At 70.5% G+C, this 45272-nt stretch carries 51 protein-coding genes; 22 read left to right on the top strand and 29 right to left on the bottom strand.

The annotated features are described in order from the left end of the window. Positions 1-687: 687 nt before the first annotated feature. Positions 688-1551, bottom strand: a complete 864-nt coding sequence (locus BEP24_RS06605; protein WP_065961574.1) for an SMP-30/gluconolactonase/LRE family protein — start codon at positions 1549-1551, stop codon at positions 688-690. 58 nt (positions 1552-1609) lie between these two features. Continuing rightward, positions 1610-3205, bottom strand: a complete 1596-nt coding sequence (locus tag BEP24_RS06600) for an MFS transporter (RefSeq protein ID WP_083230155.1) — start codon at positions 3203-3205, stop codon at positions 1610-1612. Positions 3206-3550: 345 nt separating this feature from the next. On the opposite strand from BEP24_RS06600, the gene BEP24_RS06595 reads away from it, so the two are divergent. Further along, positions 3551-4408 (top strand): NAD(P)-dependent oxidoreductase, encoded by an 858-nt coding sequence (locus BEP24_RS06595; protein WP_065961571.1) that lies wholly within the window; start codon positions 3551-3553, stop codon positions 4406-4408. A gap of 88 nt (positions 4409-4496) precedes the next feature. On the opposite strand, the gene BEP24_RS06590 is transcribed toward BEP24_RS06595, so the two are convergent. Continuing rightward, complete coding sequence (locus BEP24_RS06590; protein ID WP_065961569.1) at positions 4497-4685, bottom strand: zinc transporter permease; 189 nt, start codon at positions 4683-4685, stop codon at positions 4497-4499. A gap of 111 nt (positions 4686-4796) precedes the next feature. Next, on the bottom strand, positions 4797-5765 hold the full coding sequence (locus tag BEP24_RS06585) for a DNA-3-methyladenine glycosylase 2 family protein (RefSeq protein WP_171898744.1): 969 nt from the start codon (positions 5763-5765) through the stop codon (positions 4797-4799). Between the two features lie 74 nt (positions 5766-5839). Here BEP24_RS06585 and BEP24_RS06580 point away from each other — a divergent pair, with 74 nt between their 5' ends. The 4 genes from BEP24_RS06580 to BEP24_RS06565 all read left to right on the top strand — a co-directional run bounded on the left by BEP24_RS06580 (position 5840) and on the right by BEP24_RS06565 (position 9601). Continuing rightward, the gene (locus BEP24_RS06580; protein ID WP_065961567.1) at positions 5840-6868 is read left to right on the top strand and encodes a 6-phosphofructokinase; all 1029 of its coding nucleotides are present in this window, start codon (positions 5840-5842) and stop codon (positions 6866-6868) included. A gap of 113 nt (positions 6869-6981) precedes the next feature. Beyond that, the gene (locus BEP24_RS06575; protein ID WP_065961566.1) at positions 6982-7959 is read left to right on the top strand and encodes an MDR family oxidoreductase; all 978 of its coding nucleotides are present in this window, start codon (positions 6982-6984) and stop codon (positions 7957-7959) included. A gap of 122 nt (positions 7960-8081) precedes the next feature. Then, positions 8082-8750 (top strand): GntR family transcriptional regulator, encoded by a 669-nt coding sequence (locus BEP24_RS17820; protein WP_065961564.1) that lies wholly within the window; start codon positions 8082-8084, stop codon positions 8748-8750. Between the two features lie 35 nt (positions 8751-8785). Further along, entirely contained in the window at positions 8786-9601 is an 816-nt protein-coding gene (locus BEP24_RS06565) for an ATP-binding cassette domain-containing protein (RefSeq protein ID WP_065961562.1), read from the top strand. A gap of 574 nt (positions 9602-10175) precedes the next feature. Here BEP24_RS06565 and BEP24_RS06560 read toward each other — a convergent pair. The 4 genes from BEP24_RS06560 to BEP24_RS06545 all read right to left on the bottom strand — a co-directional run bounded on the left by BEP24_RS06560 (position 10176) and on the right by BEP24_RS06545 (position 13065). After that, positions 10176-10391 (bottom strand): antitoxin VbhA family protein, encoded by a 216-nt coding sequence (locus BEP24_RS06560; protein WP_065961560.1) that lies wholly within the window; start codon positions 10389-10391, stop codon positions 10176-10178. 211 nt (positions 10392-10602) lie between these two features. Continuing rightward, entirely contained in the window at positions 10603-11799 is a 1197-nt protein-coding gene (locus tag BEP24_RS06555) for a permease (RefSeq protein WP_216093116.1), read from the bottom strand. Positions 11800-11898: 99 nt separating this feature from the next. Beyond that, positions 11899-12501 carry a DUF305 domain-containing protein gene (locus BEP24_RS06550; protein WP_065961557.1) on the bottom strand — a complete coding sequence of 201 codons (603 nt, stop codon included), beginning with the start codon at positions 12499-12501 and terminating at the stop codon, positions 11899-11901. A 108-nt stretch (positions 12502-12609) separates the two neighbouring features. Next, a complete protein-coding gene (locus tag BEP24_RS06545; RefSeq protein WP_065961555.1) occupies positions 12610-13065 on the bottom strand; it encodes a hypothetical protein in 456 nt (151 codons plus the stop codon). Between the two features lie 348 nt (positions 13066-13413). On the opposite strand from BEP24_RS06545, the gene BEP24_RS06540 reads away from it, so the two are divergent. The 6 genes from BEP24_RS06540 (at position 13414) to eno (ending at position 17520) form a co-directional block, all read left to right on the top strand. Next, positions 13414-13920: a universal stress protein gene (locus BEP24_RS06540; protein ID WP_065961553.1), complete on the top strand. Its 507-nt coding sequence runs from the start codon at positions 13414-13416 to the stop codon at positions 13918-13920. Continuing rightward, positions 13917-14663 (top strand): 2,3-bisphosphoglycerate-dependent phosphoglycerate mutase, encoded by a 747-nt coding sequence (locus BEP24_RS06535; RefSeq protein WP_065961551.1) that lies wholly within the window; start codon positions 13917-13919, stop codon positions 14661-14663. The genes BEP24_RS06540 and BEP24_RS06535 overlap by 4 nt, the downstream gene beginning before the upstream one ends. Before the next feature lie 20 nt (positions 14664-14683). Further along, entirely contained in the window at positions 14684-15163 is a 480-nt protein-coding gene (locus BEP24_RS06530) for a CrcB family protein (RefSeq protein WP_171898743.1), read from the top strand. Then, positions 15160-15531 carry a CrcB family protein gene (locus BEP24_RS06525; protein ID WP_065961548.1) on the top strand — a complete coding sequence of 124 codons (372 nt, stop codon included), beginning with the start codon at positions 15160-15162 and terminating at the stop codon, positions 15529-15531. Before BEP24_RS06530 ends, BEP24_RS06525 begins: the two co-directional genes overlap by 4 nt. A gap of 32 nt (positions 15532-15563) precedes the next feature. Further along, on the top strand, positions 15564-16049 hold the full coding sequence (locus BEP24_RS06520) for an inorganic diphosphatase (protein ID WP_065961546.1): 486 nt from the start codon (positions 15564-15566) through the stop codon (positions 16047-16049). Between the two features lie 136 nt (positions 16050-16185). Then, complete coding sequence (gene eno, locus BEP24_RS06515) at positions 16186-17520, top strand: phosphopyruvate hydratase (RefSeq protein WP_083230152.1); 1335 nt, start codon at positions 16186-16188, stop codon at positions 17518-17520. Here eno and BEP24_RS06510 read toward each other — a convergent pair. Next, positions 17505-18431 carry a LysR family transcriptional regulator gene (locus BEP24_RS06510; RefSeq protein WP_065961605.1) on the bottom strand — a complete coding sequence of 309 codons (927 nt, stop codon included), beginning with the start codon at positions 18429-18431 and terminating at the stop codon, positions 17505-17507. The genes eno and BEP24_RS06510 overlap by 16 nt on opposite strands. A 163-nt stretch (positions 18432-18594) precedes the next feature. On the opposite strand from BEP24_RS06510, the gene BEP24_RS06505 reads away from it, so the two are divergent. The 5 genes from BEP24_RS06505 to BEP24_RS06485 all read left to right on the top strand — a co-directional run bounded on the left by BEP24_RS06505 (position 18595) and on the right by BEP24_RS06485 (position 23184). Continuing rightward, positions 18595-19659: a TDT family transporter gene (locus tag BEP24_RS06505; protein ID WP_253181612.1), complete on the top strand. Its 1065-nt coding sequence runs from the start codon at positions 18595-18597 to the stop codon at positions 19657-19659. After that, complete coding sequence (locus BEP24_RS06500; protein ID WP_065961543.1) at positions 19656-20228, top strand: uracil-DNA glycosylase family protein; 573 nt, start codon at positions 19656-19658, stop codon at positions 20226-20228. Before BEP24_RS06505 ends, BEP24_RS06500 begins: the two co-directional genes overlap by 4 nt. Positions 20229-20368: 140 nt before the next feature. Continuing rightward, complete coding sequence (locus tag BEP24_RS06495) at positions 20369-20971, top strand: recombinase family protein (RefSeq protein WP_065961542.1); 603 nt, start codon at positions 20369-20371, stop codon at positions 20969-20971. A gap of 6 nt (positions 20972-20977) precedes the next feature. Then, positions 20978-22372, top strand: a complete 1395-nt coding sequence (locus BEP24_RS06490) for a Mu transposase C-terminal domain-containing protein (RefSeq protein WP_065961540.1) — start codon at positions 20978-20980, stop codon at positions 22370-22372. After that, a complete protein-coding gene (locus tag BEP24_RS06485; RefSeq protein ID WP_065961539.1) occupies positions 22372-23184 on the top strand; it encodes an AAA family ATPase in 813 nt (270 codons plus the stop codon). The genes BEP24_RS06490 and BEP24_RS06485 overlap by 1 nt, the downstream gene beginning before the upstream one ends. A gap of 236 nt (positions 23185-23420) precedes the next feature. Here the strand turns inward: BEP24_RS06485 and BEP24_RS06480 are convergent, their stop codons facing one another. The 3 genes from BEP24_RS06480 to BEP24_RS17815 form a co-directional block, all read right to left on the bottom strand. After that, positions 23421-23861, bottom strand: coding sequence for a hypothetical protein (locus BEP24_RS06480; protein WP_141693381.1), 441 nt, complete (start codon positions 23859-23861; stop codon positions 23421-23423). A 221-nt stretch (positions 23862-24082) separates the two neighbouring features. Continuing rightward, positions 24083-24343, bottom strand: coding sequence for a hypothetical protein (locus BEP24_RS06475; protein WP_065961535.1), 261 nt, complete (start codon positions 24341-24343; stop codon positions 24083-24085). Positions 24344-24357: 14 nt separating this feature from the next. Further along, positions 24358-24810 (bottom strand): toll/interleukin-1 receptor domain-containing protein, encoded by a 453-nt coding sequence (locus BEP24_RS17815; RefSeq protein ID WP_216093115.1) that lies wholly within the window; start codon positions 24808-24810, stop codon positions 24358-24360. 644 nt (positions 24811-25454) lie between these two features. Here BEP24_RS17815 and BEP24_RS06465 point away from each other — a divergent pair. From BEP24_RS06465 to BEP24_RS16515, 3 genes are read left to right on the top strand one after another with little or no spacing between them, the layout of a single operon-like run. Next, positions 25455-26000, top strand: coding sequence for a TIR domain-containing protein (locus BEP24_RS06465; RefSeq protein WP_366556880.1), 546 nt, complete (start codon positions 25455-25457; stop codon positions 25998-26000). Continuing rightward, positions 26000-26854 (top strand): macro domain-containing protein, encoded by an 855-nt coding sequence (locus BEP24_RS06460; protein ID WP_083230151.1) that lies wholly within the window; start codon positions 26000-26002, stop codon positions 26852-26854. The genes BEP24_RS06465 and BEP24_RS06460 overlap by 1 nt, the downstream gene beginning before the upstream one ends. After that, complete coding sequence (locus tag BEP24_RS16515) at positions 26851-27318, top strand: HIT domain-containing protein (RefSeq protein ID WP_083230150.1); 468 nt, start codon at positions 26851-26853, stop codon at positions 27316-27318. The genes BEP24_RS06460 and BEP24_RS16515 overlap by 4 nt, the downstream gene beginning before the upstream one ends. 92 nt (positions 27319-27410) lie before the next feature. On the opposite strand, the gene BEP24_RS06450 is transcribed toward BEP24_RS16515, so the two are convergent. From BEP24_RS06450 to hemE, 14 genes are all read right to left on the bottom strand, one after another. After that, positions 27411-28322 carry a hypothetical protein gene (locus tag BEP24_RS06450; RefSeq protein WP_065961529.1) on the bottom strand — a complete coding sequence of 304 codons (912 nt, stop codon included), beginning with the start codon at positions 28320-28322 and terminating at the stop codon, positions 27411-27413. 37 nt (positions 28323-28359) lie between these two features. Beyond that, positions 28360-28686 carry a hypothetical protein gene (locus tag BEP24_RS06445; RefSeq protein WP_065961527.1) on the bottom strand — a complete coding sequence of 109 codons (327 nt, stop codon included), beginning with the start codon at positions 28684-28686 and terminating at the stop codon, positions 28360-28362. Continuing rightward, positions 28686-29045 carry a hypothetical protein gene (locus tag BEP24_RS17810; RefSeq protein ID WP_065961525.1) on the bottom strand — a complete coding sequence of 120 codons (360 nt, stop codon included), beginning with the start codon at positions 29043-29045 and terminating at the stop codon, positions 28686-28688. The genes BEP24_RS06445 and BEP24_RS17810 overlap by 1 nt, the downstream gene beginning before the upstream one ends. Before the next feature lie 44 nt (positions 29046-29089). Further along, on the bottom strand, positions 29090-30448 hold the full coding sequence (hemL, locus tag BEP24_RS06435) for a glutamate-1-semialdehyde 2,1-aminomutase (RefSeq protein WP_065961523.1): 1359 nt from the start codon (positions 30446-30448) through the stop codon (positions 29090-29092). Beyond that, a complete protein-coding gene (hemB, locus tag BEP24_RS06430) occupies positions 30445-31500 on the bottom strand; it encodes a porphobilinogen synthase (RefSeq protein WP_290439175.1) in 1056 nt (351 codons plus the stop codon). The genes hemL and hemB overlap by 4 nt, the downstream gene beginning before the upstream one ends. After that, entirely contained in the window at positions 31497-32303 is an 807-nt protein-coding gene (locus BEP24_RS06425; protein ID WP_065961521.1) for a uroporphyrinogen-III synthase, read from the bottom strand. The genes hemB and BEP24_RS06425 overlap by 4 nt, the downstream gene beginning before the upstream one ends. Positions 32304-32393: 90 nt before the next feature. Further along, positions 32394-33395 carry a hydroxymethylbilane synthase gene (hemC, locus tag BEP24_RS06420; RefSeq protein ID WP_065961595.1) on the bottom strand — a complete coding sequence of 334 codons (1002 nt, stop codon included), beginning with the start codon at positions 33393-33395 and terminating at the stop codon, positions 32394-32396. A gap of 71 nt (positions 33396-33466) precedes the next feature. Beyond that, entirely contained in the window at positions 33467-34705 is a 1239-nt protein-coding gene (locus tag BEP24_RS06415; RefSeq protein WP_171898742.1) for a ferrochelatase, read from the bottom strand. Beyond that, the gene (hemQ, locus tag BEP24_RS06410) at positions 34702-35454 is read right to left on the bottom strand and encodes a hydrogen peroxide-dependent heme synthase (protein WP_083230149.1); all 753 of its coding nucleotides are present in this window, start codon (positions 35452-35454) and stop codon (positions 34702-34704) included. Before hemQ ends, BEP24_RS06415 begins: the two co-directional genes overlap by 4 nt. 70 nt (positions 35455-35524) lie before the next feature. Further along, the gene (locus tag BEP24_RS06405) at positions 35525-35755 is read right to left on the bottom strand and encodes a DUF3618 domain-containing protein (RefSeq protein WP_065961519.1); all 231 of its coding nucleotides are present in this window, start codon (positions 35753-35755) and stop codon (positions 35525-35527) included. 106 nt (positions 35756-35861) lie between these two features. Further along, complete coding sequence (locus BEP24_RS06400) at positions 35862-36293, bottom strand: phage holin family protein (RefSeq protein ID WP_065961518.1); 432 nt, start codon at positions 36291-36293, stop codon at positions 35862-35864. After that, positions 36290-36544 carry a hypothetical protein gene (locus BEP24_RS06395; RefSeq protein WP_065961589.1) on the bottom strand — a complete coding sequence of 85 codons (255 nt, stop codon included), beginning with the start codon at positions 36542-36544 and terminating at the stop codon, positions 36290-36292. The genes BEP24_RS06400 and BEP24_RS06395 overlap by 4 nt, the downstream gene beginning before the upstream one ends. 97 nt (positions 36545-36641) lie before the next feature. Continuing rightward, positions 36642-38000, bottom strand: coding sequence for an FAD-dependent oxidoreductase (locus BEP24_RS06390; RefSeq protein WP_253181610.1), 1359 nt, complete (start codon positions 37998-38000; stop codon positions 36642-36644). Next, positions 37997-39151 (bottom strand): uroporphyrinogen decarboxylase, encoded by a 1155-nt coding sequence (hemE, locus tag BEP24_RS06385; protein ID WP_216093114.1) that lies wholly within the window; start codon positions 39149-39151, stop codon positions 37997-37999. Before hemE ends, BEP24_RS06390 begins: the two co-directional genes overlap by 4 nt. Positions 39152-39240: 89 nt before the next feature. On the opposite strand from hemE, the gene BEP24_RS06380 reads away from it, so the two are divergent. Together BEP24_RS06380 and BEP24_RS06375 are read left to right on the top strand one after the other, a co-directional pair. Further along, complete coding sequence (locus tag BEP24_RS06380) at positions 39241-40560, top strand: glutamyl-tRNA reductase (RefSeq protein WP_065961585.1); 1320 nt, start codon at positions 39241-39243, stop codon at positions 40558-40560. Between the two features lie 29 nt (positions 40561-40589). Next, positions 40590-40988, top strand: a complete 399-nt coding sequence (locus BEP24_RS06375; RefSeq protein ID WP_216093113.1) for an NUDIX domain-containing protein — start codon at positions 40590-40592, stop codon at positions 40986-40988. A gap of 26 nt (positions 40989-41014) precedes the next feature. Here the strand turns inward: BEP24_RS06375 and BEP24_RS06370 are convergent, their stop codons facing one another. Continuing rightward, entirely contained in the window at positions 41015-41293 is a 279-nt protein-coding gene (locus BEP24_RS06370) for a hypothetical protein (RefSeq protein WP_065961514.1), read from the bottom strand. A gap of 108 nt (positions 41294-41401) precedes the next feature. Here BEP24_RS06370 and BEP24_RS06365 point away from each other — a divergent pair, with 108 nt between their 5' ends. After that, the gene (locus BEP24_RS06365; protein WP_065961511.1) at positions 41402-42070 is read left to right on the top strand and encodes a DUF4232 domain-containing protein; all 669 of its coding nucleotides are present in this window, start codon (positions 41402-41404) and stop codon (positions 42068-42070) included. Between the two features lie 104 nt (positions 42071-42174). On the opposite strand, the gene BEP24_RS06360 is transcribed toward BEP24_RS06365, so the two are convergent. Together BEP24_RS06360 and BEP24_RS06355 are read right to left on the bottom strand one after the other, a co-directional pair. After that, on the bottom strand, positions 42175-43185 hold the full coding sequence (locus BEP24_RS06360) for a serine hydrolase (RefSeq protein ID WP_083230148.1): 1011 nt from the start codon (positions 43183-43185) through the stop codon (positions 42175-42177). Then, positions 43185-45149: a M13-type metalloendopeptidase gene (locus BEP24_RS06355; RefSeq protein WP_065961579.1), complete on the bottom strand. Its 1965-nt coding sequence runs from the start codon at positions 45147-45149 to the stop codon at positions 43185-43187. Before BEP24_RS06355 ends, BEP24_RS06360 begins: the two co-directional genes overlap by 1 nt. Positions 45150-45272: the final 123 nt, after the last annotated feature.

The raw sequence follows: 45272 nt of genomic DNA, 5'->3' as shown, positions 1-45272 counted from the left end.
CGGGGATCTTCGACGACGAGGACGAGACCGTGTGGATGCTGCCGTCGGCCTGCGCGGCGGAGACACCGAACGCGGCACCGCCCAGCACGAGCGCACCCGTGGTGGCGAGGGTGATGGAGGTCTTGAGGCTCTTGCGCATGTCTGCGTTCCTTTCGTTGTCGCGCTCGGCGCGAATCCCTGGATGCGCGCCGAACACACCCCGAACAGGGGTGGAGAACCAGCTACCTGCGGCTGGTGAGCGCTCCGGGTGTTTCCCGGCTTGTGCAGGTGATTCGACACCCCCCACCGAACGGTTTGGACGGATTCCTGGTCGTTACCGTTCTGTGACAAACCCGGGGGACGAGGGTCCGATCACCGCGCGTCGAGACACGCTCGGCGCCCCGCACGCGGGGGACACGGACGGGCGGGCGACGGTCCCGACTGCGGCGCGGACCGGCTCCACCACGTCCCGGTGCCGGACGGCGACCGCGCAGGGGAAGCAGAGCAGGTCGCCCGCACGCACGTCCGCGGGGACGGCGACCCGCTGCGTGCCCGACGTCCGGCCCGGGCTCGAGACCTCGACCCCGACGACCGGCGCGCAGCTCACCCGTCCGACGAGCCGGACGACCTCGAGCACGGCGCACGCCGGGACCACGGCGTCGAGCGCTCACGGACCGGTGGCGGTGGCCCTGACCGTGACGCGGACGCTCAGGGGCCGGGAACGGTGACGCGGACGGCGCTGATCCGCCCGGCACGCGTCGTCGCGGTCGTGGCCGGGTCGTAGCTGTCGGCCGTGGCGAGGTACAGCGTCCGGCCGTCCTCCCCGCCGAGCGCGCAGTCGATCGCGCAGCGCCCCGGGGCGTCGATCCGGTCGGTGACCGTGCCGCCCTCGACCACGCGGAGGAACTCGCCCGTGTCCACCGAGCAGACCCAGACCGCACCCTCGGCGTCGACCGTGCTGCCGTCGGGCGTGACGCCGTCCGGGAGTGCGGCCCACGCACGCCGGCCGGTCAACGAGCCGTCCGGTTCGATGTCGAACGCCGTCAGCCGACCGCCCCAGGTCTCGCTCACCACGAGGGTCCGCGTGCCGGGCAGCACGTTCGCGCTGTTCGGGAAGACCAGTCCGTCGGCCGCGCGCCGGGCGGAGCCGTCCGGCTCGACGACGTACAGCGGGCCGGGCCGCAGCTCCTCGCCGCCGTACAGGTCGTAGCCGAACGCCCCGACGTAGGTCCGGCCGGTCTGCTCGTCGACCACCAGGTCGTTGAGGAGCGAGGGCTCGACGGCGGACAGGTCGGCGAACACCGACGTCGAGCCGTCCGGTGCGGCGGCGACGAGGGTCCGTGACTCCATCGAGCTGATGACGAGTCGGCCGTCCGACAGCCAGCCGAGCCCCGAGGACTGCCCCTCGACGACGGCCTCGACCCGGGGCGCCTCGGACGAGGCGGGGTCCACCGAGAAGACCTCGCCCGTGTGCATGTCGGAGTACCAGAGCCGTCCGCCGTGCCACCGGTTGCCCTCGGGGAACCGGATGCCGGTGACGATGTCGGTCGCGGAGTCGAGCGTCGTGTGCACGGACCCAGCCTGCCAGCGGGACCCGTCGGCGGCCCGGGAGTGGTCCGCTGCCAGGTGGTCAGACCGTCGCCTCGGTCCCCCGCACCTTGCCGACGACCACGTCGACGATGCCCGCGAGGAGCGCGACCGCCACGAAGCCGAGGGACACCCCGAGCGCGAGCGGCAGCCCGGTCGAGTAGTCGCCGCGGGAGTCGGCGAGCGCCGAGTAGAAGACGCTGCCGACCGCGGCGATGCCGATGGCCGACCCGACGCGCGCACCGACCTGGATCAGCCCACCGGCCGAACCACCCTGCTCGACCGGGACCTCGGACAACGTCAGGGTCTGGTTCGGCGAGATGGTGAGCCCCGACCCGACGCCGGCGACCAGGAGCGGCACGACGAGCCACCAGCCGAGGTCCGACTCGTAGTGGTTCGCGACGACCCAGATCACGCCACCCAGACCGATGAGCACGAGGATCGTCCCGATCACGATCAGCTGCCGCCCGAACCGGTGCACGATCCGCCCGCCGATCGTCGACGCCACCCCGGACCCGATCGCGAACGCCACCGAGGACAGGCCCGCGAGCAGCGCCGAGTAGTGCAGCCCGGACTGCAGCGCGAGCGTCAGGACGAAGAACAGCGGCGTGAAGCCCGCGAAGTACACCGTGGCGAGGCCGACGCCGAGCGAGAACGACCGGCGGCGGAAGAGCGCGAGGTCGATCACCGGCTCCTTGGTCCGGGCGTAGCGCCGCTCCCAGAGGACGAACAGGACCGCGAAGACGACGGCGGCCACGACGAGCCACCACTTCGCGTTGCTCTTCCACTGCTCGGACTGCACGAACGGCAGCAGCAGCGCGACGACCGCGGCGCCGAGCAGGGCGATGCCCACCGGGTCGAAGTCGTGCTTCCGGCCCCGGGTCGACCCGGCGGCCTGCGGCAGGTACTTGAAGGCCAGGAGGATCGTGACGAGTCCGACGGGCAGGTTCACGAAGAAGACGAACCGCCACCCGTTCTCGGTGCCGAACGCCGTGATGAGCAGGCCGCCGACGAGCGGGCCGATCGCCGTGGCGATGCCGACCGTCGCGCCGAAGAGGCCGAACGCGGTACCGCGCTCCTTGCCGCGGAACAGCTGCTGGATGAGCGCGGTCACCTGCGGGGTGAGGAGACCACCGGCCAGGCCCTGCACGAGCCGGGCGACGACCAGGACGATGCCGTTCGGCGCGAAGCCGCACAGCGCACTCGCGACCGTGAAGAGCCCGACGCCGATCACGAACATCCGGCGCCGGCCGGAGGCGTCCCCGAGTCGACCGCCGGGCACGAGGAGCAGACCGAACGCCAGCGCGTAGCCGGACAGGATCCACTGCACCGCCTCGGGCGACGCCCCGGGGAGGCCACTCGAGATCGACTGCAGTGCGACGTTCACGATCGACACGTCGAGCAGCACGATCCCGCCGCCGAGCAGGCAGATGACGAGCGCCTTCCACCGGTTCGGGTCGGGCTGGTCGCCCCCGTGCTCGACCCGCTGCTCGCGAGCGGGCGGATCGGCCTGCTCGCGAGCCGGGTGCGCGTCGGGGGCAGGCCCGGCGACCTCGGCGGCCGCTGCGTGGTGGGCGTCGTGGTGCGCGACGGTGGGAGCCGCGTCGGGCTCGGCGGACTTGCGGTGTTCGGCTGTCATGACCACTTCACGCTAGGCGCGGGTGGCTGCCGGGATCGCAGACGCGGTTCGCTTCCTGTCCCCCGGACGTGAGCACCTGTACAGCCGAGGGGGTGCGAGGGCGGCCGTCGTGGGTTCGGGTCCGGGACGGACGCCCTCGCGCTACGGCGCCGTCGGGTTCGACGCTGAGGGTCTGGACGAGGCCGACCCGGGAACAGGGATCCGGGCCCCCGCAGCAGGGTCTACGGGGTAGCCCGGCAGACGTTACCTCCGCGTGGCACCGGTACTCCCAGCGGATGCCCGGGCCAGGAGTGCGGCCCCGCGTCCGCTCGTGCCCTCCCCAGCCGCCCGTGCCACGCTCGACCCGTGCACTCCCTCCCCACCGTCGTCATCGCCGGCTGCGGCGACCTCGGCACCGAGACCGGCCTGCGCTTCGCCGCGCAGGGTCACCCGGTCGTCGGCCTCCGCCGCAGCGCCGACCGCGTCCCCGCCCCGCTGACCGGCCGTGCGGTCGACCTCCGCCGCGAGGTCCCGACCATCCCGGACGACACCGGCGTGGTCGTCGTGGCCTTCGCCGCCGGGTCCCGCGACGTCGACGAGTACCGCGCGACCTACGTCGACGGGCTCCGCAACGTGCTCGACGGCATCGCCGCGTCGGCCGCCGACCCGCGCCTGCTCGTCGTGTCCTCCACGGCGGTGTACGACGTCGCCGACGGCAGCGTCGTGACCGAGGCGACCCCGGCGCACGGTGGTACCCCGACGGCCGCGGTCCTCGTCGAGGCCGAGGCGCTCCTGCGCGAGCGCGCACCCGGTGCCGTGCTCGTCCGTCTGTCCGGCATCTACGGGCCCGGGCGGGAGCGGCTGGTCACGCAGGTGCGCGAGGGGGCGGCTCGGCTCGCGCCGGGCACGTCACCGCACACGAACCGGATCCACCGGGACGACGCGGCCGCCGCGATCGTGCACCTGGCGTCCGTGCCGGATCCGGCGCCCACGTACCTCGGCACGGACGACGAACCGAGCCGCCTGGACGACGTCCTGCGGTTCCTCGCCGCCGAGCTCGGACTCCCGGAGCCGACGGTCGGCGAGGGCGACGCGCGGCAGGCCGGCGGCGACAAGCGCCTGTCGAACGCGCTGCTGCGGTCGACCGGGTGGGGGCCCCGGTACCCGACCTTCCGCGAGGGCTACCGCGCGGTGCTGGCCGGCGAGGGCGTCCGGCACCCGTAGGGCGCCCGCGCGACCCGACGACGGACGGGAGGCCCGTGGCGGGCCCGCCACGCGCCTCCCGTCCGTCGGGTGGTCGGCTCAGCGACGCTCAGTGCTCGTCGTAGTGGTCCTCGTGACGAGCGTGCCGGTGGCCGTCGTGCACGAAGTCGACGTGGTCGCCGTGCTCGACGGTCTCGTGCTCGCCGCCGTCCTGCTCGTGGTCGTGGTCGGCGACGTCGTGCTCGGCGACGCGGTGCTCCTCGGCCTCGGCGGCGGGGGTGGTGTCCGGGTTCGACATGGTTCCTCCTTCGTGAGATCAGTTCTCAACAGAAGGCTACGGGAGCGGACCGGGACTGTCCGCGTCGACGCCTGATGAGGCGCACAGCACCGGTCGACGGACCGGGCGGTGTCAGTGCCAGCGGTGGTCCTGGATCGTCATGCGCGGCCCGAACGTCGGCTTCCGGAAGCCCGAGCCCCCGATCAGCCGCACGACCCGTTCCCGGTGCCCGCGCCACGGCTCGAGCAGCTCGAGCATGCCGTCGTCGTCCACCGGGCCGCCCGCCAGCGCCCACCCGACGAGCGCGGGCACGTGGTAGTCCCCGACGCTCGGCGAGTCCGGGTCGCCGTGCGCGCGCTGCGCCGTCTCCGCCGCGGTCCACCGCCCGATGCCGGGGACCGACTGGAGCCGCTGCGCGACCACCGCACCGCCGCGACCGAGCGCCAGCGTGCGCTCGAGTGCCGGGGCGACCTTGACCGCCCGCATCACCGTCGCCGAACGGCCGGGCTCGATGCCGGCCCGGTGCCACTCCCAGCTCGGGACCCGTGCCCACTGCTCGGGGGTCGGTGGGACGAACATCTCCGCGGGTGCCGGACCGGGTGCCGGCTCACCGAAGCGCCGCAGCAGGTACCGCCAGGCGCGCCAGGCCTGGCGCGACGTCACCTTCTGCTCCATGATCGCCGGCACGAGCATCGCCACGACCGTGTTCGTCCGGAGCAGGCGCAGCCCCGGTTGGCGGTGCCGCGCCTCGGCCAGGAAGGCGTGGGCGCCCACGTCGAGGTCGGACCAGTCGTCGCCGCGGCCGAGCAGGTCCGGCGCGTGGGTCACCGCCCACGAGGCACCGTCGCCCCACGCCGACACCGCGACGGCGTCGCTGCCCGCACGGCGGACGAGCACCGAGGCCGCCCCGGCCGGCGTGCGGAGCGCGAGCCACGTGTCGGACCCGACCACCCGGAAGGCGGGGTCACCGGAGCCGCGCTGCAGGGGCCGGAGGGTCGCGCGGACGTCCACCGCGCCTCCAGGCCGGTACACCGTGTCGACCCGCTCGGCCGCGGCGGACCCGCCGGACGGGCCGGGGGTGACGGGGGACGGCAGGGACACACGGGGATGGTAATGCCCCACCACCGTCAGACATGATGGGGAGGTCCCCGCAACCCGACGACGTTGGAGTCTCCGTGCGCATCGGCATCCTCACCTCCGGAGGCGACTGCCCCGGACTCAACGCGGTCATCCGCGCCATCGTGCTCAAGGGCATCGCGATCCACGGCCACGAGTTCGTCGGGTTCCGGGACGGCTGGCGCGGGGTGGTCGACGGGGACATCGTGCCCCTCGGTCGCAAGGACATCCAGGGCATCGCCAAGCAGGGCGGGACGATCCTCGGCACGAGCCGCACGAACCCCTTCGAGGGACCGAACGGCGGCGTCGAGAACATCACGAAGACCCTCGAGCGGCACGGCATCGACGCGATCGTGGCGATCGGCGGCGAGGGCACCCTGGCCGCCGCGAAGCGACTCACCGACGGCGGCCTCCGGATCGTCGGTGTCCCGAAGACCGTCGACAACGACCTCGGCGCCACCGACTACACGTTCGGCTTCGACACCGCCGTCGCGATCGCGACCGAGGCGATGGACCGCCTCCGCACGACCGGTGAGTCGCACTCGCGGTGCATGGTCGCCGAGGTGATGGGCCGGCACGTCGGCTGGATCGCGCTGCACTCCGGCATGGCCGCGGGCGCGCACGCGATCCTCATCCCCGAGCAGAAGACGAGCATGGAGCAGATCGCGACGTGGGTGCGCGCCGCCTACGACCGCGGTCGCGCACCGCTCGTCGTGGTCGCCGAGGGCTTCGTCCCGGACCACGAGGACACCGCGCACACCGAGCGGGGACTCGACGCGTTCGGGCGACCGCGGCTCGGCGGCATCGGCGAGCGCCTGGCGCCGATGATCGAGGAGATGACCGGCATCGAGACGCGTGCGACGACGCTGGGGCACATCCAGCGGGGCGGCACCCCGACGGCCTACGACCGGGTGCTGTCGACCCGGCTCGGCCTGGCGGCCATCGACTCGGTGGTCGAGGGGCGCTGGGGCCGGATGGTCGCGCTCAAGGGGACCGAGATCGTGCACGTCTCGTTCGAGGACGCGCTGGGCGAGCTGAAGACCGTGCCGCAGGCCCGGTTCGACGAGGCCGCCATCATGTTCGGCTAGGCACGTCCCCCCCCCCCGGGGCGGCGACCACCGGTGGTGGTCGCGTCCACCGGTGGTGGTCGCGTCCACCGCTGGTGGACGGGCGGCCGGGAGGCGCGGGTAGCGTCCGACGCATGACGCGCGCAGTCCTCGTCTCCCGTTCCGCACCGCCCACGGTCACGCAGGTCGACCTGGCCGAGCCCGCCGAGGGCGAGGTCCTCGTCGACGTGACGTGCTCGAGCGTCAACTACAAGGACGGCCTGGCCCTGGCCGGCAACCCCGGCGTCGCCCGGGTCGACCCGCTCGTGCCGGGCATCGACGTCGTCGGCACCGTCTCGGCGCTCGGCCCGGGCGTGCACGACGTGGCGATCGGCGACCGGGTCGTGTGCAACGGCGCAGGGCTCGGCGAGACGCGCCACGGCGGCTGGGCGGACCAGGCGGTGGTCCCGAGCGGGTCGCTCGTCGTGCTGCCGGACGGCGTGCAGGACTCCTTCGCGGCGGCGGTCGGCACGGCGGGCTTCACGGCGATGCTGTCGGTCCTGGCCCTGGAGCGGTCGGTGTCGCCCGACGACGGTCCGGTGCTCGTCACGGGCGCGTCCGGCGGCGTCGGCACGGTCGCGATCGCGCTGCTCGCGGCACGCGGGTACCGGGTGACGGCGTCGACCGGCCGACGTGAGCACGAGCGATCCCTGCGGACCCTCGGGGCGACCGACGTGGTCGACCGTGCCACCATCGCCGACCTCGGCAAGCCCCTGCAGCGGGCGACCTGGGCGGGCGCGGTGGACAGCGTCGGCGGTGCCACGCTCGCGAACGTGCTGGCGTCGACGCGCTGGGGCGGTGCGGTCACGGCGTGCGGCCTGGCGCAGGACTCGGCCCTGCCGACGACCGTGATGCCGTTCATCCTGCGTGCCGTGTCCCTGCTCGGCATCAACTCGGTCGAGGCCCCGCTCGCCCTCCGGCAGCAGGCGTGGGACCGCATCGCGACCGACCTCGACCCGGCCCTGCTCGCCGACGTCACGCGCACGGTGGACCTCGAGCGCGCGGTCACGGTCGGCGCCGAGGTCGTCGCGGGGCGGGTGCACGGCCGGACGGTGGTCGACCTCCGCGGCTGACCACCCCCGCAGGCCGACCTCCCGCGGCTGATCTTTCACATCACTGGTGTTTTCACAAACGTTTGCGTATTTCACGCTAGGTTGGGCGGCGGACCACCCGGAACCCACTGGAGGAGCAGCGCATGCCCGTGCCCAAGTCGACCGTCGAGAACTCGCCCCGCAAGCTGCTGCGCGACGTCGTGCTCGAGAAGATGCTCGCCGCGATCCAGGACGGCACGCTCCAGGCCGGTGAACGCCTCAACGACGACGAACTGGTCGCCTGGCTCGGGGTCAGTCGCACGCCCATCCGCGAGGCGATCGCGAAGCTCGTCGACTTCGGCCTGGTCGAGATGGAGGCGAACCGCTACACCCGGGTCGCCTCCCCCACGCGCGAGCAGTACGACGACGCCTTCCAGCTGCTCTTCGGGTTCGCCGAGCTCGCCGCGCGCTGGGCGATCCCGACCCTCGACGACGCCGCACTCAAGCAGCTCGGCAAGCTCCTCGACGGGGCCCGGGCACACGCCGACGCCGAGGACCGCAAGCTCAACGACGACATCGACGCGCTGATCGCGTTCCTCGTCGCGCACTCGGGCAACGAGCTGCTCGTGAAGACCGCCGAGGGCATCGTCAACCGCGCGAAGTTCGTGCGGATCGGCCAGCCCGAGTTCGTGTTCTGGGACGTCAAGCACGGACTCGACTCCTTCCGTGCAGCCGCGAAGGGCCGCGACGGAGAGGCAGCCGGCGCCGTGATCCGCGGCATGTCCCGCGCGATGGCCGAGCACCTCGCCGAGGTCCGCGCCGCGAAGGCCTGACCCGGGAACGGGCGCGGGTCCGGCAGCATGGAGCGGTGACCGAACCACGCATCGCAGCCGCCGGACTCCGCGTCACCCGCTCCGGCCGGGACCTGCTGCACGACGTCGACCTCACCGTCCGCAGCGGGGAGCACTGGGCCCTGCTCGGCCCGAACGGCGCCGGGAAGTCCACGCTGCTCGCGGTCCTCGGCGCCACGAGCCACCCGACGGCGGGCACCGTCGAGGTCCTCGGTCGGCGACTCGGCCGGACCGACGTCCGCGCGCTCCGCGAGCACATCGGGCACGTGGACCCACGGCACCGGGTCCTCTCGCCCCTGACCGTGCTCGAGGTCGTCCTCACCGGCCTGACCGGGACGACCGACCTCATGCTGCGCTGGGAGCCCACGGCCGAGCAGCTCGACGCCGCACACCGGCTCGTGGCCGACGTCGGGCTCGTCGCACGCACCGACGCGCGCTGGCCGGTCCTCTCGCAGGGGGAACGCGGACGGGCACTCATCGCGCGGGCCCTCGTGGCGGAGCCCGACCTGCTGCTGCTCGACGAACCCGCGACCGGGCTCGACGTCGCCGCGCGGGAGCACCTGCTCGAGACCGTCGACGCCCTGCGCACGCGACGCCCCGACCTGTCGAGCGTGATGGTCACCCACCACCTCGAGGACCTGCCGGCCTCGACCTCGCACGCGCTGCTGCTCCGCGACGGGGCCGTCGTGGCGCAGGGGCCCGCGGACGCGGTCGTCACGTCGTCCGCGGTGTCCGCAGCCTTCGCGTTCCCGCTCACCGTCGACCGTGTCGGTGGGCGCTGGCACGCACGCCGCGCGCCGGAGGCGACCCGCGCCTCCCGTCCGTCGTCCTGACCACGGGGAGCCCAGGACAACCAGTGGATCGTCTTCCCGCCGGCCTGGGCGACCTGGTCGAAGTAGACGCGCTGAGTGCGGCGATTGCCCTCGCGGAAGGGGTGAGCGTCGTTCACGTCGTTGAAGCGCTCCGCGAGCAGGCTCGACCACCGAGCGTTGTCCATGCCTGGAGGGAGCAGGCCGTCCTCGCGCATTATCCGAGCGGTGCCATCGACCTAGAACCCGACGTGACGAGGATCCAGGGATTTCTCGCCGTCCTCCGAAAACCCCACAGTCCGAATTTCGCCAGCCCAGGGGTACACGTTTTGGAACAGGTGTCGGTGGATTGCCTGCAGATACTCGATGCCGAAGTCCCCGCGGATCGGCTCCGCTTGGATCTCGTCCACCGGTACTCAACGCGGCTATCTTCGAATCGGCGTAGCTCCTCTACGGTGTGGAGAGGCTCGGTCGACCGGCTGCGAAGCAGTTCGGTCTCGGCGTCCAGATAGCTGGCTACCTGGTCCTGCCTAGTGGTGCCTGTTGCCCAGGGCCGTTCCGCTACCCAGACCTCACGGTCAAGGCTGGCCATGCCAGATCAGCGGTCAGCACTGGACGAGTGGAGTCGGCGCACCTCGGCGCCTACTTCCTGCCACGTCAACTCACCACGGACCCACCGGTCCTGCAGCGCGTGAACTTCGTCCGAGGAACGGCCGCCCTCGAGTTCAGTGGAGGTGCGGGCCTCGTCGATGATCTGCTGACGGCGCAAGCATTCGGTGTCGCTGAGCTGCGTGGTCTTGGTCTGCGTTGCCATCGGGTCCTCCCCCACGTCAATATTTCAATCATACTCTTTCAGCATCAAAAACGGTAAGTACACGTTTCGATGCCGCACTGTTTTGACGATGAGTTCTGACAAAACAAAAGGCTCGTGCTGGTACGGGTCGACGTGTGGCTGGGAACGCTCTAAGGCGTGATTCCGGCAGTGCTGTATGGCCCAGCTTGCTCCGTCTGTGTCGCTTGCCGGGTCAGGGCTGGCTGTGCTTGGCCTTTGCCTGGTCGTCGGTGTCGGGGTGGCCGCTCATCATGCGGAGCATGGGCCAGGAGCCGCTGCGGGTGAAGGCGACGAGCAGGAACGCGGCGATCAGAAGGAACACGATGTTGAGCCAGGTGGTGTAGTTCCAGCTGATCGAGGTCGTCACGATGGTGAGGTGCCGGTTGGTGGGGATGAGATGCAGGGGGGCGAAGAGCAGTTCGACGGCGTAGCCGGCGAGGACCATGGCGCCGTAGAAGATGCCGGTGATGCGGAGGGCGGCTTTCCAGCCGTAGTACTTCCGGTAGATGATGATGATCGGGATGATGATCAGGTCGGCGAAGATGAAGCTGATCACACCGCCGAAGCTGATCCCGCCGTTCCAGAGGACCGCTGCGAGGGGGACGTTGCCGACGGAGCAGACGAAGCTCACCATCGCCAGGATCGGGCCGATGAGCGGGTCGACCAGGAACGCGAGCGTCGGGTGGCCCTCGAGGAACAGTGCTTGCAGCCAAGCCTTCGGCACCCAAGCGTCGAACGCGCCGGCGATGAGCAGGCCGATGACGATGTCACGCAGCACGGACGCCCAGTCCATGACGAAGTACTGCGACACGCTCGTCAGTCCGGGCTTCGAGAACAGTCGCCGCCAAAAGCCCTGATCGCCCTGCACGGACATGTCCATGGCCGCGTGGCCCTCCATCGAGCCGGCGAGGCCCTTGTCGGCTTGCTCGCGGGCGGCGTCGACGATCTTCCCGCGCATCCAGAGTCGGAACCCAAGGGCGATGAGGATGATCATCAGCGGGCCGCCGACGAACTCCGCGACGGTGAACTGCCACCCCATCACGAACGCCAGGATCAGGCCGAGTTCGACGACGAGGTTCGTGGAGGCGACCTCGAACGCCATCGCGGACGTCAGGCTCGCGCCCTTGCGGAACAGGGCCCGTGCGAGGGCGACCGCGGCGTAGGAGCAGGACGAGGACAGTGCGCCCAGGCCGGTGGCGACGCTGATCGCTCGGGGGGAGTCGTCGCGCATGAGCTTGGTGATCTGGTCGGTGCGGACGACGGCTTGGATGATGCCGGAGAGGGTGAAGCCGAGGATGAGGGGCCAGAGGATCTCCCACCCCATCGAGGCGGCTGCTGCTAGGGCGTCACCGACTGCGTTGATCACGAACATGCGTACCTGCTTCTTCACGTCGCGGGCATGGTCTGCCGCGACAGGTGGTCACGAACGGGGAAGAACCGGTCTTGGGCCGAGGCGGACTGCGTTGCCCGCCTCGACCCGCGACTGGTGTCACTTGGACGCGAGCATGTCCTTCATCTGCGTGATCTGCTCGGTCTGGCTCGACACGATCGACTTGGCCATCGCGACCGCGTCGGTGTTCTTGCCCTTGTCGACTTCGGTCTTCGCCATATCGACGGCGCCCTTGTGGTGCTGGACCATCTGCTGCAGGAACAGCTGCCCGGCGTCCTTCGCAGATGCCTGGTCGAGGTCGGTCATGTCGGAGTCGGACATCATCCCGGACATGGAGTGCCCCATCCCGGAGTGCTCCGACTCGGTGGGCTCCCCCCAGCCCTGCAGCCAACTGGTGAGCTGCGTGATCTCCGGGCCCTGTTCGGCCTTGATCTGCTTTGCCAGGGTGGCGACGTCGGGGTCAACACCGTCGCCCTTCGCGAGGAGCATGTCGCTCATCTCGACGGCCTGCTGGTGGTGCGGCAGCATCATCTGCGCGAACATCACGTCCTGGTCGTTGTGCGCAGACGCGGCCGAGCTCAACGTGGCGGACGAGCCCGCGTCGGAGCCGGTGTTGCTGCTGGTGGAGCAACTGGCGAGGGTCAGGCCGAGGGTGAGTGCGGCGGCGATCGCGAGGGTGCGTGTGGTCGTGGTGGTGTGCATGGAAGGTCCGTTCCCGTGGATGCGTCAGGTGGTTCGGGCAGGCGGATGCCTCCCGGTTCTGGGCATGCGGGATTCACCCTGCGACGGTGTGGTCCCGCAGGGGGCGGATCAGATGCGGATGATCTGCAGTGCCGTCAATGACGGTGGTTTCGGTGCCGCGATGCGGCGCGGCAGATGGCCTGCCAGCGCGAGCAGGCGCGAGAGCAGCGCGAGGACGCCGTCGGCCCGTGCGCGCAGCAGCGCCCATGCGAACAGGGCAATCGTCAGCGTGCACGCCATCCCCATCAGCGAGCACATCAGCGCGCACAGGCCGCTGTCGCAGCCGGCGTCGGTGAGGGCCGTCATCACCGCGGCCGCGGGAGCGGCATGCTCCCCGTGGCGGTTTCCGACGGCATGGGTGTGCTCGGTGGTGGCGGCGGGAGCTGCCATCGGGTGCTCGTGGCCGGCGGTGTGTCCGGCCATCGTGTGCATCAGGACCGTGAACCCGACCAGCAGCAGCAACGCCAACGTCGCCGTGACCTGCAGCAGCAGTCGGCGACGCGGGGAGGCGGTGGTGGTGAGCATCGATTCTTCGATCAGGACGAGGGGTGGCGGAGCGTCGGGCTGCAGCGGAAGCACGTTCCGTTGCGAGGTCGACCGAGTGGCACTGTACCCCGTGGGGGTATGTGCTGTCTCGGGCGGCTGGCTGATCGATCAGCACAGGGGTAGGCGTCGCGCGACCGTACCGACCAGAGGCACTCCCCTTCAGAAGAAGTCCTAGGCCTTTCCTGTCGTGGTGCGTGGTGGTGGGTGCATACTGGTGGTGTCTTCGGACCCGGCAGTGGGGCTTGCCGGACCCAACCTCGACATCTGTCGACAACAGTCCCTATCTCAGCATGGTGCGCGTCAGCGTGCCCGAGATAGGGAGATGAAATGGTCGAGGCAGATTCCGCCCGCACGATCGTTGCCGGTGTGCAGTCCGGGCAGGTGGAGAGCGTTGTCGGCGTTGCCACGCTGATCGCAAAGCACTTCGGCGCGTCGGTGGTGTGTGTTGCGGTGGATCCGGCGCTGCTGAGCGCAGGAACTCGTCGGGACGGTTCGGAGATCATCGAACCGATCGATCCGGACACGGCGGACACCGAACCGCAGCAGCTGCCCGACCGCGACGTCGCCGTCATCCACGATCTCGCTGCAGCACGGTCGGTCCGAGTGGAGATCCTCACCCGAGTCGGGGATCCGAGCCGGGCGTTGGCTGCGGTGGCGGAGCAGCGTGACGCGGTAATGATCGTCGTCGGGTCCCAGACGGGCCGACGCCGGGTTGCGGAGTTCTTCAACGCATCCGTCGCCGCCCGCCTGACGCACCAGCAGCACCGTCCCGTCGTGGTCGTCCCACACGCTCCGGACGGGTTCGAGAGCGCCCTGCCGTGGGATGCGTCGTGACGGGCCGGCTGGTGCTGCTGAGCCACGGGGAGAGCACCGCGAACCGGGCCGGCACCTTCACCGGCCTCCGCGACGAACCATTGACCGTCGAGGGTGAACGGCAGGCCGTGACCGCGGGGCGGCTCCTGCAGGCAGCAGACATCATCCCGGACCAGGTGCTCACGTCGACGCTGCAGCGCACCGTGCGCACAGCGGAACTGATCATCGACACTCTCGGCATAGCCATCCCGACGGAAGAAGTCTGGCAGCTCAACGAACGCAGCTACGGCGCACTGACCGGGATGACGAAGACCGATGCGCGCCGAACGCTCGGCGACGACGAGTACACCCGGCTCCGCAGGTCTCGGAACGGCGCACCACCGGCGATGTCCCTGCAGGCGTGGACGGCGCTGCGGTCAAGTTCCGCGCTGCGCGACCTGCCGGACACTGCCCTCCGGCGCACCGAGGCCCTCCTTGACGTCATCGACCGGGTCCGACCCGTGCTGCAGGACCGGCTCATACCGATGGTGCGGTCGGGTCGAACAGCCCTCGTCGTCGCGCACGGCAACTCGCTCCGCGCCCTGTGCGCGTGCATCGACGACCTCACCGATCGAGAGCTCGAGCAGCTGAACCTGCCGACCGGGCAGCCGCTGCAGTACCAGCTCACGCCGACGAGTGCCCTCGCCCCACGGGGTGGGACGTTCCTGGATCCGGCAGCAGCGCAGCACGCCGCGGCGCTGGTCGCAGCAGAAGGCGGAACGTGAACACCCGAACGGACATCCCAATGCCCGACAATCAGCTCCCCTCCGACCCCGATGTGGACGTCTCCGACCCCACAACGAGCATGCGGCCCGTGCACCTGCGGTGGCGGTACGTCGGCCTCGTCGCACTCGGTGGCGCGGCCGGCACGCTCCTGCGCGACGTAATCAGTGGACTGCTCCCAGCAGACGACGGGGTGAGCTGGTCGATCTTCTGGATCAACATCAGCGGAGCGCTGCTGCTCGGGGTACTCCTGGAAGCGTTGGCGCATCGCGGTCCCGACGCGGGCCGCCGACGTGTCCTGCGGCTACTGCTCGGCACGGGAGTGCTCGGCGGGTTCACCACCTACAGCACCCTCGCCGAATCCACCGCCGCACTGTTCCTCACCGGCCACAGCCTCGCCGGCACCGGGTACGCGCTCCTGACCGTCATCGTCGGTGCGATCGCGACCGCGGTCGGACTGGTGGTCGCCGGCTGGTTCCGCCCCCGGACGGTGTCCGCATGAACGCCGGCATCCTCCTCGCGGTCGCCGCCGGTGGCGGCGTCGGCGCAGCAGCCCGGTTCCTCCTCGACGGGCTGATCAACACCGGCCGGGAGTTCCGCCTCCCGATCGGAACCCTGACCATCAACATCACCGGGTCCCTGCTACTCGGGCTCATCGTCGGCGCCGCCAGTCACCTCGGCGCAGCCCCCGTGGCGGTGCTCGGCACCGGGGTGATGGGCGGCTACACCACGTTCAGCACCGCCAGCTTCGAAACAGTCCGCCTCGCCCGCAGCGGCCGCATCACCGCCGCAGCCGTCAACGGGCTCGGCATGCTCGTCCTCTCCGTCTCCGCAGCCATTGCCGGCATCCTCCTCGGCGGCCTGCTGTGACCGCCACTCCACATCCTGAAACGGACCTTCCCATGCAGTTCGACGTCAAGATCGAGATCCCCCGCGGCAGCGGCAACAAGTACGAAGTCGACCACACCACCGGCCGGATCCGGCTCGACCGTGCCGTGTTCACCAGCATGGTGTTCCCCCAGGACTACGGCTCCATCGACGACACGCTCGGCGATGACGGCGACCCCCTCGACGCGCTCGTGCTCCTGCCCCGACCCACGTTCCCGGGCGTCGTCATCACGGTCCGCCCGATCGGGATGCTCCGCATGGTCGACGAGAACGGCGGCGACGACAAGATCCTCACCGTCCCCGCCAACGACGACCGGTTCATAGGTCTGCAGGACATCAGCGACGTTCCCGAGCACACCCTCACCGAGATCGAGCACTTCTTCTCCCATTACAAGGAGATCGAGCACGGCAAGCACGTCACCACCAACGGGTGGGCCGACCGTACTGCTGCCGAAGCCGTCATCCGCACCGCACAGGACGCCCACACCAGACACCCGTGACCCACGGGCCCCAAGACCGCCGCGGGGAGGCACTGGCGCTGAGTGATCGCCAGCAGGACGTCCCCTCCGCCTCCCCGCGGCTTCCCCTCAGCCACAGACCAGCCCGACGCATGACCCGACCAGAAGGAGCGTCACCATGAATGACTACATCAGCGGCATCCACCACCACGGAGCCCACCAGGGCGAGTACGTCACCCACCACGACCACCCCGTCACCATCGACGCCGTCCACGGCGCCCGCATCCTCGACTCCCGCGGCTACCCGACCGTCCGCGTCACCCTCGAGCTCGACGACGGCCGCACCGTCACCGGCGACGCCCCCGCGGGCGCATCCACCGGCGCCCACGAAGCCGTCGAGCTCCGCGACGGCGGAACAGCGTTCGGCGGCCGCGACATCACCCAGGCGCTCCACCTGATCAACGCCGACATCGCGGGCCTGCTCACCGGGCGGTCCTGGTCGGCGATCGGACAGGTCGACGCCGCCCTCGCCGAACTCGACGGCACCACCGGATACCGCCGGCTCGGCGCGAACAGCGTCGTCGCGGCCTCCATTGCCGCTTCCCGGGCGCTCGCACACGCCGCGGACCTCCCGCTCTGGCAGTGGATCGCCGACATCACCGGCTCGACGCCGCGGATGCCGGTCCCGCACTTCAACGTCCTCAACGGCGGCGCGCACGCAGCGAACGCGTTGGACTTCCAGGAGTTCATGATCGCCCCCGTCAACGCCGGCTCGATGGCCGACGCTGTCCGCATCGGCGCGGAGGTGTACCACGCCCTCGCGGGCCTGGTGCGGGACCGGTTCAGTAGCCTCGGCCTCGGCGACGAGGGCGGCTTCGCACCATCGATCGCTGCACCCGAGGAAGCGCTCGACCTGCTGGTCACCGCGATCCGCGCCGCCGGCTACGAGCCGGGCGTCGACCAGGTGGCGATCGCCCTCGACCCGGCCGCGAACGAGTTCTTCCTCGGAGACGGCTCGTACCGGATGCTCGACGACAGCCTCGACCGGGACGGGCTGGTCGACTACTACCGGCAGCTCATCGACACGTACCCGATCCGCAGCATCGAAGACGAATTCGCTGAGGATGACCATGAAGGGTTCCGCCGCATGCAAGCCGCGCTCGGTGACCGGATCCAGACCGTCGGCGACGACCTCTACGTCACCGACCCACAACGCATCCGCGACGGCGGCGAGCAACACCTGACGAACGCGGCACTGATCAAGCCGAACCAGATCGGCACCGTCTCCCAGACCCTCGGCGCGATCGCCACCGCCACCGGCATCGGGATGGCCAGCATGGTGTCCCACCGTTCCGCGGAGACCACGGACACGTTCATCGCCGACCTCGTCGTCGGGACCGGCACTGGGCAGATCAAGTCCGGCGCACCCGCCCGCGGCGAACGCGTCGCGAAGTACAACCGGCTCACCGAGATCGCTGAGCAGCACCTCAATCTGCCCTATGGACTGATCTGATCACCGGCATTCGAGCTGCGAGCGGTGTCCAGAAACGCCGTGACAGCAGGCCCGGGATGGCCTGACCAGATCGCACGCAGCGACCGGATCAGTGGTGGGCCGAGCAGCGGCACCCGCACGAGGGCACCGTCGGCGAGGTCCCTGCCGACAGTGCGGAGACTCATCACCGCCGGAGCGATGCCCGCTTGAGCGTTGGCGCGGATGATGCCCGTCGTCTCCAGTACCGCAGCTGGCGGAACGAGGGTACGGCCCGCATCGTCGAGCCACGTCTCGACCGTGGCGCGGGTGCCGGACCCTTCCTCCCGGAGCAGCAGCGGCGTCTCCGCGAGGTCGTCCGCGGTGATGCTCGAAGCCCGCGACCACGGATGGTGCGGAGCGACGACGACCACGAGTTCGTCCTCGTCGACCACCAAAGAGGACAGGTCAGGTGGCGCAGCAGGGGTCTCCGTGAATCCGACGTCCGCAGCGCCGGAGCGAACGAGATCGATCACCGCGGTGGAGTTGCCCGCAATCAAACGCACCGACGCATCGGGTGCGGCAGCACGGTGGTTGAGCAGCCATCCAGGCAGCAGGAGTTCGGCGATCGTCTGCGACGCTGCTACCACGAGGGATCCCGCCGGTTCTCGCAGCGCGACAACTCCTGCTTCGAGCCGCTGGGACGCCTCCAACACCGGAATGGCCAGACCGAGCACCACCCGGCCGGCGTCGGTCAGAGCGGTCCCGGATGCTCTCCGGTGCGCCAGCGGCTGACCGATCGCCTGTTCCGCGGCACGTAAGCGCGCGGACACCGCCTGCTGTGTCACCCCCAACGCTTCGGCCGCGCGGGTCAACGAACCGGTCTCCGCGACGCGGACGAGGACCTCGAGCGTGTCGAGGTCCAGAGTCCGGTCCGTCAGCCGCCGCAGTGCCACAAGAAGCCATTGTGCCCCGCCAAGGAGTTCGCCGTTCCCGGACCATGGGAAAGACGCGCACGCTGAGTACATGTCCGCTCACCTCGCCCACGCACCCGCACGTTCCGAACATGGTGTGCAAGAGCGGCGGTTGTTCCGGGAGTTGGAGCGGCCAGGACTGATCGTGTCGAACCTGACCCCGAACTGGTTCGCATCGATCATGGGCACCGGGATCGTCGCCGTCGCAGCTGCATCACTGCCGCTGCAGTTCCCGGGGCTCCGCACTGCGGCGACGGTGGTGTGGGCAGTCGCCGCGGTCCTGCTCGTCGCCCTCACCATCGCGACGGTCCTGCACTGGGTCCGCTACCGGAGCACCGCAGCGAAGCACCACCTTCACCCGGTCCTCTCCCACTTTTACGGCGCCCCGCCGATGGCGTTCCTCACCGTTGGTGCCGGCACGATCCTGCTCGGGAAGGACTGGATCGGCCTCCCGGCCGCCGTCACCGTCGACTGGGTCCTCTGGAGCATCGGCACCATCGGAGGACTGCTCACGGCAGTGCTCGTGCCGTACCTGGCGTTCACCCGCCACGAGAACACGCCCGACTCCGCGTTCGGCGGTTGGCTGATGCCGATCGTCCCGCCGATGGTGTCCGCCTCCACCGGTGCGCTCCTCCTGCCCTACGCCCCCGCCGGACAGGCACGCGAGACACTGCTGTGGTCCTGCTACGGCTTCTTCGGCCTCAGCCTCATCACGTCGCTGGTCGTGATCACGCTGATCTGGAACCGTCTCGCGCAGCACAAGGTCGGCGCCGCGGGCATGGTCCCGACCCTGTGGATCGTCCTCGGACCGGTTGGACAGTCGATCACCGCCGTGAACCTGCTCGCGTCGAACGCCCCGACCGTTGTCGATGCGAGTACCGCGCATGCCCTGCTGGTCGTGGCGCTGGTGTATGGGTTCGCGATGCTCGGGTTCGCACTGCTGTGGACCGTCATCGCCCTCGTGATCACCATCCGCACTGCCCGAGAGCACTTGCCGTTCAGCCTGACCTGGTGGTCATTCACGTTCCCCGTCGGCACCTGCGTCACCGGCCTGAACGGCCTGGCCCTGCACTCCGGACTCACCGTCGTCGCCGTCCTCGCCGTCATCTACTACGTGGGACTCGTCGCCGCCTGGATCACCGTTGCCGTCCGCACCTTCCACGGCTCCGTCATCCGAGGCACCCTCCTGGCACCACCACAGCCGGCGTGAGCACCGCCGAGGAACTCGCGGACGTTCGATCGCTGAACGCCCTCGCCGAGACATGGCGCACCGCGCCTGACGGCTCGCGACGGTTCGTCCCGAGCTTCGACCCACGATCCGGCGGCACATCCAGCCGCGTGCTGGTCCTCATGCAGTCGCCCGGCCCGCAGACCATCGCCGCAGCGCACGCGGCGGTCTGCAGCGAGGACAACCAGGGCCCGGCCTCGGCCGCGTTCCGCGCAGCCCGCATCGAGTCCGGACTCGCACGGGGCGAGTACCTCCGCTGGAACCTCATCCCCTGGGAAATCCCCGGCCGCATACGACCTGCGGACATCGACGAGGGGCGAAGCGCCCTCGGAGCTTTGCTCGGGGTACTCCCCGTGCTCGACGCCATCGTCACGTACGGGACCGTTGCCCTCGACGGAGTCATGCGGCACCTCACCCTAGACGAGCACCCCAGACTCATACCCGTCATCGCGGCGCCACACCCCTCTCCCGCCAACGGCCGCCACCGCGCGGAACAACACCGACGTTCCGTTCAAGCACTCCAGCTTGCCGCACTGACGCGACCAGTGTAGCGAATACGAACGATTCCGCTACAACTGTCCGAACTGACGCTCCGGCAGTGTGCGAGACAGCGTGTCTTGTAGCGGAACTCAGTCCCGGAATCTACGTGCCGCCACTACCCCTCCTGGTCGAGTTTCGCTACGTTCTCTTCATGGGTCACCTCCTCGGGTACGCGCGCGTATCCACCACCGACCAGGACGCGTCATTGCAGGTCGATGCGCTGAACGCTGCCGGCTGCTTCCGCGTGTTCGTCGACACCATGTCCGGGTCACTCGAGCACCGACCAGAACTCGACAAGCTCCTCGACCAGATCCGCCCTGGCGACACACTCGTCGTCTGGCGTCTCGACCGACTCGGGCGCTCGATCCGGCACCTCATCGACCAGCTGCACGTCCTCGCGGACCGCGGTGTCGGGTTCCGGTCGTTGCAGGAGACCATCGACACCACCTCGCCCGGCGGCCGCCTCGTCTTCCACGTGTTCGCCGCCCTGGCGGAGTTCGAACGGGACCTCATCAAGGAGCGCACCAATGCCGGCCTCGCTGCGGCCCGCGCCCGTGGCCGCACGGGCGGGCGTCCACCGCGGCTGTCCTCTGACCAAGTCCGAACGGCACGCCGGTTGTACGAGCAGCAGGACATGACCGTCGCGCAGATCGGAGACGTCCTCGGAGTCAGCAGGACGACCATCTACCGCACGCTCGCGAAGCACACCGAGCTCGAGACCGCTCGGCGCACCAAGCCCTCCCCGTCGATGTAGCTGGCCATGGACGCGGACGAGCGGTGGCGAATCCTTCGACTGCATGTCGATGACGCGATTCCGCTTGCCGAGCTCGTCCGCACAACGGGTGTGCCGCGTCGGACCCTGACGCGGTGGCTCGCCCGCTACCGAACAGGCGGCTACGACGCGCTCTCCGACAGTGTTCGCCTGGACCGTGGGGTCAGGCGCACATCGCCGGATCTCGTGGCTCTGGTTGAGGCGCTGGCCCTGACCCGGCCACGACCTTCGATCGCCACCATCCACCGGCGCCTGGTCGAGCACTGCGCCGGCCGCGACGCCGATGCACCGTCGTACTCGACCGTGCAGAACATCGTGCGCGCTCTCGACCCCGGGATGGTGACCCTGGCGCTCGACGGGCCGGCGTCGTACCGGGATAAACACGAGCTGCTCCTCCGGCGTCGAGCGGACCAGCCGAACGCGGTCTGGCAGGCCGATCACACGATGCTCGACATCCTGATTGTCGGCCCGGACGGGAGGCCGGCTCGTCCTTGGCTGACCGTCATCCTCGACGACTACTCCCGAGCCGTGTGCGGGTACCTGGCGTTCCTCGGTGCGCCATCGGCGGCGAACACCGCGCTCGCACTTCGGCAGGCGATCTGGCATAAGGTCCAACCTGATTGGCCCGTCTGTGGCATCCCCGATGTGCTCTACGTCGACCATGGGTCCGACTTCACGAGCCACCGGCTCAGTGCAACAGCCGGGGCACTGCACCTTCGAATCGTGCACTCCGCAGTCGGTCGACCGCAGGGCCGCGGGAAGATTGAGCGGTTCTTCGGCACCGTGAACACTGAGCTGCTCGCCGGTCTGCCCGGCCACCTCACTCAGAGGATGTCCGCTCCGTCACCAGTCCTCGACCTCGCCAGCCTCGATGCGGCTGTCCTGGCGTTCATAGGCCGCTACAACACTCGCGTCCACCGGGAAACGAAACAGTCCCCAGTGGACGCATGGATCGCTGGCGGCTGGCTGCCCCGCATGCCCGACTCCCTCGAACAGCTCGACGGGTTCCTGCTGACGGTTCCGGCGTCCCGGGTCGTGCAACGCGATGGCATCCGCTTCCAGGGCCTTCGCTACACGTCACCAACACTGGCACCGTTCGTCGGGGCGACGGTGACGATCCGCTACGACCCACGGGACATCACCGAGATCCGCGTGTTCCACCGCAACACCTACCTCTGCACCGCAGTCAACCCAGAACACCAGAGCGAAACCATCTCCCTCAAACAGATTCAGGCAGCGAGAAACGCGCACCGCCGAGCCCTCCGCGGACAGATCCAAGAACGCATCGCTGTCGTCGAACATCCGCTGGCGCAGGAGCCACCATCCGAGCCCGTATCTCAGCAGCGCCGACGGAGGCTCCGTACCTACGAGGAGGACCAGTGATGCCCAACCAGTTCGTCGTCACCAAGGAACACCGTCGGTTCACGGAGTTCGCCGACGCCGTTCGCAAGCAACAGACCATCGGAATCTGCTTCGGCGCCGCTGGCGTCGGCAAGACGCTTTCCGCCCGCCGCTACGCACACTGGGACCTCATCGGACCCTTCATCAAGCAATGGGGTCCTCGAGCCGAAAGTGACCTCAAGGTCTACGCCGCTGCACACCGAGCGCGCACCGTCTTCTACACGCCACAGGTCGCTGCTTCCCTGCGGTCCCTTCGCGACCAGCTCGACTACGACCTACGCCACACGAACATCCTCGTCGAGGAACACCTCCGACTCATCGGTCACACCGTCAGCTACCGCCACGGTCAACCACCGTCCCAGCTCGAGCTCGTCATCGTCGACGAAGCGGAACGGCTCACCGCCACCGCGATCGAGTGGCTCCGCGATCAGTACGACCGCACAGGCACCGCGCTGATCTTGATCGGGATGCCCGGCATCGAGAAGCAATTCGCGCACTACCCACAGCTCTACAGCCGTCTCGGCTTCGCACACCAGTACCGCCCACTCGGCCACGACGAGCTGCTGTTCGTCCTCGAACGCCAGTGGCGAAAGCTCGGCCACACCCTCGACCCCGACGACTTCACCGACGCCCAAGCCGTCGCCGCCATCGAACGGATCACCCGCGGCAACTTCCGCCTCCTTGAACGACTCCTCCCGCAGATCCAACGCGTGCTCCGCATCAACGAACTCGACGTCATCACCAACGACGTCATCGAAGCCGCCCGCAGCACCCTCGTCATTGGCGTCAGCTAACAAGCCAAAGAACGATGGCAGAACCGGGCCATGAGACAGTGCCGCTCACAGGTCGACGACCACGTCGTTCGGTCCCGCAGAAACGATCGTTTCTGACGACGCATCAGCCCGTCTGAGGCACCGTCATCGAGACCGTCAGCGGACCACCTATGTGAGACACATGCGGCGACCGCTGGGCATAAGGTCGACGGACTCCAGGAAGACGATCCCGCGTCGGTACAACTGGCGCGACTGACCTAGGGTTCGATCCGCGACGAGCGCTCCTTCGACAGCGCTCGTCGCGGCGACCGCCCGGCCCGGTAGCGCTCTGCATAGCCCTGCCACGAGAAGTCGTCGCCGTAGCCGCGCGTCGTGGGGTCTTTGATTTTCCACTCGAGCACACCCAGCGCCGGGATCTCGGCCGGAAGCTTCGGCCCAGACCACTTGTCCTCGTGTTGCTTGCTGCCTTCCTGCGGCGTCCAGCTCCAGGAGTTCTCGACATTGCGCAACGAAACGACGACCGCGCTTCGTTCGTTGTCGTCCGTCACGCTGTGGAACAGGCCAACGTCATAGATCGACAGCGGAACAGAGCCTGGGTTCTCGACGATAACCCGCAGCTCGGCCCAGTTGCGCGGTACGTCGCGGCCTTGGGCGTCGTCGTACTCGCCCTCGACGCCGTTGCTACCTTCGATCGCCACCCTGATCCGAGCCCGACCTCGAAGGCGCCCGACGCCCTGGAAAACGAGCGACAGCACCGAGAGCCCGAACGCTCCGGGAGCTACCCAAGCGAAGGGGTCGCTCACTCCTCGAGGCCCTTGATCGCAGCCTCAAGCTGGTCGCGCCGGCCGAACGGGTCTGCGACCCCGCTAACCATGCCGAAGTCGCCGAAGTAGAACCGCCGCGCTAGCTTGAAGACCTCTCAGGCGATCCCGTCCGTGTCGGTCGGTGCTACCGCGGGCTCGGAGTCGTACTGCGGCTCGATACGTCCGGTGTCAACAGCGACGACCGAGACGGACCAGCGAATCTCCTTTTGCACGAGAAGGCCAGTGTATTCGTCAAGCTCGACCATGACGTTGCGCTGGTTCTCGTCGTCGTGCTGGATGCGCCCAACCGTCGTCGTGAGGAAGGGCGCCGCCTCCGAGATGGTGCTCGCGACAGCCTGCGCCTCAAACTCGTTCATGTCTACTTTCCCCCTCAGCTGGTTGATGCCGAGCTCAGCGCGTCAGCTTCTTCGCCGTTGAGCTCACCGACAAGCTCGGCAATCTTCTCCGCGACGACCGCCCACGAGTCTTCCTTCGTACTCAGCCCACCGCGCGAAGCAAGCATGGGGCTCACCTGGTCCAACTCTTCGAAGGACACACCATGCAGCACAGGCACCAACAAGCTCCGGCGCAGCAGTGCGCTGAGTTCACTGCTTGCCACGCTGCGGTCGGTTCGAAGCTTGTCGAGCATCGCCGGCGTCACGAGCACGATTCCGATGCGCGAGGTCGCGAGCCCGTTGTCGATGGCCACCCACATGTCGGTGCCGAGCTTGAGTGTGACCTCGCTGAACCAGACCGTCACCTCCTCGCCACGGAGCAAGTCGTAGAGGTCCGTCGCGTCCGCCTGGCGATCCGGCCACGCGTGGCAGAGAAACACGTCATGCACCTGCGTGCGCGTAACAACTGCCGCTCGGACGGACTCTAGGTCGCGCACTTCCTGTGCCGTATACGAGACGGAAGACGTGCTCGGCTGCCAAGACGGCCGGGCAGTACGCCGGCTCCCTCCCCCGCCGGTGCTGCTGCGACTGGTGCCGGCGCTGCTCCGCGCCGCAGCGGCTGGAGTCGGGAAGGGCGAGTACGGGCGCGGCGGCGAGTTGCTGTACCGTCCGCGAGATCCACACGACGGGCATGCAGCTGCAGCTGCTGAGGACCGGTGACCCCGAACGGGCGCAGTGCAGTAAGACATGTCGCTGATCGTATCCACAGAAACCGACACTGAGGAGACACACCGAGCGGTCTCGATAGCCGATCGGCTACCGGATACCGAACCGGCGTTCCTGTAGCCGCCGACGACGCTATCCACTTCACACTCGCGAGCCGCGTCGGCCCTGTCTCGTAACCGACAACCACGACGCGAGGGCCGCCGAACTCCTGCGAGACATGGCTGCGAGACGGTTAACGCCGGGTCTGCTTTGCGGGAGTGGACCGCACTGCGATACGTCTCGCCACCGTACGGTTGCGAGAGTCATTCGTTGCCAGTGAGGCTGACGCGCGATCGCGGCAACCACGTCCGTGTCGGGGGCACATGATATGAATTGCCCTCACATAGAGAAACCCGAGGACACCATGAGTTACCGCAACAAGACCTACGTCGCCTTCGCCAGCGAAGACATCCGCTCCTATCGGCTCATGGAAGCATGGCGAGAGAACAAGAACATCGACTTCAACTTCTACGACGCGCATGACCTGTTCGTCTCACTCGACACGAGCCAGCCCGAGACGATCAAGCGCAACCTTCGCGAACGAATGAAGAACGCCAAGCAGGTTGTCCTCCTCGGAAGCGCCGACGCACGGCGTAAGGGCTCGAACGGCTCGTCTTTTCTTGCTCACGAAGTCAAGGTCATGGCCGAGTTCGACCTGCCGGTCGTGGTAGCCAACATCGACGGTGATCGACGCATCGACCGGAACTTCATCCCGAAGCCACTGCTCGACGCGGACTACTACACGCTGTCCGTCTCCTTCCAGCCAGCGATCATCAAGTACGCGTTGGACAACTACGCCCCCGTGTACAGCACGTCGAGTGAGACAGGACCTCACTACTACAAGGACCACGTCTACACCGGTCTCGGGCTGTAGTGGAACCGTTCCTGCGGGATGTCCGGACTGCTCGGTTCTGGAAGATCCTTGGAACACAAGCGTTCGCTCTCTTCGGCCTGCTTGCCGCCGTCGGCGGCGGCATCGCACTGTTCATCCCAGATTTCTTCACTAGTAGGCCCTGGATGGGTTTGGTTGGGATCATCGCCGCACTGGTCTACGGTGCTGCCCGAGCATGGCCACGGCCTATCGCCACTCGATACCAGTCCCCATCAACAAAGATCTCGCTCGTGCGAGGCGATCTGTTCGACCAGCACGAAGCACACCTCGTCATCGGCGCCAGCGACACATTCGACACGGCACCGCCGCACATCGACCCGCGTAGTGTGCAGGGGCAGTTCCTCAATCGCATCTACGATGGGGACTTGCCCAAGCTGGATAGTGACATCGCCGTCGAGCTGACGTCCATCGACCCCGTAGAAACCGTCGCTGGCAAGCATGGCAAGACCGAGCGGTACCGGCTCGGAACCACCGTCACGCTTCGTCAAAACGCGCGCCGCTTCTTCCTAGTGGCGTACACAAGGATGGACAACAAGAGCAGCGCATCATCAACGACTGATGGTGTGTGGAACAGCCTCAGCGAGCTGTGGAAGGTTGTCCGAGCCGAGAGCAACGGACGACCCGTGTGCATGCCGATGATCGGCGGAGGCCAATCGAAGCTGTCCTCAGTGTTGCCGCTGGCTGACTCAGTACGGTTCATCGCACTCTCGTTCATGCTCGCGTCCCGCACACGGAAGATCTGCGACGAGCTGGTCATCGTCGCGCCGAGGAACGAGTACGACTCCCTGGACCATCTTGAAATACAGGCCTTCTTGAATTCCTTGAGGCCCTCATGAACGATTCAGCACTGCAACTCCCCGAGGTTGATAGCTGCGCGTTCTGCTCCTACCTCGGTGGCACACGTCCGTACGCCATCCTCTGGACGGAGCCTCGGATCGCCGTCTTAGTCACTCAAGAACAACGCGGCATCGGGCACCTCCTGGTGATTCCCACACGACATGTCTCGACGCTGCTCGACCTCGGGGACTCTGATGCGGAAGACCTCATGCTTGCAGTCCGGGACGCGGCGGCCACGATCGACCGCACGTACCAACGTCCCGGTATCGCCGTGTGGCAGAACAACGGTACGGCCGCGCATCAAGTGATCCCTCACCTGCACTTCCATGTCGCAGGAACCCTCCCAGAGGGCGGAACCAATCTCGGCGACGCGAACGAGGTCACCCTCGGAGAAGCCCTCACCATCGGACGAGAGCTAGCACCACACATCCCGCATCGGCGCGGACGTAGAGCGAGTATCTGAGGCCGTGCCGCTGGCGGCTGAGCGCCGCCAAATGGCACACACCTGAGTGTCCAGAATTCTGAACGCGGGCGTCTAGCAGCTAGCTGTCCGACTCATGACCGATCGGCTTCGAGGTGCGGGGCGATGAGCGGGCCGGGGTTTCCGTCGAGGGCTGCGTCGATGTCGTCGATCGTGAGCCGGACGTGTCGGGGTAGGCGGTCGCCGGTGGGGACTGGGTAGTCGGCGAACTCCACTGACTCTTGCTCGCCGCGGCGGACGGCGTCGCGGTAGGCGTCGATCCAGTGGCGCACGCATGTGTGCTGGAACGCGTCGCGTGCGAGCGGAGCGATGACGCGGTGGTACTGCTCGAGGGTCCCGAACAGCAGCCGGGCGGCGGAGACAGCAAGGTCGTCGCGGCTGTGTGCAGCGCGGAGCACGTGGTCAATGAGGTCTCGCCGCGCTTCGGCGCGCGCGAGGCGGCTGCGGTAGTCGTCGAGAATTCGGTCGCGGCTGGAGCCGGTCACGTCTTCGTCTTGTGTGACCCGCTCCAGGTAGCGGCGCGCATCCTCAAGCTGCCGGGTGACCTTCTTTTCGAGCTTGGCGAGGTCGACAAGGTGCGCGAGCTCGGCGATGAGCTCTTCGACGTAGTGAGTCTCGGCCGCAAGGGCGTAGGCAGCGTGAACCCATCGAACGGCTTCGATCGTTGTGCCGCCCGAGCGCTCGTCATCGCGGGTGGTGAGTGCGCTCGTGGCGGCGTAGACGCCGGCGCCGAGGTGCAGTGTCTTATGGATCAGGTCGCGGTCGCGTTCAACGTGCCAGAGCGCGTAGGGCTCTTGGAGCGTGTCGGCGAGCAGTAGGAGGCTGGAGCCGATGACGCGCTCGATGTCGAGGGCGAACGATCGGGCTTCGAGCGCCGTCGGGCCGGGCACGTCGACGGCGGTGCCGGCGACGGTCTGCCCGCGCCGCTGCAGCGACGACGGCATGCGGCGCATGAGGACGGTGTCGCGCACGTCGAGATTTGTCACAGCGCTATTGGACCGCTGTCAGTCTGATATCGGTCTGCTACTGCTTCGCGTGGTAGGCGTCGACGCCCTGGCGGAGCAGCCGGAGGCTCATCGCGTGCTTACTGCGGTGCTCCTCCTTCGCGATCTGCGCGACGGCGATCTGCAGCTCCTTGTCCTTCGGCCAACGGATCAGGGTGGTGTCGGCGAGGTCCTTGTCGGCGTCCACCTTCGGGGCAGGCTTCGTCGTCCGCGGAGCGCGCGCGGCCGACGCGGGGCCCGGCGTCTCGGCCGGAGCGTCCGGGTGCTGCGTCGCCGCGTCGCCGAATGCGGCGATCTTGGCGGCGCGCTCCTCCTCGGTCAGCGGGGTCCGCTCCTTGATGGCCATTACGCGATCACCTCTCCTGCAAGCTCCTGGACCTCAGAGCGAGCCTTCGGGTTGTTCCACTCGACCACGCCGAGTCCTTCGCCGATCACGTCGCGGTACGCCTTCCGCTCGTAGACGATGGATTGGAGCGGGGCGATCAGCGGGTACTCCGCCAAGTACTCCCCCGCGTCGGTGCGCTCGGTGCCGTTCGGGTTCATCGGGGCCCATCCGGCAGCGTGGAGACGGCGGAGGGAGCGGTCGACGGTGCTCGAGGGGACGCCGGTGTCGATCGCCACGGAGCGCAACGCGGCGGCAATGTCACGAGAGCCGGAGCGGAGGGAGAGCCAGGCGAGGTAGGTCAGGACGGTGCTGTCATGCATGTCGGGCCGGACGCGACGACGCGCGGGCCGACCCGGCCTGCGAGCTACGCCGTCGCGGCGGCCGCGGCCTTCGCGGCGGCGGGCAGCGCGTCGAGCACCCGGCCGACGGCCCGGTCGTCGTGCGCCGCGGTGACGAACCACGCCTCGAACACGCTCGGCGGCAGGGTGACCCCGGCGTCGAGCATCGCGTGGAAGAACGGCGCGTACCGGAACGCCTCCTGCGCCCGGACGTCGTCGTAGTTCCGCGGGGCCTCGTCGAGGAACGCGAACGAGAACAGGTTCCCGGCGTGCTGCACGGTGTGGGCGACCCCCTCGGCGGACAGCGCTGCGCTGGTCGCCTCGGCGATCGTCGCCGCGGTGCGGTCGAGGCGCGCGTACACCTCGGGTGTCGCCGCACGGAGCGTCGCGGTGCCGGCGGCGACGGCGAGCGGGTTCCCGGACAGCGTGCCCGCCTGGTACACCGGCCCGAGCGGGGCGAGGAAGTCCATCACCTCGCGGCGACCGCCGAGCGCGGCGAGGGGCATGCCGCCGCCGATCACCTTGCCGAACGTGACGAGGTCGGGCTTCCACCCGGTGCCCTCGGGGACGGTGCCGGCGGCCTCGAGCCCCCACCACCCGGCCGGGCCGACGCGGAAGCCGGTGAGGACCTCGTCGACGATGAGCAGCGCACCCTGCGCACGCGTGATCTCCGCGAGCGCACGGTTGAAGCCGGGCTCCGGCGCGAGCACGCCCATGTTCGCTGCGGCCGACTCGACGATCACCGCGGCGATGCGCTCCGCGTGCTCGTCGAACGCGGCACGGACGGCGTCGAGGTCGTTGTACGGCAGCACGAGGGTCTGCGCCGCGGTCTCGGCGGTGATGCCGGCACTGCCCGGGAGGGCGAGCGTCGCGACGCCCGAGCCGGCCTCGGCCAGCAGGGAGTCCGAGTGGCCGTGGTAGTGCCCGGCGAACTTCACGAGCAGGTCGCGACCGGTGTACCCGCGGGCCAGCCGGATCGCGGTCATCGTCGCCTCGGTGCCGGTCGACACCATGCGGAGCTTCTCGATCGGCCCGTCGCCGTCGACCTGCACCCGCTGCCGCACGAGCTCGGCGAGCTCGGTCTCGCCCGGGGTGGACGCCCCGAACGACAGCCCGCGTGCGGCGGCCTGCTGCACGGCCTCGACCGTGCCCGGGTGCGCGTGCCCGAGGATCGCGGGGCCCCACGATGCGACGAGGTCGACGTACTCGCGCCCCTCGGCGTCGGTCACGTACGCGCCCTTCGCGGCGGTGAGGAACCGCGGGGTCCCGCCGACCGAGCCGTACGCGCGGACCGGGGAGTTCACGCCCCCGGGGATGCTCGCCTTCGCGCGACCGAACAGCTCGTCGTTCGTCGTGGCGGTGCTGGTGCTGGTGCTGGTGGTCATTCGGGTGCCTTCCCGGTCGAGGCGACGCCGGACACCGCCGCGGTGCTGCCGGACGTGCGCAGGCCGGCCTCCTGGTTGAGCTTCCGCGCGATGTCCACCGCGAAGTAGGTGAGGATGGCGTCCGCACCGGCACGCTTGATGCCGACGAGGGCCTCCATCGCCGCGGCGTCGCGGTCGATCCAGCCGTTCTGCGCCGCCGCGGTGATCATCGCGTACTCGCCCGAGATCTGGTACGCCCACACGGGGACCTCGGAGACGTCGGCGGTGCGGGCGAGCACGTCGAGGTAGCTCATCGCGGGCTTCACCATGACGATGTCGGCGCCCTCCTCGATGTCGAGCAGGACCTCGCGGAGACCCTGCCGTCCGTCGGCGGCGTCGATCTGGTACGTGCGGCGGTCGCCCTGCAGCGTGGACGCGACGGCCTCGCGGAAGGGGCCGTAGAACGCCGACGCGTACTTGGCGGAGTACGCGAGCAGTGCGGTGCCGCTGTGCCCGGCGGTGTCGAGGGCGTCGCGGGCGGCGGCGATCTGACCGTCCATCATGCCGCTCATGCAGACGAGCTCGGCGCCGGCCTCGGCCTGGGCGACGGCCATGTCCCGGTAGCGCAGGAGCGTGCCGTCGTTGTCGACCGAGCCGTCGGCCGCCAGGACACCGCAGTGGCCGTGGTCGGTGAACTCGTCGAGGCACAGGTCGGACTGCACGACGAGGGCGTCGCCGACCTCTTCCTTCGCGATCCGGATCGCCACGTTGAGGATGCCGTCCGGGTCGGTCGCGCCGGAGCCCACTGCGTCCTTCGCGGTGGGCACGCCGAACAGGTTCACGCCACCGACGCCCTGCTCCGCGGCCTCGGTGAGCGCTCGGCGGAACGAGTCGAGGGAGTGCTGCTGCACGCCCGGCATGCTCGAGATGTCGATCGCGTCGGTCGCCCCCTCGCGGATGAACATCGGCAGCACGAGCTCCGCGGGGTGGAGCCGCGTCTCGGCGACCAGCCGCCGCATGGCGGGGGTGGCGCGGAGCCGACGGGGGCGGACCTGGGGGAAGCGTCCGGTCACGATGACCTTCCTGTTCTGGGGTTCGGGTGGAGGGTCTCGACGACGGCGTCGAGGAGGGCTTCGGCGGACCGGCTGCGGGCGACGACGTGCACGGGCAGTCCGGCGGCACGCGCGGCGTCGGCGGTGGACGGTCCGATGCACGCGATGCGCGTGCGCGGGTCGAGGGGGGTCATCCGGCGGACGACCTGGTCGGCGACGCTCCCGCTCGTCACGAGCACGGCGTCCGGTGGTGGGGTGAGGACGAGCGGGTCGTCCCCCGTCCCCACGGTACGGTACGCGACCACCTCCGACACGGCGAGGCCGCGGGCGCGCAGGCCGTCGACGAGCGTCGGCGCGGCGATCTCCGACCGGGGGGTCAGGACGGGTCCGGCGTCGGCGGGGAACGCGGCGACGAGGCCGGCCGCGGACTCGTCCTCGGGCACCAGGTCGACGGGCCAGCCCGCCGCGCGGGCGGCCCGTGCGGTCGCCGCGCCGACGCAGGCCACGCGGACCCCGGCCGGGAGGCGCGGCACGCGTCCGGCGACCACGCGCACGGCCGTCGCGCTGGTCACCACGAGCCAGGGGGCACCGGTGGCGACCCTGTCGGGTCCGCTGCGGTCCGTGGGTGGCGCGTCGCGCCTCCCGGCCGGGTCGTCGCGCGGTCCGTCAGCGCGCTGTCCGCTGGCCTCGCCAGCGGGCGCGGCCGGTACTGCCCCGAGGCGGGCGAGCGCCGCGTCGAGCGCTGCCGGGTCGGCGGGCGGTGCGTCGGTGATGAGCGGGACGACGACCGGCTCGAGTCCGCGGGACCGGGCGGCCTGAGCCACCGACTCGCCCCACGCACCGCCGCGCGGGACGAGGACGACCGGTGGCCGTGCCTCGTCCGCGACGCGAGCGGTGTCGTCCGTGGTGCTCCCCTACTCGGCGGGTGTCGCCAGGCCGGGGCCCGCCGAGTGCTCGCCGTCGGCGGGGGCGTCGGACACCGTGGATGCCAGGTCCGCGAGCTCGGCGGCGCCGTTCTCGAGCAGCTCGGCCGCCACGCGTCCGGCGACGGCGAGGGCCTCGTCGAGGCGGTCCTGCGCGGAGCCGTCGAGGTGCGCGGCGTGCGACGCGGTGCGGTACTCGGCGCCGTCGGGGCGGTAGACCGTCGCGGAGACGAGCAGGAGCTCGGCGTCCACGACCGCGGTCGCACCGATCGGAGCGGAGCAGCCCGCCTCGAGCTTGGCGAGGACCTCACGCTCGGCCGTCACCGTGAGGCGCGTCGGGGCGTGGTCGAGCTTCCGGAGCGCCGCGAGGAGCCCCTTGTCGGTCTCGTCGCTGCGGATCTCGACCGCGAGCGCGCCCTGACCGGGTGCGCTCGGCCAGAAGCCCAGGTCGAGCAGCTCGGTCGCGGCGTCGAGCCGGTCGATCCGGCCGAGACCGGCGGCGGCGAGCACGACCGCGTCGAGGTCGTCGTCCACCCGACCGAGCCGGGTGTCGATGTTGCCGCGGATGTCGACGACGTCGAGGTCGGGGCGCTTCGCCCTGAGCTGCGCGACCCGGCGCGGTGACCCGGTGCCGACCTTCGCGCCCTCGGGGAGCGTGTCGATCGTCCCGGCGTTCCGCGCGACCAGGACGTCCCGGGCGTCGGCGCGCTTCGGCACCGACGCGATCGTCAGCCCCTCGTACGGCGCGGTCGGGAGGTCCTTGAGCGAGTGCACGAGCACGTCGACCTCGCCCGCGACGAGCGCCTCGCGCAGGGCACTGGCGAACACGCCCGTCCCGCCGAGGCTCGCGAGCGACGCACGGTTCACGTCGCCCTCGCTCGTCACGGTCACGAGCTCGACCGGACGGCCGGCCGCCTTCGCCAGGCGGTCGGCGACGTCCTGCGACTGCGCGACCGCGAGCCGGCTGGCACGGGTGCCGAGCCGGATCGGCACCGGGCCGTCGGTCGGCGCTGCCGCCGACGCCGGGCCGTCGGCGGGCTCGGGCGCTGTGCGGTCCGGGTCCGTCACGGGGCGACGCCGGCCGCGGCGGGCTTGAACCCGGCGCGGACGTTCTCGCAGCAGCCCGGACGGCACACGTCGTACCAGGGGCCGATGTCGGTCAGGTGCGGGCGCTCGCTCTTCGGCGTCCCGTTCACGCGCTCGAGCACCAGGTCGACGAGCCCCGACACGTACGCCGGGTCGACGCCGGGCGTCTGGGTGCGGAGCGACCAGAAGCCGAGCTCGCCGGCGGTCTCGGTGGCTTCCTCGTCGAGGTCCCACATGACCTCCATGTGGTCGCTCACGAAGCCGAGCGGGACGATGAGCACGGCGCGGGTCGGGCCGCCCTTGAGCTCCTCGTTCATGTAGTCGTTGATGTCCGGCTCGAGCCACGGCTGCGTCGGGGGGCCCGAACGCGACTGGTAGACGAGCTTCCAGCCGGGCTTGGACGTGCCGCGCAGGTGGGCGTGCTCGGGCTGCTCGAGCAGCTCGTTCCACGCCTGCTCGAGGACGACCTCGCCCACCGCGAGGTGCTGCGCCTCGTACGCGCCGTGCTCGTCGAAGCCGCGGTGGTCCGGGCCGGACTTCGCGGCGTCGGTCGACGGGATCGAGTGCGTCGAGAACAGGATGCGGAGCTCGGTCGCGACGTCGAGCCCCTCGTTCTCGGCGATCGCGCGGGCCATGCCGTCGCGCACGCCGTCGACGAACGGACGGACGAAGCCCGGGTGGTCGAAGAACTGCCGGACCTTGTCGACCTGGATCGTGTCGATCAGGCCGGTCTCGGTGAGCACCCGCGCGTAGTCCTCGCGGTACTGGCGGCAGCTCGAGAACGACGAGTACGCGCTCGTTGCGATCGCGACGAGCTTCGTGTACCCCTTGTCGGCGGCCTCGGTGAAGGCCTCCTCGAGGTAGGGCGCCCAGTTGCGGTTGCCCCACAGCACCGGCATGTCGATGCCGCGCTTCGCCAGCTCGGCCTCGAGCGCCGCCTTGAGCGCACGGTTCTGCGCGTTGATCGGGCTGACGCCGCCGAAGTGGCGGTAGTGGTGCGCGACCTCCTCCAGCCGCTCGTCCGGGATGCCCCGGCCGCGGGTGACGTTGCGCAGGAACGGGATGACGTCGTCCTGGCCCTCCGGTCCGCCGAAGCCGGCGAGCAGGATGGCGTCGTACGCGGTCGGGACCTCGACGTGCTCGGGTCCGTCGGCCGCGGCGGGCGTCGCGGCGAGGACCGTGCCCCGCCCGTTCGAGATCTGGCTGGTGTCGGTCACGACAGCACCTCCGGCAGTTCGGCGGTCGTCACGCGACGACCGGTGAAGAAGGGGACCTCCTCGCGCACGTGCAGGCGCGCCTCGGTGTAGCGCAGGTCGCGCATGAGGTCGACGAGGTCGACGAGTTCGGGGCTCTCGAGCGGCAGGATCCACTCGTAGTCGCTCAGGGCGAAGGTCGCGATGGTGTTCGTCAGCACGCGGCGGTACTTCGCGCCGGCGATGCCGTGGTCGCGGAGCATCTTCGAGCGTTCTTCCTCCGGCAGGAGGTACCACTCGAAGGACCGGACGAACGGGTACACCGTGATCCAGGCCTCGGGGTCCTTGCCGCGCAGGAAGGCGGGGGTGTGGCGCTTGTTGAACTCGGCCTCGCGGTGCATGGCCATCACGTGCCAGACCGGCTCGGCGTCCTGGAACAGCCCCGTGCGGCGGACCTCGCGCAGCACGGCCTGGATCGCCTGGGCGTCGTCGCCGTGCAGCCACACCATGACGTCGGCGTCGGCGCGGAAGCCGGAGACGTCGTAGAAGCCGCGGACGGTGACCCCGCGCTCGGCGGCACGGGCCACGACCGCGTCCAGCTCGGCCACGGCGTCGTCACCGACGCGGTGCACCGGACCGAGCGGCCGGCGGAACACCGCCCAGAGGGCGTACGCCGTGAGGAGGTTCGGGTCGATGCCCGAAGCGGGGTCGGTCTCGTGCGCGGGTTCGTGCGACGCGGTCTCTTGCGTCGACTGGTGCACGTCGGAGCTCATGGTTCCTCGTCCTGTCGGTTGCCTGGGTCGTGGCTGGGCTGCCGCGGACGGAGGACCACCGATGGGCGGTCTACCGCCGTCGGAGCACCACTGCGACGATACTCCCGACCACCGCCACCCCGGCTGCGAGCCCGGCCAGGTAGGGCACCGGCTTCTCGTCGATGCCCTGCTTGACCTTCGACGCGGCGATGCCGAGCTGCTTCGGGACGTTGAGCTTGTCCTCGATGGCGTCGAGCGTCTCGAAGAGCTGGGTTCGCGTCGCGGCGACGCGGTGCTCCAGGTCGTCGTGGTGGTCGGTCACGGTTCCTCCGTCGGTGGTGCTGGTCGGGGTGCTCGGGACCGCGTGCGGTCGACGGCGTCGGAGACCGCGGTCGCGGTCGGCGGGCGGGAGCGCCTGCGGTCCGCGGTCAGGACCGCTTGCGGTCGGCGGCCGCGGGCTTGTTGCCGAGGCCCTTCACCGCGTTGACGTCGTCCTTCACGCTGTCGATCGTGCGCTTCGGCGTCAGGGGCAGCGCCTTCTGGAACCGCTTCCAGCCGACGAAGCCGAGGATCCCGGCGACGATCAGCATCACGACGGCGAGCAGCAGCGCCGCCAGCCACGCGGGTATCACGGTCGCCAGACCCATCACGGCGGCGGTCAGGAGCACGCCGATCGCGTACAGGACGATGACGAGTGCGCCGATGAGCAGACCCGCTGCGAGCCCGATGATCTTCGCCTTGCCGATGAGCTCGGCCTTGAGCAGGTCGATCTCGCCCTTGACGAGGTTCTTGACCAGCTTCGGGACGTCCCCCACCAGACCGAACAGCGAGCGCGACCGGCGGTCGCGGGTGTCGGTCATGAGGTCTTGCTGTCCTTCTTCTGGGCGACCTTGCGGACGACCTTCTTGGTCTGCTCGCCGACGAACTCGGCGACGTCCGGGGTCTTGTCCTGGATGAAGTCCTCGGCGACGTGCACGCCCTTCTGGACTCCGTCGCTGTTCCAGACCTTGCCGCTGACGGTCTTGATCTGCTCGTACCGCGCCCGTCCGGCTCGCGATCCCAGGACGTACCCGAGTGCGGCGCCGGCGACGAAAAGGAGCTTGCCTCGCATGTGCGGTTCCTCCGAGGTTTCGGTGTGCGGTGTCATGCGCCGATCGGAATACGTCCGGCGTCCCACCACAGTAGCCCTCGGCCGGTCTCCGGTCCGCTCAGGAATCCAGGAGGCGCGCAGCCGACGCCCGGGCCGCCTGCACGATGCCCGCGAGCCCGCGGCCGGAGGTCGTCTCGCCGATGCCGACGACCCCCTCGGCGAGGCCCGCCGCGGTGAGGTCCGGTCCGTACCAGCGGACGCGCGCTGCGCCGAGCACGCGGTCCGGCGTGACGGGCACGCCGAGCAGGGCGGTGGCGTCGCGGGTGGCGCGGGTGCCGGTCGCGTCCGTGGGGTCGACCGGGAGGCTCGTCCCCGGCTCGGGCGCGCCGGTCCCGCCCGCCGTCTCCTCGCCACGGGCACCGGGTGCGGTCTCCGGAGCGGTCGCGTAGCTGAGTCGGAGCACGTGGCGCCCGGCGGCGGCCTCGGCCAGCCACGGCCACTTCACGGTCGCGTGGGTGAGGGCCTTGGCGGCGACGTCGCGGGCCTCGGGGTGGACGAGCATCCCGGTGCCGCGCGGTCCGGCGTCGAGCTCGGGCTGGTCGACCACGAGCGTGACGAGTTCGATCCCGGTGCGGTCCGGCGCGGCCGTGCGCGCGGGGTCGGCGGTCGAGGACAGCACGTGCTGCGCGGGGAGGCGCTCGCGGGTGCCGTCGGGCCCGACCACCTCGACGGCGTTCCGCTCGACGGCGACCGCCCGGGTGTGCAGACGGACCTCGATGCCGTACGTCTCGGTGTCGGCCACGAGCTCGTCGACCAGGCGGACGATGCCGCCGCGGATGCCCTGCACGGCCGAGCCCGCCGTCGCCTTGGCCCGCATGGCGAGGACGGCGCGGGCGAGCGACCCCTCGCGTTGCAGGGCGGACCGGAGCCCGGGGGCGACACGGTCGGGGTCGAGCTGGTCCGGGTGCGTCGAGTAGACCCCGCCGGCCACGGGCACGACCAGGTCGTCGAGCACGCGGTCGCCCATCCGCCGGCGCACGAGCTCGCCGAGCGAGGACGCCTTCGCACCGACCGGCGAGGGCAGGAGCGCGTCCATCTGGGCACGCAGCCCCCCGCGCTGGCCGACCACGGCGAGCACGTCGGCGGCCATCGGGGTGCCGGGGATGCCGAGGAACCCGGTCTGCGGGATCGGGGCGGTCCGGCCGTCGCGGGTCATCAGCCACGCACCGCGCGGGTCCGGCGACACGACGTCGTTCCCGAGGCCGAGCTCGGTCGCGAGCCGCGCGACGGCGTCGGTCCGGGTCGCGAACGACTCCGCGCCCATGTCGAGGTCGAGCCCCGCGACGGTGTGCCGGCGGAGCATCCCGCCGAGCCGGTCCCCGGCCTCGACGAGCACCACGTGCGCGCCGCCCTTCGCGAGGTCCCTCGCGACCACGAGGCCGGCGACCCCGCCGCCGACCACCACGACGTCGGTCACGCTGCGGCCCCCTCCGTGGTGCCGAGCCCCGTGCCGTCGTCCAGCCCCGTGCCGTCACCGAGGGAGTGCAGCAACTCGACGACGCGCGTGAGCACGGTCGGGTCGGTCTCCGGGGGCACACCGTGCCCGAGGTTGACGACGTGCGCTCGTGCCGCCCCGCCGCGGCGCACGACGTCGCGCACGTGGGCCTCGAGCACCGCCCACGGTGCCGACAGCATCGGCGGGTCGATGTTGCCCTGCAGGGTGACGCCCGGGCCGACGCGGCGGACGGCGTCGTCGAGCGGGATGCGCCAGTCGACCCCGACGGCGTCCACCGCGACCGTGTCGGACGGGTCGCCGAGCGTGGTCATCTCGTGCAGGACCTCGCCGCTGCCGACGCCGAAGTGGATGCGCGGGACGCCGAGGTCGGCAACGTGCCCGAGGGCCGTCGCCGAGTGCGGGGCGACCGACGCGACGTAGTCGGCGCGCGAGAGCGACCCGACCCACGAGTCGAACAGCTGCGCGGCCGAGGCGCCGGCGGTGACCTGCGCGCGGAGGAAGGCCCCGGAGACGCCGGCGGCCCAGTCGAGCAGGCGCGCCCAGGTCTCCGGGTCGGCGTGCATGAGCGTGCGGGCGCGGATGTGGTCCTTCGACGGGCCACCCTCGACGAGGTAGGCGGCGAGGGTGAAGGGCGCGCCCGCGAAGCCGATCAGCGGGGTGTCGCCGAGCTGTTCGACGGTGCGCTGCACGGCCTCGGTGATCGGCGCGAGGGCGTCCGGCTCGAGCGGTGCGAGGGCGGCCACGTCGGCGGCCGTGCGGATCGGGGAGCCGAGCACCGGACCGCGGCCGGGGACGATCTCGACGTCGACGCCCGCGAGCTTGATCGGCACGACGATGTCGCTGAAGAAGATGCCCGCGTCGACCCCGTGCCGCCGGACCGGCTGGAGCGTGATCTCGGAGGCCAGCGCCGGGTCGAGGCACGCGTCGAGCATCGCGGTGCCGACGCGCAGGTCGCGGTACTCCGGCAGCGACCGACCGGCTTGGCGCATGAACCACACCGGCAGCGTCTCCGGCCGGTCCCCGCGCAGCGCCCGGACGAGCGGCGACTGCGCGGTCCGACCGGTCACGAGCGGGTGGGTGTCGGGCAGGGCGGAGGTCGGCGCGTCGGTCACCGGACGATTCTCCCATCGGAGGCGAGGGTGTCCATGAGCACGCGGTCAGCGAACAGCCCGTGGAGCGATCGCGGGTTACGATGGAAGACGTGCTCATCTGTCTCACGGCGTCGCACCGCAACGCCAGCTTCGACCTCCTGGAGCGACTGAGCATCGGCGCACCGACCGCCGCGAGCCGTCTCGTGACGGACTCCGACGTGCTCGACGGGGCCGTCGTCCTCGCCACCTGCAACCGCTTCGAGGCCTACCTCGACATCGCGGGGGACGACCGCGACTCCGCCGTGTCGGCCACCGTCGACGCCGTCGCCACCGCCAGCGACCTCGTGCCCGCCGAGGTCGCGGGCTCCGTCCAGGTGCTCGGGGGCAAGGACCTCGTGCAGCACCTGTTCGCGGTGTCGAGCGGCCTCGAGTCGGTCGTCGTCGGCGAGACCGAGATCTCCGGCCAGGTCCGGCGCGCGCTCGAGGACGCTCGCGCGAACGGCACCACCACCTCGGAGCTCGAGCGGCTCTTCCAGGAGGCCGCGCACACGTCCCGGGGCGTCAAGACCCGGACCCGCATCGGTGCCGCCGGGCGCTCGCTCGTGCGCCTCGGCCTCGAGCTCGCCTCGTCCCGGATCACCGACTGGGCGCGCACCCGGGTGCTGCTCGTCGGCACCGGCAGCTACGCCGCCACGACCATCGCCGCCCTGCGCGACCGCGGCGCCGTGCACATCCAGGTCTTCTCGCCGTCGGGCCGCGCGCCGTGGTTCGCCGCGAAGCACGACCTCGTCGCCGCGACCGACCTGCGCCAGGCGATCGCCGCGAGCGACGTCGTCATCACGTGCACGTCCAGCGAGGTCCCGGTCGTCGAACCCGCCGACCTCGACGACGGCGTGCGCCGCATCGTCATCGACCTCGGGCTCCCCCGCAACGTCGACCCCGACGCCGCGGCCGTCGACGGCGTCGAGCTCCTCGACCTCGAGACGATCAGCATCCACGCGCCGATCGCCGAGCTGAACGCCGAGTCCGAGGCCCGCGCGATGGTCGACGACGCCGTGTCCCGCTTCCGCGCCCAAGCCCTGGAACAGTCGACCACCCCCGCGCTCGTGGCCTTCCGCAAGCACGTGTTCGACATCCTCGACGACGAGATCGAGCGGGCGAAGCGCCGGGACACCGACCCGGAGTCGCTCGAGCAGACCGAGCGCGCGCTCCGGCACCTCGTCGGCGTCCTGCTGCACCGCCCCTCGGTCCGCGCCCGGGAGCTCGGCCGCGCCGGACGCGGCGAGGAGTTCGTCGGCGCGCTCGACGCCCTCTACGGTGTGCGCCCCGAGCCCGAGGCGGGGGTGCCGTCCCCCGTCGTGCCGCTCGCGGAGCGCACCGCGCCCGAGCGGGCCGCGTCGGACCGTAACGACGAGGCGGACGCGAGCTGAGCCTCCAGGCCGGTCCGCCCACGCTGCGCGTGAGCGCGGTGCTGCTGGTCCGCGACCGACGCGTGCTCATGGTGCGCGCGCGGGCGCGCGACGTGCTCTACCTGCCCGGCGGCAAGGCGGAGCCGCACGAGAGCGACGTGCAGGCCGCGCTGCGCGAGGCCCACGAGGAGACCGGCCTGCGCCTGGAGCCGTCCGACGTCGAGCCGTTCGGCACCGTCACCGAACCCGCGCACGGGCAGGCGCCCGGCACGATGGTCGCGATGGCGCTCTTCCTGGTCCGGCCCGGAGGCGCGACCGACTCCGCCTCGCCCGTCGCCTCCGCAGAGGTCGACGAGGTGGAGTGGGTCACCTCGGCAGACGCGGACCGGTGCCCGCCGGCGGGCGTCGAGACGCTCCGCCGGCTGGTCGCCGCCGGCCTGGTGGACTGAACTCCTCGGTCCGAGGAGTCCGGCTGCTACTGGTCCTTGTCGACGTAGTGGCCGGTCTCGCCCGACGGCGTCGGCTCGGCCTCGCCGGGGATGTCCGACTCGACGTACTCGCCCGCGTCGGCGCCGCCCGCACCCTCGGGACGGTCGTCGCCGGGGATGTCGCTCGAGACGAACTCGCCGGCGGGCTCCGTCGAGGTGACGTGCTCGTCGCCCGGGATGACGCTGTCCGTGTAGGCGCCGGCGTGGGTCTCGACCCCGTCCGCCCGGCCCTCGTCGCCGCGTGCCTGCTCGTGCTTGCCTGCCATGTCCGACCTCCGTCGCTCGTGGTGCTGGCTGGTGTTCCCCGCGAGCATCCTCGGCGCGGCTGGACGCTCACCGAGACGTGTCCCCCGGAGCGGGTGTTGCGTGGGGCCATGCGTCACGGGATCGTCCAGCACACCGCCCTCGCCGCCGTGGGGCTGCTCGCCGTCGTCGGTCTGGCCGGGTGCTCGGCCGACACCACGCCGCCGGTCGGCACGGTCAGCCCGTCGAGCAGCCCCAGGGCCTCGGGTGACCCGTCGTCCGCCGTCCCCACGTCGAACGCGGGCTCCGCAGCCGCGACGCCCGCGAGCGGGGCTGGCGGGGGCAGCGCCGCCGGGGACGGTCGGTGCACGACCGCGTCGCTCGCCGGCGGGACCGCGGCGGGCAGCGGCGGGGCCGCGGGCAGCACGATCATCCACCTGACCCTGCGGAACACCGGCTCCGCGGCGTGCACCCTGCAGGGCTGGCCGGGCGTCTCCTTCGTCGGGGACGGCGACGGCGCCCAGATCGGTGCCGCCGCAGGACAGGACCGGTCCTCGGCGCACCCCACGGTCACCCTGCAGCCCGGGCAGACGGCCGTCGCGCCGCTGAAGATCGCGAACGCGCAGGACTACCCGCCGTCGGAGTGCACGCCGACCGCCGCAGACGGGTTCCGCGTGTACCCGCCCGGGTCGACGGCGTCGCTGTTCGTGCCGGCCAGCGGGTACACGGCGTGCGCGTCGGCGTCGGCGGCCCTGCTGCAGGTGCAGGGGCTCGTGCCCGAGGGGCAGGCGACCGACTGACCCGGGTGGCCCCGGCGGCCGGACGGATCGCTGCGTCACGGGGTCGCACCGGGCGGCACCGCGTGGGCGCATCGGGCCCGCGCCGCGTGGTCCCGAGGAGCGCGTCAGCGGTACGACGGGGCGTGCACGGCCTCGAGCACCTCGGTGCCCATCGTCCGCAGGGCCTCGACCACCGCGAGGCGCCGCTGCAGCGAGGCGTCGTCGAACGTGACCGCGACGGCGTAGCTCACCGACGACCCCGGCCCGCGGAGAATGCCCGCCTCCGCCCGGACACCGGTCGACGAACCGGTCACCACGACCGCCTGCAGCCCGTGGTCGAGCGCGCGGTGCGCCAGCGGGTCGAGTCCGAAGGAGCCCGCGACGAGTGACAGGTCGCTCGCGAGGGACAGCCACCCGAGCACCCGGTTCGAGACCGCCTCGTCGACGACCTCGCCGAGCGCCAGCCCCCGCATCAGCCAGCTCAGCTCACCGGTCGGGGCCACCGAGGCGTCCGGGGCGTCGTCCGGTCCGCGGCGGTCGCGGACCCGGTCGATCAGGGCGGTCCGCTCGATGCCCAGCGCCTCGGCACGACGACGGACGGCGTCGATGCCGACGGTGGACAGCAGCGCGTTCATCGCCCACGAGTCCGCCGTCGCACCGACGAGGGTCGCCAGGTCCGGGACCTGCATCGTCGGCTCCTGCAGGAACTGCCACAGACCGGCGCCGGTCGCGGTGTCCCTGGCCATGCGCTGCAACCGGTCGCCGTGCAGGCGGCCGTCCTCGAGCTGCACCGCGGTCTCGATGAGCAGCAGCACGCGGCCCAGGCTCGCCGCCGGCAGCACGAGCGTGTCGTCGACCGCCAGCAGCGCGCGGCCCGTCGAGGTGTCGATCACGGAGGCGCTGACGGACGCACCCTCACGTGCGATCGTGCCCAGCGCCTCCAGGGTGGCCCCGAAGCGCTCGTCCACGCCGCCGCGGTGCCGTCCGCCGCGCGCACGCGCGCCGTCCGCGTCGCCGACCTGGTGTCGGCGACGCGGACGGCGTGGTGCGACCGGGCCCGGGGCGGCCGAGGGGTCGGACCGGTGTCCGGGCTGGTCGGCGTGCTCGGGGGCGGGCGGCCCGTCGGGCTCGGTCATCACCAGATGGCGACGCGCTCGGCGGGGTCGAGGTACATCGCGTCCTGCTCCGTGACGCCGAAGGCCTCGTAGAAGCCGTCGATGTTGCGGACGACCTGGTTGCAACGGAACTCCGTCGGCGAGTGCGGGTCGATCGAGAGCAGGCGCGCGGCCTCCTCCGGACGGATCGCCATGCGCCAGGCCTGCGCCCAGCTGAGGAAGAAGCGCTCGGCACCGCTCAGGCCGTCGACGACCGGCGGCTCCTGGCCGTCGAGCGAGAGCAGGTACGCCTTCCACGCGATCGACAGGCCGCCGAGGTCGCCGATGTTCTCGCCGATCGTCAGGGCACCGTTGACGTGGCCGTCGGGCACCTCGGTCGGGACGAGGGCGTCGTACTGCGCGATCAGGGCCTTCGTGCGCTCCTCGAACGCGGCGCGGTCGGCCTCGGTCCACCAGTTCTCGAGCCGGCCGTCGCCGTCGTACTGCGAGCCCTGGTCGTCGAAGCCGTGGCCGATCTCGTGCCCGATGACCGCACCGATGGCCCCGTAGTTCGCGGCGGCGTCGCGGTCGGCGTCGAAGAACGGGAACTGCAGGATCGCCGCGGGGAACACGATCTCGTTGAAGCCCGGGTTGTAGTACGCGTTGATCGTCTGCGGCGTCATGAACCACTCGTCGCGGTCGATCGGCTTGCCGATCTTGCCGAGCTCGCGGTCCACCTGGAACGACGCGACGGCCCGGACGTTGCCGAGCAGGTCCTCCGGGTCGACGGTCAGTGCGGAGTAGTCGCGCCACCGCACGGGGTACCCGATCTTCGGCGTGAACTTGTGGAGCTTGTCGAGCGCACGGGCACGGGTCTCGTCGGTCATCCAGTCGAGGGCCGTGATGCTCTGACGGTAGGCCTCGACGAGGTTGGCGACGAGGTCGTCCATCTTCGCCTTCGAGGTCTCGTCGAAGTGCTCCTGCACGTAGATCCGACCGACGGCCTCGCCCATCGCGCCCTCGACGAGCGAGACGCCGCGCTTCCACCGCTCGCGCTGCTTCGGGGCACCGGTGAGAGCCGTCCCGTAGAACGAGAAGTTCGTCGCCGAGAGCGCGGTCGTCAGGTAGGCCGCGGAACCGCGGATCACCTGCCAGCGCAGCCAGTTCTTCCAGGCCGACACCGGCTGCGAGCGCAGGAGCTCGGCGAGGCCGGTCACGAAGGACGGCTCGCGGACCACGACGGTCTCGAACGCGCCGGCCGGGGCGCCGATCGCCTCCCACCAGAGGTGCAGGTCGGCGCCCTCGGCGAGCACCGCGACCTCGTGCCACGGCATCTTGTTGTAGGTCTTCTGGCTGTCCCGGGTCGCGACGTTGTCCCAGTGCACCGCGGCGAGCGCCTTCTCGAGCGCGATCACGTCGTCGGTGCGGTCCGCGGCGTCGGCGAACCCGGCGAGCGGGAACATCGCGGCGACGAACTCCCGGTACTTCGCACGGATGTCGGCGAAGCGCTCCTCGCGGTAGTAGGACTCGTCGGGCAGGCCGAGGCCGGACTGCTCGAGGAAGACGACGTACGACTCGGGGTCGCCCGGGTCGTTGTCGACGAAGAGCTGCACGAAGCCGGGCAGCCCGAGCCGCTCGAAGCGACCCACCAGGCGGATGACGTCGTCGGGCGTCTCGACCGCGTCGACCTCGCCGAGCAGCGGGTCGATCGGGCCGGTGCCGAGCTCCTCGAGGCGGTGCTCGTCCATGAAGGACGTGTAGAGGTCGCCGACCTTGCGCTCCTCGGTGCCCGGGGCGGCCTGCTGCGAGCGCTCGACGATCGCGCGGACCGCTTCCTCGGCGGCCTCGGCGAGGACCGTGAACGAGCCGTACCGGGCCTTGTCGTCGGGGATCGGTGTCGCGGCGATCCACGAGCCGTTGACGTGGCGGTAGAGGTCGTCCTGCGGGCGGACCGCGGTGTCGAGTTCGTCGGTGTGGATCCCGGAGCTACGTGCGACGTCGGTCATGCGTTCCACGATAGTCACGGTGCGTCCACGGGTGCGGAGCGAGCCGTGCTCGCGCGGGGTCGCGGGGTCGGCGGCGGGGTGGGTGTCGCTCGCCGGGGGCCGTGGCCGCGCGAGGTCGCGGAG

The organism is Curtobacterium sp. UCD-KPL2560 (genome assembly GCF_001705035.1).
GTDB lineage: Bacteria > Actinomycetota > Actinomycetes > Actinomycetales > Microbacteriaceae > Curtobacterium.
This window is presented reverse-complemented; position numbering and strand designations above follow the sequence as displayed.

What these genes read in the sequence shown, in the direction of transcription:
- BEP24_RS06600 (WP_083230155.1), bottom strand. Translation starts at nt 3,205, where the DNA reads ATGACAGCCGAACACCGCAAGTCCGCCGAGCCCGACGCGGCTCCCACC.
- BEP24_RS06590 (WP_065961569.1), bottom strand. Translation starts at nt 4,685, where the DNA reads ATGTCGAACCCGGACACCACCCCCGCCGCCGAGGCCGAGGAGCACCGC.
- BEP24_RS06575 (WP_065961566.1), top strand. Translation starts at nt 6,982, where the DNA reads ATGACGCGCGCAGTCCTCGTCTCCCGTTCCGCACCGCCCACGGTCACG.
- BEP24_RS17820 (WP_065961564.1), top strand. Translation starts at nt 8,082, where the DNA reads ATGCCCGTGCCCAAGTCGACCGTCGAGAACTCGCCCCGCAAGCTGCTG.
- BEP24_RS06560 (WP_065961560.1), bottom strand. Translation starts at nt 10,391, where the DNA reads ATGGCAACGCAGACCAAGACCACGCAGCTCAGCGACACCGAATGCTTG.
- BEP24_RS06550 (WP_065961557.1), bottom strand. Translation starts at nt 12,501, where the DNA reads ATGCACACCACCACGACCACACGCACCCTCGCGATCGCCGCCGCACTC.
- BEP24_RS06545 (WP_065961555.1), bottom strand. Translation starts at nt 13,065, where the DNA reads ATGCTCACCACCACCGCCTCCCCGCGTCGCCGACTGCTGCTGCAGGTC.
- BEP24_RS06540 (WP_065961553.1), top strand. Translation starts at nt 13,414, where the DNA reads ATGGTCGAGGCAGATTCCGCCCGCACGATCGTTGCCGGTGTGCAGTCC.
- BEP24_RS06530 (WP_171898743.1), top strand. Translation starts at nt 14,684, where the DNA reads ATGCCCGACAATCAGCTCCCCTCCGACCCCGATGTGGACGTCTCCGAC.
- BEP24_RS06525 (WP_065961548.1), top strand. Translation starts at nt 15,160, where the DNA reads ATGAACGCCGGCATCCTCCTCGCGGTCGCCGCCGGTGGCGGCGTCGGC.
- BEP24_RS06520 (WP_065961546.1), top strand. Translation starts at nt 15,564, where the DNA reads ATGCAGTTCGACGTCAAGATCGAGATCCCCCGCGGCAGCGGCAACAAG.
- eno (WP_083230152.1), top strand. Translation starts at nt 16,186, where the DNA reads ATGAATGACTACATCAGCGGCATCCACCACCACGGAGCCCACCAGGGC.
- BEP24_RS06495 (WP_065961542.1), top strand. Translation starts at nt 20,369, where the DNA reads ATGGGTCACCTCCTCGGGTACGCGCGCGTATCCACCACCGACCAGGAC.
- BEP24_RS06490 (WP_065961540.1), top strand. Translation starts at nt 20,978, where the DNA reads ATGGACGCGGACGAGCGGTGGCGAATCCTTCGACTGCATGTCGATGAC.
- BEP24_RS06485 (WP_065961539.1), top strand. Translation starts at nt 22,372, where the DNA reads ATGCCCAACCAGTTCGTCGTCACCAAGGAACACCGTCGGTTCACGGAG.
- BEP24_RS06475 (WP_065961535.1), bottom strand. Translation starts at nt 24,343, where the DNA reads ATGAACGAGTTTGAGGCGCAGGCTGTCGCGAGCACCATCTCGGAGGCG.
- BEP24_RS06465 (WP_366556880.1), top strand. Translation starts at nt 25,455, where the DNA reads ATGAATTGCCCTCACATAGAGAAACCCGAGGACACCATGAGTTACCGC.
- BEP24_RS16515 (WP_083230150.1), top strand. Translation starts at nt 26,851, where the DNA reads ATGAACGATTCAGCACTGCAACTCCCCGAGGTTGATAGCTGCGCGTTC.
- BEP24_RS06445 (WP_065961527.1), bottom strand. Translation starts at nt 28,686, where the DNA reads ATGGCCATCAAGGAGCGGACCCCGCTGACCGAGGAGGAGCGCGCCGCC.
- BEP24_RS17810 (WP_065961525.1), bottom strand. Translation starts at nt 29,045, where the DNA reads ATGCATGACAGCACCGTCCTGACCTACCTCGCCTGGCTCTCCCTCCGC.
- hemL (WP_065961523.1), bottom strand. Translation starts at nt 30,448, where the DNA reads ATGACCACCAGCACCAGCACCAGCACCGCCACGACGAACGACGAGCTG.
- hemQ (WP_083230149.1), bottom strand. Translation starts at nt 35,454, where the DNA reads ATGAGCTCCGACGTGCACCAGTCGACGCAAGAGACCGCGTCGCACGAA.
- BEP24_RS06400 (WP_065961518.1), bottom strand. Translation starts at nt 36,293, where the DNA reads ATGACCGACACCCGCGACCGCCGGTCGCGCTCGCTGTTCGGTCTGGTG.
- BEP24_RS06395 (WP_065961589.1), bottom strand. Translation starts at nt 36,544, where the DNA reads ATGCGAGGCAAGCTCCTTTTCGTCGCCGGCGCCGCACTCGGGTACGTC.
- BEP24_RS06370 (WP_065961514.1), bottom strand. Translation starts at nt 41,293, where the DNA reads ATGGCAGGCAAGCACGAGCAGGCACGCGGCGACGAGGGCCGGGCGGAC.
- BEP24_RS06365 (WP_065961511.1), top strand. Translation starts at nt 41,402, where the DNA reads ATGCGTCACGGGATCGTCCAGCACACCGCCCTCGCCGCCGTGGGGCTG.
- BEP24_RS06360 (WP_083230148.1), bottom strand. Translation starts at nt 43,185, where the DNA reads ATGACCGAGCCCGACGGGCCGCCCGCCCCCGAGCACGCCGACCAGCCC.
- BEP24_RS06355 (WP_065961579.1), bottom strand. Translation starts at nt 45,149, where the DNA reads ATGACCGACGTCGCACGTAGCTCCGGGATCCACACCGACGAACTCGAC.